Origin of the sequence: Xenorhabdus santafensis (assembly GCF_033949405.1) — a bacterium.
Lineage (GTDB): Bacteria > Pseudomonadota > Gammaproteobacteria > Enterobacterales > Enterobacteriaceae > Xenorhabdus > Xenorhabdus santafensis.
In genome coordinates, this window is record NZ_VCDN01000013.1 from 1 (window position 1) to 57,671 (window position 57,671).

At 41.1% G+C, this 57,671-nt stretch carries 59 protein-coding genes (1 of these 59 running past the window's edge); 32 read left to right on the top strand and 27 right to left on the bottom strand.

Annotation, left to right across the window (positions count from 1 at the left end):
- The 4 genes from rsxC to FE392_RS03880 form a co-directional block, all read right to left on the bottom strand.
- The coding region (rsxC, locus tag FE392_RS03865) for an electron transport complex subunit RsxC (RefSeq protein ID WP_319928915.1) at positions 1-2,064 on the bottom strand (2,064 nt) is incomplete at its 3' end.
- Positions 2,057-2,680: an electron transport complex subunit RsxB gene (rsxB, locus tag FE392_RS03870; RefSeq protein WP_319928916.1), complete on the bottom strand. Its 624-nt coding sequence runs from the start codon at positions 2,678-2,680 to the stop codon at positions 2,057-2,059. The genes rsxB and rsxC, both read right to left, overlap by 8 nt.
- A complete protein-coding gene (rsxA, locus tag FE392_RS03875) occupies positions 2,680-3,261 on the bottom strand; it encodes an electron transport complex subunit RsxA (protein WP_319928917.1) in 582 nt (193 codons plus the stop codon). Before rsxA ends, rsxB begins: the two co-directional genes overlap by 1 nt.
- Positions 3,262-3,377: 116 nt before the next feature.
- On the bottom strand, positions 3,378-3,818 hold the full coding sequence (locus tag FE392_RS03880) for a DUF2569 domain-containing protein (protein ID WP_319928918.1): 441 nt from the start codon (positions 3,816-3,818) through the stop codon (positions 3,378-3,380).
- Positions 3,819-4,003: 185 nt separating this feature from the next.
- Between FE392_RS03880 and FE392_RS03885 the strand changes: the two genes are divergently transcribed.
- Positions 4,004-5,044 (top strand): oxidoreductase, encoded by a 1,041-nt coding sequence (locus FE392_RS03885; RefSeq protein WP_319928919.1) that lies wholly within the window; start codon positions 4,004-4,006, stop codon positions 5,042-5,044.
- Positions 5,045-5,153: 109 nt separating this feature from the next.
- Positions 5,154-6,161: a bile acid:sodium symporter family protein gene (locus FE392_RS03890; RefSeq protein WP_319928920.1), complete on the top strand. Its 1,008-nt coding sequence runs from the start codon at positions 5,154-5,156 to the stop codon at positions 6,159-6,161.
- A 28-nt stretch (positions 6,162-6,189) separates the two neighbouring features.
- On the opposite strand, the gene add is transcribed toward FE392_RS03890, so the two are convergent.
- The 3 genes from add to manA all read right to left on the bottom strand — a co-directional run bounded on the left by add (position 6,190) and on the right by manA (position 10,193).
- Entirely contained in the window at positions 6,190-7,191 is a 1,002-nt protein-coding gene (gene add, locus FE392_RS03895; RefSeq protein ID WP_319928921.1) for an adenosine deaminase, read from the bottom strand.
- A gap of 137 nt (positions 7,192-7,328) precedes the next feature.
- Positions 7,329-8,846 carry a YdgA family protein gene (locus FE392_RS03900; protein ID WP_319928922.1) on the bottom strand — a complete coding sequence of 506 codons (1,518 nt, stop codon included), beginning with the start codon at positions 8,844-8,846 and terminating at the stop codon, positions 7,329-7,331.
- A gap of 174 nt (positions 8,847-9,020) precedes the next feature.
- Positions 9,021-10,193, bottom strand: coding sequence for a mannose-6-phosphate isomerase (manA, locus tag FE392_RS03905; protein ID WP_319928923.1), 1,173 nt, complete (start codon positions 10,191-10,193; stop codon positions 9,021-9,023).
- 172 nt (positions 10,194-10,365) lie between these two features.
- Between manA and fumC the strand changes: the two genes are divergently transcribed.
- On the top strand, positions 10,366-11,760 hold the full coding sequence (gene fumC / locus FE392_RS03910; protein ID WP_319928924.1) for a class II fumarate hydratase: 1,395 nt from the start codon (positions 10,366-10,368) through the stop codon (positions 11,758-11,760).
- Positions 11,761-11,848: 88 nt separating this feature from the next.
- Here the strand turns inward: fumC and tus are convergent, their stop codons facing one another.
- Complete coding sequence (tus, locus tag FE392_RS03915; RefSeq protein WP_319928925.1) at positions 11,849-12,775, bottom strand: DNA replication terminus site-binding protein; 927 nt, start codon at positions 12,773-12,775, stop codon at positions 11,849-11,851.
- 305 nt (positions 12,776-13,080) lie between these two features.
- On the opposite strand from tus, the gene FE392_RS03920 reads away from it, so the two are divergent.
- A complete protein-coding gene (locus tag FE392_RS03920) occupies positions 13,081-13,713 on the top strand; it encodes a helix-turn-helix domain-containing protein (RefSeq protein ID WP_319928926.1) in 633 nt (210 codons plus the stop codon).
- Positions 13,714-13,893: 180 nt separating this feature from the next.
- On the opposite strand, the gene FE392_RS03925 is transcribed toward FE392_RS03920, so the two are convergent.
- Positions 13,894-15,171, bottom strand: coding sequence for an MFS transporter (locus FE392_RS03925; protein ID WP_439153459.1), 1,278 nt, complete (start codon positions 15,169-15,171; stop codon positions 13,894-13,896).
- Between the two features lie 134 nt (positions 15,172-15,305).
- On the opposite strand from FE392_RS03925, the gene FE392_RS03930 reads away from it, so the two are divergent.
- From FE392_RS03930 to bioD, 3 genes are all read left to right on the top strand, one after another.
- A complete protein-coding gene (locus FE392_RS03930; protein WP_319928927.1) occupies positions 15,306-16,232 on the top strand; it encodes a LysR family transcriptional regulator in 927 nt (308 codons plus the stop codon).
- 152 nt (positions 16,233-16,384) lie between these two features.
- Positions 16,385-17,617 carry a sugar metabolism global transcriptional regulator Mlc gene (gene mlc / locus FE392_RS03935; protein ID WP_319928928.1) on the top strand — a complete coding sequence of 411 codons (1,233 nt, stop codon included), beginning with the start codon at positions 16,385-16,387 and terminating at the stop codon, positions 17,615-17,617.
- A gap of 143 nt (positions 17,618-17,760) precedes the next feature.
- Positions 17,761-18,444 (top strand): dethiobiotin synthase, encoded by a 684-nt coding sequence (gene bioD / locus FE392_RS03940; protein ID WP_319928929.1) that lies wholly within the window; start codon positions 17,761-17,763, stop codon positions 18,442-18,444.
- Between the two features lie 108 nt (positions 18,445-18,552).
- On the opposite strand, the gene FE392_RS03945 is transcribed toward bioD, so the two are convergent.
- The 3 genes from FE392_RS03945 to ydfG all read right to left on the bottom strand — a co-directional run bounded on the left by FE392_RS03945 (position 18,553) and on the right by ydfG (position 20,063).
- Complete coding sequence (locus FE392_RS03945; protein ID WP_439153460.1) at positions 18,553-18,849, bottom strand: DUF1161 domain-containing protein; 297 nt, start codon at positions 18,847-18,849, stop codon at positions 18,553-18,555.
- A gap of 33 nt (positions 18,850-18,882) precedes the next feature.
- On the bottom strand, positions 18,883-19,242 hold the full coding sequence (locus FE392_RS03950) for a DUF1283 family protein (RefSeq protein WP_319928931.1): 360 nt from the start codon (positions 19,240-19,242) through the stop codon (positions 18,883-18,885).
- A gap of 71 nt (positions 19,243-19,313) precedes the next feature.
- Positions 19,314-20,063 (bottom strand): bifunctional NADP-dependent 3-hydroxy acid dehydrogenase/3-hydroxypropionate dehydrogenase YdfG, encoded by a 750-nt coding sequence (ydfG, locus tag FE392_RS03955; RefSeq protein ID WP_319928932.1) that lies wholly within the window; start codon positions 20,061-20,063, stop codon positions 19,314-19,316.
- Positions 20,064-20,351: 288 nt separating this feature from the next.
- Here ydfG and FE392_RS03960 point away from each other — a divergent pair, with 288 nt between their 5' ends.
- The 16 genes from FE392_RS03960 (at position 20,352) to FE392_RS04035 (ending at position 33,473) form a co-directional block, all read left to right on the top strand.
- Positions 20,352-20,732 (top strand): VOC family protein, encoded by a 381-nt coding sequence (locus FE392_RS03960; protein ID WP_319928933.1) that lies wholly within the window; start codon positions 20,352-20,354, stop codon positions 20,730-20,732.
- A 72-nt stretch (positions 20,733-20,804) separates the two neighbouring features.
- Complete coding sequence (locus tag FE392_RS03965) at positions 20,805-21,251, top strand: GNAT family N-acetyltransferase (RefSeq protein ID WP_319928934.1); 447 nt, start codon at positions 20,805-20,807, stop codon at positions 21,249-21,251.
- 153 nt (positions 21,252-21,404) lie between these two features.
- On the top strand, positions 21,405-21,905 hold the full coding sequence (locus FE392_RS03970) for a cupin domain-containing protein (RefSeq protein WP_319928935.1): 501 nt from the start codon (positions 21,405-21,407) through the stop codon (positions 21,903-21,905).
- Positions 21,906-21,980: 75 nt separating this feature from the next.
- Complete coding sequence (locus tag FE392_RS03975; RefSeq protein ID WP_319928936.1) at positions 21,981-22,343, top strand: cupin domain-containing protein; 363 nt, start codon at positions 21,981-21,983, stop codon at positions 22,341-22,343.
- 240 nt (positions 22,344-22,583) lie between these two features.
- Positions 22,584-23,045 (top strand): NUDIX hydrolase, encoded by a 462-nt coding sequence (locus FE392_RS03980; protein WP_319928937.1) that lies wholly within the window; start codon positions 22,584-22,586, stop codon positions 23,043-23,045.
- A gap of 205 nt (positions 23,046-23,250) precedes the next feature.
- Positions 23,251-23,913, top strand: a complete 663-nt coding sequence (locus tag FE392_RS03985) for a glutathione S-transferase family protein (protein ID WP_319928938.1) — start codon at positions 23,251-23,253, stop codon at positions 23,911-23,913.
- Positions 23,914-24,149: 236 nt separating this feature from the next.
- A complete protein-coding gene (locus FE392_RS03990) occupies positions 24,150-24,923 on the top strand; it encodes an isocitrate lyase/PEP mutase family protein (protein ID WP_319928939.1) in 774 nt (257 codons plus the stop codon).
- Positions 24,910-25,953, top strand: a complete 1,044-nt coding sequence (locus FE392_RS03995; RefSeq protein ID WP_319928940.1) for a bifunctional transcriptional activator/DNA repair enzyme AdaA — start codon at positions 24,910-24,912, stop codon at positions 25,951-25,953. Before FE392_RS03990 ends, FE392_RS03995 begins: the two co-directional genes overlap by 14 nt.
- 329 nt (positions 25,954-26,282) lie before the next feature.
- Entirely contained in the window at positions 26,283-28,355 is a 2,073-nt protein-coding gene (locus tag FE392_RS04000; protein WP_319928941.1) for a replication endonuclease, read from the top strand.
- Positions 28,356-28,592: 237 nt separating this feature from the next.
- Complete coding sequence (locus FE392_RS04005) at positions 28,593-29,018, top strand: hypothetical protein (protein WP_319928942.1); 426 nt, start codon at positions 28,593-28,595, stop codon at positions 29,016-29,018.
- A gap of 86 nt (positions 29,019-29,104) precedes the next feature.
- Complete coding sequence (locus FE392_RS04010) at positions 29,105-29,338, top strand: hypothetical protein (RefSeq protein WP_319928943.1); 234 nt, start codon at positions 29,105-29,107, stop codon at positions 29,336-29,338.
- 7 nt (positions 29,339-29,345) lie between these two features.
- On the top strand, positions 29,346-29,594 hold the full coding sequence (locus tag FE392_RS04015) for a hypothetical protein (protein ID WP_319928944.1): 249 nt from the start codon (positions 29,346-29,348) through the stop codon (positions 29,592-29,594).
- A gap of 123 nt (positions 29,595-29,717) precedes the next feature.
- Positions 29,718-31,013 (top strand): hypothetical protein, encoded by a 1,296-nt coding sequence (locus FE392_RS04020; RefSeq protein ID WP_319928945.1) that lies wholly within the window; start codon positions 29,718-29,720, stop codon positions 31,011-31,013.
- A 12-nt stretch (positions 31,014-31,025) separates the two neighbouring features.
- The gene (locus FE392_RS04025) at positions 31,026-31,316 is read left to right on the top strand and encodes a DUF2523 family protein (protein WP_319928946.1); all 291 of its coding nucleotides are present in this window, start codon (positions 31,026-31,028) and stop codon (positions 31,314-31,316) included.
- A 10-nt stretch (positions 31,317-31,326) separates the two neighbouring features.
- Positions 31,327-32,352, top strand: coding sequence for a zonular occludens toxin family protein (locus tag FE392_RS04030; RefSeq protein WP_319928947.1), 1,026 nt, complete (start codon positions 31,327-31,329; stop codon positions 32,350-32,352).
- Positions 32,349-33,473, top strand: coding sequence for a type II secretion system protein GspD (locus tag FE392_RS04035; RefSeq protein ID WP_319928948.1), 1,125 nt, complete (start codon positions 32,349-32,351; stop codon positions 33,471-33,473). The genes FE392_RS04030 and FE392_RS04035 overlap by 4 nt, the downstream gene beginning before the upstream one ends.
- Positions 33,474-34,215: 742 nt before the next feature.
- On the opposite strand, the gene FE392_RS04040 is transcribed toward FE392_RS04035, so the two are convergent.
- Positions 34,216-34,611 carry a hypothetical protein gene (locus FE392_RS04040; protein ID WP_319928949.1) on the bottom strand — a complete coding sequence of 132 codons (396 nt, stop codon included), beginning with the start codon at positions 34,609-34,611 and terminating at the stop codon, positions 34,216-34,218.
- A gap of 123 nt (positions 34,612-34,734) precedes the next feature.
- On the opposite strand from FE392_RS04040, the gene FE392_RS04045 reads away from it, so the two are divergent.
- A complete protein-coding gene (locus FE392_RS04045) occupies positions 34,735-34,983 on the top strand; it encodes a hypothetical protein (protein WP_319928950.1) in 249 nt (82 codons plus the stop codon).
- A 117-nt stretch (positions 34,984-35,100) separates the two neighbouring features.
- Here the strand turns inward: FE392_RS04045 and FE392_RS04050 are convergent, their stop codons facing one another.
- The 3 genes from FE392_RS04050 to FE392_RS04060 form a co-directional block, all read right to left on the bottom strand.
- Positions 35,101-35,409, bottom strand: coding sequence for a hypothetical protein (locus tag FE392_RS04050; RefSeq protein ID WP_319928951.1), 309 nt, complete (start codon positions 35,407-35,409; stop codon positions 35,101-35,103).
- 162 nt (positions 35,410-35,571) lie between these two features.
- Positions 35,572-35,769 carry a hypothetical protein gene (locus tag FE392_RS04055; RefSeq protein WP_319928952.1) on the bottom strand — a complete coding sequence of 66 codons (198 nt, stop codon included), beginning with the start codon at positions 35,767-35,769 and terminating at the stop codon, positions 35,572-35,574.
- Between the two features lie 470 nt (positions 35,770-36,239).
- Positions 36,240-37,154, bottom strand: coding sequence for a LysR family transcriptional regulator (locus FE392_RS04060; RefSeq protein WP_319928953.1), 915 nt, complete (start codon positions 37,152-37,154; stop codon positions 36,240-36,242).
- Between the two features lie 78 nt (positions 37,155-37,232).
- On the opposite strand from FE392_RS04060, the gene FE392_RS04065 reads away from it, so the two are divergent.
- Positions 37,233-38,201 (top strand): MBL fold metallo-hydrolase, encoded by a 969-nt coding sequence (locus tag FE392_RS04065; RefSeq protein WP_319928954.1) that lies wholly within the window; start codon positions 37,233-37,235, stop codon positions 38,199-38,201.
- 78 nt (positions 38,202-38,279) lie between these two features.
- On the opposite strand, the gene FE392_RS04070 is transcribed toward FE392_RS04065, so the two are convergent.
- Positions 38,280-39,569 (bottom strand): arsenic transporter, encoded by a 1,290-nt coding sequence (locus FE392_RS04070; protein WP_319928955.1) that lies wholly within the window; start codon positions 39,567-39,569, stop codon positions 38,280-38,282.
- Between the two features lie 199 nt (positions 39,570-39,768).
- Positions 39,769-40,104 carry a metalloregulator ArsR/SmtB family transcription factor gene (locus FE392_RS04075; RefSeq protein WP_319928956.1) on the bottom strand — a complete coding sequence of 112 codons (336 nt, stop codon included), beginning with the start codon at positions 40,102-40,104 and terminating at the stop codon, positions 39,769-39,771.
- Between the two features lie 480 nt (positions 40,105-40,584).
- Here FE392_RS04075 and FE392_RS04080 point away from each other — a divergent pair, with 480 nt between their 5' ends.
- The 3 genes from FE392_RS04080 to FE392_RS04090 are packed head-to-tail and all read left to right on the top strand — an operon-like array spanning position 40,585 to position 44,007.
- A complete protein-coding gene (locus tag FE392_RS04080) occupies positions 40,585-41,631 on the top strand; it encodes an extracellular solute-binding protein (protein ID WP_319928957.1) in 1,047 nt (348 codons plus the stop codon).
- Positions 41,615-43,306 carry an ABC transporter permease gene (locus tag FE392_RS04085; protein ID WP_319928958.1) on the top strand — a complete coding sequence of 564 codons (1,692 nt, stop codon included), beginning with the start codon at positions 41,615-41,617 and terminating at the stop codon, positions 43,304-43,306. Before FE392_RS04080 ends, FE392_RS04085 begins: the two co-directional genes overlap by 17 nt.
- A gap of 47 nt (positions 43,307-43,353) precedes the next feature.
- A complete protein-coding gene (locus FE392_RS04090; protein ID WP_439153461.1) occupies positions 43,354-44,007 on the top strand; it encodes an ABC transporter ATP-binding protein in 654 nt (217 codons plus the stop codon).
- 122 nt (positions 44,008-44,129) lie between these two features.
- Here the strand turns inward: FE392_RS04090 and FE392_RS04095 are convergent, their stop codons facing one another.
- Positions 44,130-44,813, bottom strand: coding sequence for an HAD-IA family hydrolase (locus FE392_RS04095; RefSeq protein WP_319928974.1), 684 nt, complete (start codon positions 44,811-44,813; stop codon positions 44,130-44,132).
- Between the two features lie 244 nt (positions 44,814-45,057).
- On the opposite strand from FE392_RS04095, the gene FE392_RS04100 reads away from it, so the two are divergent.
- Positions 45,058-45,747: a DJ-1/PfpI family protein gene (locus tag FE392_RS04100; protein ID WP_319928960.1), complete on the top strand. Its 690-nt coding sequence runs from the start codon at positions 45,058-45,060 to the stop codon at positions 45,745-45,747.
- Positions 45,748-45,916: 169 nt separating this feature from the next.
- Here the strand turns inward: FE392_RS04100 and FE392_RS04105 are convergent, their stop codons facing one another.
- From FE392_RS04105 to FE392_RS04120, 4 genes are all read right to left on the bottom strand, one after another.
- Positions 45,917-46,498, bottom strand: a complete 582-nt coding sequence (locus FE392_RS04105) for an NAD(P)H-dependent oxidoreductase (RefSeq protein WP_319928961.1) — start codon at positions 46,496-46,498, stop codon at positions 45,917-45,919.
- The gene (locus tag FE392_RS04110) at positions 46,498-46,923 is read right to left on the bottom strand and encodes a GNAT family N-acetyltransferase (RefSeq protein ID WP_319928962.1); all 426 of its coding nucleotides are present in this window, start codon (positions 46,921-46,923) and stop codon (positions 46,498-46,500) included. Before FE392_RS04110 ends, FE392_RS04105 begins: the two co-directional genes overlap by 1 nt.
- 307 nt (positions 46,924-47,230) lie before the next feature.
- Positions 47,231-48,292: a flavin-containing monooxygenase gene (locus tag FE392_RS04115; protein ID WP_319928963.1), complete on the bottom strand. Its 1,062-nt coding sequence runs from the start codon at positions 48,290-48,292 to the stop codon at positions 47,231-47,233.
- Between the two features lie 45 nt (positions 48,293-48,337).
- Positions 48,338-49,168: a helix-turn-helix domain-containing protein gene (locus tag FE392_RS04120; protein WP_319928964.1), complete on the bottom strand. Its 831-nt coding sequence runs from the start codon at positions 49,166-49,168 to the stop codon at positions 48,338-48,340.
- A gap of 298 nt (positions 49,169-49,466) precedes the next feature.
- On the opposite strand from FE392_RS04120, the gene ydeE reads away from it, so the two are divergent.
- Positions 49,467-50,651: an efflux MFS transporter YdeE gene (ydeE, locus tag FE392_RS04125; RefSeq protein WP_319928965.1), complete on the top strand. Its 1,185-nt coding sequence runs from the start codon at positions 49,467-49,469 to the stop codon at positions 50,649-50,651.
- A gap of 100 nt (positions 50,652-50,751) precedes the next feature.
- Here the strand turns inward: ydeE and FE392_RS04130 are convergent, their stop codons facing one another.
- The 4 genes from FE392_RS04130 to aptA all read right to left on the bottom strand — a co-directional run bounded on the left by FE392_RS04130 (position 50,752) and on the right by aptA (position 55,570).
- Positions 50,752-51,861: an alkene reductase gene (locus tag FE392_RS04130; RefSeq protein WP_319928966.1), complete on the bottom strand. Its 1,110-nt coding sequence runs from the start codon at positions 51,859-51,861 to the stop codon at positions 50,752-50,754.
- 155 nt (positions 51,862-52,016) lie between these two features.
- Complete coding sequence (locus FE392_RS04135) at positions 52,017-52,451, bottom strand: ASCH domain-containing protein (RefSeq protein WP_319928967.1); 435 nt, start codon at positions 52,449-52,451, stop codon at positions 52,017-52,019.
- Between the two features lie 239 nt (positions 52,452-52,690).
- Positions 52,691-54,193 (bottom strand): CoA-acylating methylmalonate-semialdehyde dehydrogenase, encoded by a 1,503-nt coding sequence (locus tag FE392_RS04140; RefSeq protein ID WP_319928968.1) that lies wholly within the window; start codon positions 54,191-54,193, stop codon positions 52,691-52,693.
- Positions 54,194-54,208: 15 nt separating this feature from the next.
- Positions 54,209-55,570 (bottom strand): omega-aminotransferase AptA, encoded by a 1,362-nt coding sequence (gene aptA, locus FE392_RS04145; RefSeq protein ID WP_439153462.1) that lies wholly within the window; start codon positions 55,568-55,570, stop codon positions 54,209-54,211.
- Positions 55,571-56,394: 824 nt separating this feature from the next.
- Between aptA and FE392_RS04150 the strand changes: the two genes are divergently transcribed.
- Together FE392_RS04150 and FE392_RS04155 are read left to right on the top strand one after the other, a co-directional pair.
- The gene (locus FE392_RS04150; RefSeq protein WP_319928969.1) at positions 56,395-56,814 is read left to right on the top strand and encodes a DUF2946 domain-containing protein; all 420 of its coding nucleotides are present in this window, start codon (positions 56,395-56,397) and stop codon (positions 56,812-56,814) included.
- 119 nt (positions 56,815-56,933) lie between these two features.
- Positions 56,934-57,671 carry the start of a TonB-dependent copper receptor gene (locus FE392_RS04155; protein WP_319928970.1) on the top strand. 1,269 nt of this gene lie beyond the right edge of the window, so the window shows 738 of its 2,007 coding nt (coding positions 1-738); it begins with the start codon at positions 56,934-56,936; its stop codon lies off the right edge, out of view.

Consider the following 57,671-nt stretch of genomic DNA (forward strand, 5'->3'; position numbering starts at 1 on the left):
GGCGATGGCGGCAGCGACGGCCGCTTTGCGCGGGTCGACATCTTCTGCTTCCGCAGTCACGGTTGGCTGTGGAGCCGGCTGTGGCTGAAGCTGTTCCGCTTTTTTGGCCTTAGCGCGGGCAATGGCGGCAGCGGCTTTGCGCGGGTCGACAACTTCCGCTTCCGCAGTCACGGTTGGCTGTGGAGCAGGCTGTGGCTGAAGTTGTTCCGCTTTTTTGGCCTTAACGCGGGCGATGGCAGCAGCGACAGCCGCTTTACGGGGATCTGGCTTATCGTCTGCATTATTTGGCAGTTCATTCGGTGACGCTGTCACTTCTGCGCTTTGAGACGCTTTTTTCGCTTTTGCTCTGGCTATTGCTGCGGCAAGAGCTGCTTTGCGCGGGTCATCGCTTTCAACTGATGTGGTTTGTGCATTCACTTCAGAATCAATTGTGATCTGTTTTTCTGCCTTACGGGCACGTAACTGCTCCTTTCTGGCCTTACGTGCTTCTATCGCTGCTGCATTATCTGGTGATTGGCCTGCCTGTACTATGATGGATTCGCCAGCCGTATTTTGCTTTTCTTTCGCACGGGCAAGGGCAGCTTCTACTGCATTCTTATCGCTGCTATTAATTTGGACGGCGGATTTTTTATGCCGTTCCTCTCGCGCCAGTTTTTCTCGTTCCATGCGAGTTTGTTTGGCCTCAAAGCGAATTTTAGCTTCCGCTGAACGGCGGGACTCTGCATCTATAGCCCGAATTTCCGCTTTTTCTTGTCGATAATATTGAACCAGCGGAATATTGCTTGGGCATACATATGCGCAGGCACCACATTCAATACAATCGAATAAGTTGTGATTTTTAGCTTTATCATGTTCTTGCCCACGGCTGAACCAATAAAGTTGTTGGGGCAATAATCCGGCTGGGCATGCTTCAACACATAATCCACATCGGATGCAGGCTTCTTCGATTTCTTTAGGTTCCATTTCCTCGATTGAAGGAGCAAGAATACAGTTACTGATTTTTACAATCGGCACATTCAAATCGGGTAGGGTAAAGCCCATTAATGGGCCACCCATAATGACCATTTGTTCTGGATTAGGTTTAAATCCAGCCTGCTGCAACAAAAAGCTCACTGGTGTTCCGAGACGTGCCCAGAAATTGCCCGGAGATGCCACCGCTTCCCCTGTTACAGTCACAATGCGTTCAATTAACGGCTCTCCATCAATAATGGCGCGTTTGATAGCCATTACTGTTCCGACATTTTGCATAAGAACGCCAATCTCAGAAGATCTGCCGCCAGAAGGCACTTCTTTCCCGGTCAGGATCTTGGTCAGTTGCTTGGCTCCACCTGATGGGTATTTTGTCGGGATCACCCGCACAACAATCGATTTATCGCCATTAAGTGCGGCATTCAAGGCATCAATGGCTTCGGGCTTATTGTCTTCAATGCCGATTAGCACCTGTGTTGGGGCAAGCAGGTGCATCAAAATACGAATGCCTTCGATAACTTCATTGGCATGTTCTTGCATCAGACGATCATCAGCCGTGATATAAGGTTCACATTCTGCTGCATTAATGATCAATGTCTTGAGATCGTGTCGGCTGCCATTTAGCTTTGTCGCGGTTGGGAAACCGGCGCCCCCCAAACCTGCAATTCCAGCCTGATGAATACGCTGTAACAATTTATCAGCATCAAGCGTTGCATAGTCAGCGGTCTGAATTCGCTCTCCCCATTGATCTTTGCCGTCAGGGTGCAAACTGACACACAACTCTTTCAATCCGGAGGGATGTGCGGTGACGCAAGGTTCGATGGCAGCTATAACGCCAGAAGTCGGCGCATGCACAGGTACAGTCCGGCCAGTTCCAAACGTTAATGGCTGACCTTTCAGTACGACATCGCCAACTTTAACCAGCAATTCACCCTCTGGCCCCAAATGTTGTTGCAGAGGGATAATCAATTCATCCGGCAATGGCGCATTGCGCAAAGGTGTGCGGCTGGATTGCAGCTTCATTTCTGGTGGATGGATGCCACCTTCGAAATCCCAAATTTTATTCTTGTTGAGTAAGTTGAATAGATTAAACATTGCCTTCAACCTCAACAGACTTAACAGGAGAGAACAATGCAGGTTCTGATGCTACGGGAATGTTTTTTACCGGAATCGTGTTTAAATTCCATTTCCAATTTGCTGTAGTGGTAGCGACGGGGATCATCGTAATGCAATCCGTTGGACAAGGGGCGACACACAGGTCACACCCGGTGCAGAGATCTTCAACAACAGTATGCATGGCACGGTTTGCACCAATGATGGCATCAACAGGGCAGGCCTGAATGCATTTTGTGCAACCGATGCAATTTTCTTCATCAATAAAAGCAACTTTTCTGGCTGGATTTTGAATGCTCTCATCTCCATCCAATGGTTGTGGATCAACACCCAGCAACTCAGACATTTTGAGCATAACTTGCTCCCCGCCGGGAGCGCATTTATTGATCATCTCACCATTATTGGCAACCGCTTCTGCATAAGGGCGGCAACCAGGATATCCACATTGGCCACACTGGCTTTGGGGCAATAAATTGTCGACCTTTTCAACAATCGGATCTTCTTCTATTTTGAAACGACGGGCAGCAAATCCAAGAATTAAACCAAAGGATAATCCGAGCACACCCAGCACGCTGATAGCAATCCACAATGACATCATCAGAATTTCACCAAACCACTAAAGCCCATGAATGCAAGGGACATTAATCCCGCAGTAACCAGCCCGATAGATGAGCCACGAAAAGGTGCTGGTATGTTGGCAACAGCCAGACGTTCACGTATGGCGGCAAACAACACCATGACAAGGGAGAAGCCGGCAGCGGCACTAAAACCGTATATGGCAGACTGCAAGAAACCGTGGGATTGGTTCACGTTAAGCAGTGCGACACCGAGTACAGCGCAGTTGGTTGTAATCAACGGGAGGAAGATACCCAAAAGCCGGTAAAGGGTTGGGCTGGTTTTGCGAACTGCTAATTCCGTAAATTGAACAACAACCGCAATAACCAAAATAAAACTTAAGGTGCGTAAATAAGTTAAATCAAGAGGTACAAGAATAAAGGTGTTTATCAACCATGAACTGATGGAAGCCAGAGTCAGAACAAATGTAGTGGCAAGACCCATGCCAATGGCTGTTTCGAGTTTCTTGGATACGCCCATAAAAGGGCACAGGCCCAAAAATTTTACTAGAACAAAGTTATTGACCAACACAGTGCCAATAAATAATAAGAGGTATTCAGTCATTGCTATACCTGAAAATAAGATGCTGGAAAATGAAAAATTGCTATATGGTCTGAATAGAAATACCCCACTTTCGGTGAGGCAAGCGGGGCAATGATAACAATCAATTGTGGGGTGTGTTATCGATCTTGTGTGAAAGTCATTTTTACCCGATAAGAGCGTTTTATATAAGGGACAAAAACAGCCGCTGCCAGTAAAGGCCATAATAAGGCACGTACTGCCATTTCATCGGAAATGGGTGAAAAAGCAAATGTTTTTATGGCAATTAGAATAGAAAGCATAAGCCAGATAATAAACATGCGAGGAAAACGTTTTGAGCGAATAAAAAGCAATTTTAATATCCACACAGTAAAGCACCACATTATCGCCGTGGTTAATATCGAGATATACCACATGGCAGTGAAATTGTCGTTAACTTGATGAATTAATTCACTTTGTTGGATAAAAGTCATGATATATAGCACCAGCATTAAACTGGCGGCAATTAATGTCATGATTAAATAAGCAGCAGGCGCTAATAACCAGCCATTGATACGATAATAATCATTGGATTGATACATAAACAAACCTTCATTCCATAATGAGTGTTTCGAAACAAGAAAAAGATAGTAGCACAGGAGTCGGGATTATTTGCTAACGTGTGATAGACAGAGGCATTTTCTGATATCTTGTTATCTGTTCATGATGTTTACTATCTTGTTATGTTTACTCTCAGTGGTATTACGATAATTTTCTAGAGGCTGTTATGAGTGATTTTGTGAAAGTGGGTTTGGTTGGTTATGGCTATGCAAGTAAAACGTTCCATGCGCCTTTGATTGCAGGAACGACAAATGTTGAATTGGTTGCTATTTCCAGCAGTGATGCAGAGAAAGTGAGGAAAGATTGGCCGGCAGTATCAGTTGTTTCTACCCCAGAAGCACTGTTCAACAATCCTGACATTGATCTTATCGTGATCCCAACCCCCAACGATACACATTATCCACTGGCACAGAAAGCATTGGCTGCAGGTAAGCATGTTATTGTCGATAAACCTTTCACCATCACGGTGGAACAAGCGGAATCATTGAAGAAACAAGCAGAAGAAGCCAATTTATTATTATCGGTATTTCATAATCGTCGCTGGGATTCTGGTTTTTTGACAGTGAAATCACTCATTGAAGAGAATACATTGGGAGAATTGAAATATTATGAATCCCATTTTGATCGCTACCGTCCGGCTGTTCGTCAACGCTGGAGAGAATCAGCAGGGATAGGGGGCGGAATTTGGTACGATTTGGCACCGCATTTATTAGATCAGGCTGTCCAGCTTTTTGGTAAGCCACAGGCAATCACTGTTGATTTAGGTATGATCCGGCCGAATGCGGTAACAGCAGACTATTTCCATGCCCAATTGAATTACCCTGATTTAAAAGTTGTCTTGCATGCATCAATGCTTGTTGCTGCGGAATCGCCTATCTTTACCTTGCATGGTATGGCGGGTAGCTACATGAAGTATGGTTTGGATCCGCAAGAAGAATGTTTAAAAGCCGGAGAAAGACCATTGCGAGCTGATTGGGGTTATGATGCACGGGATGGAGTTGTGACGTTGTCACAAGAAGATGATTTGGTTACACACGTTATTCCAACGATACCGGGTAATTATGGCATCTATTACGCTGCTATCCGTGATGCGATTTTGTTTGGGAAGCCGAATCCCGTAACAGCCGATGAAGCCATTCTGATTATGAATCTCATTGAGGCAGGGGAAAAATCGGCAAGGGAACAGCGTACGGTTCTCATTGATTAATGGCTCTCATCTGACCGTCTGCCAATATTCATTGGCCACCAGCCGTTACCGTGGCCAATGAATACGTGATTAGGTTATTGTTTAGTTGATAAAGCAAGGGAAGCATTTTATGAATTTGCTGCAAAAATTAAGAATTGATCCTTTCTTGGTCATACTGATAACAGTCGTCATTATTGCCTCGTTTTTCCCTTGTGAAGGCGAAGTGAAAATAGGGTTTCAGTACTTAACGGTAGCTGCCATCGCATTATTGTTTTTTATGCATGGTGCGAAATTATCCCGTGATGCCATTTTTGCGGGCATCGGTCACTGGCGGCTGCATTTGGTGATTTTTAGCAGTACATTTATCTTATTTCCGATACTGGGCATGGGCTTGCATTTTATTGTGCCAGAATGGATGTCACCAACTGTTTACATGGGGTTCCTTTACCTTTGTGCCTTGCCTGCCACTGTTCAGTCTTCAATTGCTTTTACTTCGGTGGCAAAAGGTAATGTAGCTGCCGCAATATGCAGTGCTTCTGCTTCAAGTTTATTAGGAGTATTCCTTTCTCCTTTGCTGGTGGGTTTCTTGATCCAAACTCATGAAGGCGGCGCACATACTGATACATGGAAGGCTATACAAGATATTATCTTACAATTGATGGTGCCTTTTATTGTTGGGCATTTATCTCGTCCCCTAATAGCCGCTTGGGTAGAAAAGCATAAAAAATTGGTCAATATGACTGACCGTTCTTCTATTTTGCTGGTGGTGTATGTTGCATTCAGTGAAGCGGTAGTCGAAGGGATCTGGCATAAAATAGATGCTTATTCGCTGCTTATCATTGGTGTTGTGTGCTGTGTATTATTAGCCATCGTCTTGGCTATTAACATATCTAGTGCCCGTTTGCTTGGGTTCAGCAAAGAAGATGAAATCACGATTGTATTTTGTGGCTCGAAGAAAAGCCTCGCGAATGGAGTACCGATGGCAAATGTTTTATTTCCTGCCTCGATGGTGGGGATTATGTTGCTGCCATTGATGATTTTCCACCAGATCCAATTGATGGTTTGTGCGGTGATTGCCCAACGTTATGCGCTACGTCCGGAATTCAATAAAGAATCGAAATCCAAGAAGGCAGAGTAATTATCTGCCTTTGCAATTAATAAGCGTATTATCGGTTTGCCACTTTGGCTTTCAGTGCCTGTTTTTCAGCTTCGCTGAGGAAAGCTGTTGTTAATCCGTTAATTTGTGCCTGGCGAATTTGCTCTGCTGACAAACCTGCTGCTGGTGCAGCAACATGATACTCATGGCGAATTTCAATCCCTTCTACCGCAGGGTCATCGGTGTTGATTGAAGCCAGAATGCCATGCTGAAGGAATTGTTTTAGGGGGTGAGCCTGCAAAGAGGCGACAGTGCTGGTTTGCAGGTTTGATGTTAGGCAGGATTCAATACCAATACCGTGTTCAGCTAAATAATCCATCAAGGCTGGATCAGTAATCGCTTTGACACCATGACCAATGCGTGTTGCACCCAAATCCCGAATAGCATGCCAAATGCTTTCAGCTCCTGCAGCTTCCCCTGCATGTACACTAATGTTCCATCCAGCATCGCGTGCTTGCTTAAAGTGCTGTTCAAAAAGATGGCCCGGGAACCCTAACTCATCACCGGCCAGATCTAATGCCGTGATATGTTGTTTATGGGCGAGAAGACCAGCCAGCTCTTGAGTGCACGCTTTTTCACCGAAAGTTCGGCTAAGGATACCAATTAAACGGATCTGAATATCATGTTGCTGGCTGGCGGAGCGGATACCGTCGATAACGGCTTCTACAACACCTTCAACCGGCAATTGATGTTTCATGGACATGTAATAGGGAGAGAAACGCAGTTCTGCATAGTCCAGCCCCGCGTTGACGGCATCTTCAACGTTTTCAATAGCAACTCTGCGGCAGGCTTCCAAATCAGCCAAAACAGCAACACCCCAATCCAGTTTTTGGAGGAAGCTAACGAGGTTGGGTTCGTTCTCAATAATTTGAACATGAGGACGTAATGCTTCCAATTCATAAGCAGGAAGAGAAAGGTTATGTTGACGGGCGAGGGCCAAAATAGTTTCAGGGCGAATGTTACCGTCCAGATGACGGTGCAAATCAGTTAAGGGAAGCCGTGTATCGATCATTTTTTTATCCTTTTTATCAAAATTTGGGTATACAAAAAAGCCAGTCAACGTATTGACTGGCAAGAAGATTCTTATAGAGAGAGAGCCGAATGGGGTCCCGATTATTCGTTTATAGTGGCTGTCACCAAACCTTTCACTTATTCAGCGGCAGGTTGTTCAGCCTCATCATGCTGATTTTGCTCACCATCTGCCCCATCATAGGAGTCAGCAAGGCCATTATCAAGCAGGAATTGATGCAGGCTGGACTCTTTGCCGTTTAATTCAACTTTGTCATTTGAATAGCGGAAGTTAAGGCCAAGTACATTATCTTTATCCGTGATGTACTTCTCGCCACCTTTGGCAACCATTTCAACGGAGAGCGTAGCCTGGGCTTCAGCAGCCGCTTTGTCTTTGCCATCTAACTCATCAGCCTGTGCGATAGACTCTATCAGCATAGCTTTAGGAATATTGATACGCAGCGACAAATCTTGAACCAGATTACGGATCATCTCTTCAGGAGGCATGGTATTCAAAGTATCTTTATTTTCAGGGATGTTTTGCAAGGCAAGTTTGAAATCTACCATGCTTTCACCCTTGCTGTTTTTCCAGCTGAAAGGAGAAATGCTGAACTGCGGGCTTTTATTAAAGAGCAGGTGAGCATTATTGAGGATAGCGTAAGTTGTTACATCAGATGATAGCTCGTTGGAAGAGAGTGCGTCTGCTATTTCATCATTGTAGGCTTGGGTAAACTTACGTACCGACGGGCCATCTAACTTTTCCATTTTCAGGGTAAACTTACCTGAACCCAAGTCGATGTTTTTAATTATCATGCCATCAACACTGTAAGCCAGTTTAATGTTCAGGTTATTTTTATCTTCGGACAAGTCAGAAGCGATATTGAACCCTTTCATGGACGTTTCTTCATTATTTGCCCCACGAACGGTAATTTCACCAATGTTATAGTTCTGATTGCCGATATAGAAATCGAAATCCCCTTTTTTATTATCCCCTGTAAAATTAATGTTTTTCAGGGTAATCGCTTCATTTTTTTCAGGCGCAGTGATAGATAGCTCATCACTTTTGATCTTGAATGAGAATGAACTTAAGTCACGGCTGGTTTCAGCACTGATTTTCGCTCCTGAGAATGAGAAAACGTTTTTTTTCCCATTTTTTAGTGTTCCTGTATGATTAACAGGAATAAATTCCATGTCGGTTGAAATGCTCCCTGTGTAACCAACACTGGTATTTAAGTTCAGTAGCGATTTCCCGTCAGTAATCTCAAACAGCTTTTCCAGCTCTTTATTTTTTTCAAGTTCAGCATGAAGCGTTGCCATCTTAGGCATTAAGTTGAACTTTTTCAGATTTTCAAGAGGGAATGGCCCATGATCAATGGTGGATTTGAAGATGACTTCTTCATTGGGTTCAATGCCAACATTTTTCACTCCCTTTTTGACGTTCAATACTAAATTGACATCAGAGCTGAAAACGCCGCGTTTAAAATCTTTTGCCTGTAATTCAATGCCGCTGTCAGGAAATGCATTTTTCAGTTCACTGTTTACATTCTTGACATACTCATTCAAATTATCTTCGATTTTCTTACCCGTGAGCCATGATGCACCACTCCACACAACACCTAGTGCAACAACAACACTTACAGCTACTAACGATTTTTTCATGTAGAAATCCCATCCTTTTTAACGCACATGAAACGATAAATATTATGCGTTTTGTATTTATGTCGATAATGGTCGTTAAGTGTATAGCCTATCTAAAATATTTTTAATCGGTTTCTACTAAAAATTTTCTTTTTCACCGATAAAGATAGGTATAACCATTTGAATATAAAATAATTAGTTGGATACCTTGGCTAGCTTCCCACTGCCTTGAATAATCACGGCTTGTTCTATAGCAGATAAGAAAACTGATTCACCTGAGAATAGTCTTAATTGCTGTTTATCCGTACTGATATCCACTTGGCCTTCAAAACAAAACAAGATTGACGCGGAATCATTCACCAATGTGATTGGCTGTTCCTGAACAGCATAAACAGAAAAGCAAAAGTCATTGACGGGAACAGGATAATTCAGAGCGCCTTTTTCCTGTTTTGGGAGCGTCAGCAAAGTATTGGCAAATTTTGGTATAAAGTCCAGATTAGCCATTAATTCAGGTACATCGATATGTTTACTGGTTAAGCCTGCCCGCAGGACATTGTCAGAATTTGCCATAACTTCAAGCGCAACACCTTCAAGGTAAGCATGGGGAGTGCGGGCATACAGGAACATAGCCTGCCCGGGTTCTAATTCAACGACATTAAGCAGAAGCGGAGAAAACAAGCCGTTATCATCAGGATAGAAAGCTGTCATTTTTCTGATGGTATCCCACGGTTCCCCTTGATTGCTGTTTAGCGCAGATTTCAAGACAGCAATCGCCAAATGCTTTTGATCACCTTGCATATTCAATAACTGGGAAAAAAGAAACGACAGCGTTTTCTCAGATGGGTGCTGGAGGAATGTCTGAATATCAGGATGTGCAGCGGAAACAGAAGCCAGTAATTGGGTTATTTCAGATAAAGGGCGAAATGCATTCATGGCCTTGAAGGGCGTTAGTGCATACACTAATTCAGGTTTGTGATTATCATCTTTATAATTACGCTGCGCTGAATCTACAGGAATACCTGCTGAATTTTCTTTTGCAAACCCGATTTCCGCAGATTTTTTATCTGGATGCACTTGGATAGAAAGTGGTTGGGCTGCGCACAATACCTTGAACAAAAAAGGCAGGCGTTGGAATTGATGCGCGGTTCGTTCTCCAAGGTGTTTCTTTGGGTCGCTGGCAATCAGGGCATTCAAAGTGATCGTTTCGCCCGTTTGGGGATCTGTCACCAATGAACTGCTTTTCGGGTGTGCTCCCATCCATAGTTCTGCCATTGGCTGATTATCAGGGTTATCAATACCGTAAATATCTGTCAGTGCGGTTTTGCTTCCCCAATCATAGTGTTGAATGTTGTTAATCATTTTCAGCATGGCATAATTTCCTGTAATAAAAAATAACTTATTTATATGACAACAATACAATAAACACGGTTAGGTCGCATTATCGATAATGAATTTATGGCATTATGGAGAAATGCCGACTAATTTATCTGCAAAGTTTGTTCCGGCGTATTCAATTATTCTGTTTGCTAAGGAGATAGTAATGGCAGCCACTCGCATTGAAAAAGACTCAATGGGACCTATCGAAGTACCTGCTGACCAATTATGGGGAGCGCAAACTCAGCGCTCACTGGAGCATTTCCGCATTTCTCAGGAAAAAATGCCTGTTGCATTGATTCATGCTCTTGCATTAACTAAACAAGCAGCTGCAAGTGTCAACATGGATTTGGGCCTTCTGCCTAAAGAACGTGCTGATGCCATTATCGCTGCTGCAAAAGAGGTGTTAGACGGCAAACACCCAACAGAATTCCCTCTTGCTATTTGGCAGACCGGTTCTGGCACGCAAAGCAACATGAACATGAATGAAGTGTTGGCCAACCGTGGTAGTGAGATCCTTGGCGGTCAAAGGGGCAATGAGCGTTTGATTCACCCTAATGATGACGTCAACAAAAGTCAAAGTTCAAATGACGTATTCCCAACTGCGATGCACGTTGCGGCTGTTATCGCAATACGCGAGCACCTTCTGCCAGAATTGCACGTACTGCAAAAAACATTGGCAGATAAAGCAGAAGCGTTTAAGCATATCGTAAAAATTGGCCGTACTCATTTACAAGACGCAACCCCTCTGACTTTAGGTCAGGAAATTTCAGGTTGGGCCGCTATGCTGGCGTATAACCTGAAACATATTGAAGATAGCGTTCCTCATGTGTGTGAACTGGCTCTGGGTGGTACTGCTGTAGGTACTGGCCTGAATACTCACCCTGAATATGCAGTTCGCGTTGCGAAGAAAATCGCAGAATTGTCAGGTCAGCCTTTTGTGACTTCACCTAACAAATTTGAAGCACTGGCAACTTGTGATGCACTGGTTCACTCACACGGCGCATTGAAAGGTCTGGCAGCATCACTGATGAAAATTGCTAACGATGTGCGTTGGTTGGCTTCAGGCCCTCGTTGCGGCATTGGTGAAATCTCCATCCCTGAAAATGAGCCAGGCAGTTCAATCATGCCAGGTAAAGTGAATCCAACTCAGTGTGAAGCCATGACTATGCTTTGTGCTCAAGTCATGGGTAACGATGTTGCCATCAATATTGGTGGTGCATCTGGTAACTTCGAACTGAACGTATTCCGCCCTATGGTCATTCATAACTTCCTGCAATCTGTACGTTTGCTGGCGGATGGTATGCGTAGTTTCAATGAGCACTGTGCAATTGGTATCGAACCTAATCATGATCGCATTACTCAATTGCTGAATGAATCTCTGATGCTGGTAACAGCATTGAATACTCATATCGGATACGATAAAGCAGCCGAAATTGCCAAGAAAGCCCATAAAGAAGGGCTGACTCTGAAACAGTCTGCAATGCAGTTGGGATATCTGACTGAAGCTGAATTCGATGAGTGGGTTCGCCCAGAAGACATGGTTGGCAGCATGAAGTAACTTTGATGGTCTGATGACCGAGAGTTGTGCCATGAAAGCCGGAGTAAATTATACTCCGGCTTTTTTACATCTTAGTTTTATCGATAAATTAAATCTCTCGATAAAGATGCAAGCGAGGAATAACCAGCTCAAGTGGTTTAGCTTTAGGTTTAAATCTATGCTTTATCGCGTTGGCATTATAATTCGGTAACGTACCGATTTTAGGTTTAATTTCACACTCTTCTGTATAGAAGACTATAACGGGGAGCGGGCAAGCATATTGAATTTGTTTTTGTTGTTCTGAATACCATACTCGGGTAATGGGTTGTACTTTTACTGGTCGTTTGATTTTTAATACGGCATCGTCGGGAAGTTTTTTAATGTCAGTAATTTCTAATTCTACCAGTGCTGACCATTGCTCACTGGAGTAGGGAGGGACAGCTCGCCCGGCGTTATAGCTTTTTTCCAGCCGTTCTAGAATTTGTTGTTTAGTTACTTTATTAATGATGTTTTTATTGGCCCAGCCAAAGTTGATGGAATCAGGGTTCAGCAGGGGAGTAATGGTACGATAAGCATTAAGCGTAATTAAACCTCGCAAATGATTATGAACAAATTCAAATCGTTGCTCTTTACTGATGCCAGATTCTTTTGTGACGATATTTTCCAGCTCAGTTTTTAGTTGATTTACCTCATTAATTACTTCGATGGCTTTTTTATATTGCTGGTGGCTGACGGAAAAACATAATGCACCGGGAAGCCGGCTTGCTGCTTTGCTGCTGATATTGGGATTGTTGTGATGTATAAACAACTTTTGATAAAAGCGTAACCCTAAGTCGAGCGCTTCGCTGCCTTGTAGGGGATCGACGATAATTTCCGTTATTTGCTCATGCTCTTCGCCTTTCTCGATCTGTGGTAATTTAAATACCCGTGCATCAATAATAGGATAAAGAGTCAATAACTCGATGAGCTCAGACAACTTTTCTTCCTGTTTCTTGAAACAAGTTGTCATTGATTCTATTGAAAAGTATTTGTTCATTGCTGTTCTCACCAGTGATGCTTATTGTCTTTTCAACGACAATTTATTATTAGTTACAACATACTGTTATCGCCTCAGTATAAACCCATAACTTCAGAACCTCCACAAAAAATCAAAAAAAGCCAAATAGGATACAATAAAAAAGGGCGTCTATTGCCCTTGAATTCAACTTTATGGTAAAAAATTAAATCATAAATAATTAATCAAAAAATAAAACCAGGGTTAAACATAAGAAATACTTTTCACTTATTTTTCATTCTAGATTATCTCATATTAGAATGAAATCGACTACAAGGCAGTGCAATATGAAAAGAATAGTCAAGCCTGTGAATTCCTTTAAAAAGGTAATCGACGCATTATTGCCATATTCCGAATTAATCACGTCTGATTTACAAACACAAGGGAGATTAATTAAAATTGAGAATGAATTTGCTAAGTTTTTTTTATTGGATCATGGTTATGTCAATTTGCACAGAATAAATGAAGATTTAATCATATCGACGGTTTTTTCACCTTATATTATTGGTCTTTCATTCTATCCAGGTGCGGAAATCTATTATTCCATCGAAATGGGTCTGCATTGCAAAATGTATCAAATTCCTAGAGTTACTGCATTAAACTCCATCAAAAAGTACGATCTATACAGAGAATGGATGAGGATAGTTTCGTACAAAATATCTTTTATGTATGCTAGAGATATAAGCATTTTCAGGCATAGCGCAAAAGAGGTCGTATGCAATCTGCTATCCCGTTTGATGACTTTACCGAATGATTTTAGGGAAAGCATTTCTGTTATAAAATATATCGAAAAACGATGTACTCTTTCCCGAAGTTGCATACAGCGAATATTATTTTCGCTAAAAAAAGAAGGGAGTATAGAAATTACAAATGGCTACTTAACGAAAGTTATTATGTTGCCGAGTCAATCTTATTATTGAAATATAAGGTAAATTTAAAATATCACTAACTTAGTTGGTTAATTATTGTTCTTAGGTGTTGATTTAAAAAATGAAAACAAATGAATCCATCAACTCACCGACACTTATAACCACGTTCGTATTTATAGCTATGTCGGTGAGCTGATTTAACGGGCTTTCTATTTATTGCTGTTATTTTAGTTACTGTCTTTCTAATTTATTGAGTTTAAAACCCAAATAAAGTGCAATCATTGTTAATAATGAAATAAAAGCCGCAACACCATTCCATGAAAAATGGAGCCAAAATATACCACCCACCGTTCCGGCAATGCTTGAACCAACATAATAACCAAATAGATAAAGTGACGATGCTTGTGCTTTTGCTCGTTTAGCCCGTTGTCCCACCCACCCACTGGCAACAGAGTGGGCGGCAAAAAAGCCTGTGGTCAATATCATCATCCCGAACATAACAAGCCAGATAGAGGAAAAAACAGTGAATAGGCAGCCTATCAGCATCATACTAAGGGCTACTAATAATACTTTTCCGCGCCCATATTTACTGGTTAATTTTCCTGCTTTGGCGGCACTGTAAGTTCCTGTTAAATAGACGATGGACAATAATCCAACAATTGTTTGGCTAAAATGATAAGGCGCTGCTAATAACCGGTAAGCAATGTAATTAAACATTGTGATAAAGCTACCCATCAACAAAAAAGATTCAGCAAAGAGCAAAGGCAAACCTTTGTCGCTGAAATGCAATTTTAAATTGATAAGCAGTGTCTTGGGATTGAGTGGGCTGGGTTTAAAATTCTTAGATTCAGGCAACATCCGCCAAAACACGAGGGCAGAAAGCAAAGCAAACGTTCCTAATAAAACAGCAGCAAATTGCCAAGGAAAGTGATCTGCAATCACCCCGGTAATCAATCGTCCGCTCATGCCTCCGAATGAATTTCCGCTAATGTAAAGCCCAATGGATAAAGCAGCATAGCTGGGATGTATCTCTTCACTAATGTAAGTCATCGCAACGGCAGCCACTCCGCTGACTGATAAGCCTATTAATGTACGGATTAGCAGAATACCATTCCAGCTTGTCATGACGGCACTTAAAAGCGTAAAGATAGCCGCGGAAACCAATGAGATGACCATGACATTTTTACGGCCAACAGCATCTGATAGCGGGCCGGTTATTAATAACCCGAGAGCCAGCATCCCGGTTGAGAACGATAACGCTAAACTACTGCTGGCAGGTGAGACGTTAAATTCCTCCGACAAGATCGGCAATATTGGCTGAACAAAATAAAGTATCGCGAAGGTAGCCAAACCCACCGCAAAGAATGATAGGGTGACACGCATGTATGCAGCATCTTCACGTTGAATGTAGCGCTGCTCATTTCGGTGTTTCTGGCTTATCGTGGTTTCAACATGACTTCCAACGTCAGAAACTGCTGATTTTTTACTGACGTTTCGGGTTATATTCACGTTATTTCCTTATTTATTTCTATACGAAAATGTTAACAACTTGATTTAGACCAAGAATAGAAATTCACAAATAGTTTGTCTAATATATTAATAGTTAGGAATGATACGTTTAAAATATCAATCGGTGATGGGTTATGGCTGCCAACATAGAATTAAGACACTTACGTTATTTTATAGCTGTTGCAGAAGAGTTGCACTTTGGGCGCGCCGCGGAACGGTTAAATATATCACAGCCGCCATTAAGCCAGCAGATCCAGTCCCTTGAAGCAAATATCAACGCCCAGCTGTTGGTACGTAATAACCGAAATGTCAGTCTGACACCTGCCGGGCAGATGTTTCTCCAGGAAGCACATCAAATCATTGCTCAAGTTGAGGCTGCTGCAACGAAAGCCGCTCGAATGCAACAAGGGGAGTTAGGCGAGATATCTATAGGTTTCACATCCACCACACCTTTCATGCATAAAATAACGCTTAGCTTGCGCCAATTCCGAGAACTTTATCCTGATGTCAGTATTCATATGCATCAAATGAATACCAAACAACAAATAGCCCCTTTGCAAACCGGCAGAATTGATATAGGCATTATGCGTAATACGCTACTGCCAGATAACTTGGAACACCGGTTACTTTTTCGGGAACGCTTCATGTTAGCTGTATACGATGGGCATCCTTTGCTTGAGTATGCGGAGAATGGCGTTGATTTGGCTATGTTGTCTGAATATCCGTTAGTCTTCTTCGAACGGGATGTGGGAACCGCTTTATATGATGAGATCATTTCTCTACTGGCCAATGCAGGAGTGACGCCAACAATCTCCCAGGAAGCGGGTGAAGCAATGACAATACTCGGCCTGGTTGCTGCGGGGTTAGGGGTAAGCATTATTACCGAATCTTTTACCCGCATGAAGCTGGATGGTGTTCAATACTTACCTTTAACTGACAATACAGTTTATTCAGAAGTTTGGTTGGTTAAGCATAAACATCACCATAACAATGGCGCTGCAGCCGATAAATTAACTAATTTGCTAATCTCAAACATTTTTGCTTTCAAAGAAGAAAAATGAAACTTATTCATCAGTAGCAACAAATAAGTTCGTGTGAAAGATCACATTTCTATGTCAAATGGATATCTTCTCACTTCAACAGCGACATAATCATCAATGATTTTTTCGCAGAGTGAATTAAATCGTAGGAGGCAAAAATAGTGGGAGGTGAGGTGAGTGTCGATATCCAGCCAAGTCATATTGACCAGATTAAACAGACTAATATTGGTTTGGTTTATCGGCTGATTGATCAATATGAACCTATCTCACGTATTGCACTGTCTAAAAGAGCCCAACTGGCGCCTGCCAGTATTACAAAAATCACACGAGAGCTCATTGATGCCCATTTGGTCAAAGAGGCTGAATTTCCTGAACTTGGTTTTCGGGGGCGCCCGGCTATCGGTTTAAAGATAGATAGTGAAGGGTGGCAGTTTTTGTGTATACGCATTAATAAAGGAAGCCTTGTCATTGGGCTGCGAGATTTGAGTTGTAACCTCGTAGCAGAAGATGAACAACCTTTTTCTGTGCTACAGAATGAATCATTTCTGGATATCTTCGCCGATAAGATAGATAACTTTTTCCTCCGCTATCAAACTCATCTGGAACGTCTTACTGCGATTAGCATTACTATCAATGCGATTGTCGACCCTATAAATGGGGTAATCCACAGTTCACCATACTATGATATAAAAGATATTCCCCTTGGCGCGTTCTTGCATCAACGTACGGGGCTGCCCATTTTTCTACAGCATGGCATCACGGCATGGACAATCGCGGAATCTCTTTATGGTGCAGGGAAAAGCTGCCAAAACCTTATTCACCTAGTCATTGATGATCATGTCGGTGCCGGGATTATGACAGCAGGGCAAATGCTTCACGCAGGAAACCACAGTGTTGTAGAAATCGGACATACACAAATCGATCCCGATGGTGAGTCTTGTTATTGTGGAAATATAGGTTGTCTTGAAACAGTTGTAGGTTTCAAATCTATTTTAGAAAAAACGCGCGTGCTGGCAAAAAATCGTCCTGAGTCCTCAATCAATACTTTCATCAATAATACCGGAGCATTGACAATAGATTCACTCTGTCTGGCGGCCACTAATGGTGATGCCTTGGCAAGCGAAATCATTCATGGAATAGGGGAAAAAATTGGGCGGATTATGGCGATAATAGTCAATATCTTTAACCCAGAAAGGATATTGATTGGTTCGCCGCTGAACAAAGCACAGCATATCCTTTATCCCGTTATTCAACAACAAATAGCACAGTGCTCACTTCCCGGTTACAGTCAGCAAGTTGATATTGTAGCAGCCCAATTTGATAACAAGGGTACACTTCCTGCGACAGCGTTGATCAAGCAAGCCCTATATAGCGGCGAACTATTGCTTGAGCTCATGCAAGGGTAAAGGTCAAAGACAATACATATCCGGCAAAACATTGAGCTAACGCAATCCCTGCCTTAAACACATCTCCTACACTCTAGGCTTGCTCGCTGAACGAGTAACCGGTCAATCTGTTTTGTTATTACGGAAAACGGAAAAATGAATTTATGTTAACGCGCTTATTTGTTACAGGCACAGATACCAACATTGGTAAAACAGTTGTTACCCGCGCATTATTGCAAGTTTTTAATCGCGAAGGAGCAACGGCAGTAGGGTATAAACCTATTGCAACAGAAAAACAAGAAACACCGGAGGGAATACGTAATCGTGATGCCTTAGTCATACATAAATCTTCACCGGTTAATGTGGATTACGAAGAAATCAACCCTATGATTTGGGAAAGCAATTGCGATGCAAAGAATAAGGCTGATTTTATTCAAATGACAAAAGGCCTTAGAAACTTGGGTAATAAAGCAGATCGCGTCATTATTGAAGGTAACGGCGGTTGGCGTATGTTACTGGAAGATGAGACATTTTATTCTGATTGGGTTATACAAGAAAAACTCCCGGTTATCTTAGTTGTTGGGATTCAGGCGGGATGCGTCAATCATGCCATACTCACAGCCCAATCTATCGTTAATGATGGTGTACCTTTGGTTGGTTGGATTGCAAATCGGATTAATCCTGGCTTAGCGCATTATGCTAAGACCCTGGAAAGGTTACGGTGTCACATTCCGGCGCCGCAAGTGGGAGAGATTCCTTACCTTTTAAGACCAGAAGAACGTGATCTATCCTGTTATCTTGATGTTTCAGCTATATCAGCATTTGATAATAGATCTTTCAGTATTTGAATTTAAACAAGAAGTATTTAAACAAGGCAATAAAAAAGGGAGCAAACAAGTGCTCCCTTTTTTTAATCAGTTTTATCTTTGGCCGTACTGGCGCATACGAACACAGTACTACTCTTGGCTTTTCTTGCCATCGTCAAGAGTTGAGGCTGTATTAGAATGCGTGAAACGGGTGTAAACTATTTTTTGCTTGCCAAGACCACAGTGACCAACCACCTTGCCACTCGTTGTAACTTGATCTTTCGGAACAATTTCAAGTTTAAAATTCGTTTCTGCAACGCCATTTTTAATAATTTTTTGCGCTATTTCTTCTTTCAGGCTTTCACAAGTTGTCTTTTGTGACGCTTGCGCTGCAAGGGGAGAAAGCACAAAAAATAACGCACCAGTCAGTAAGATCTTTTTCACCATCATCTCCTTATTTTGATGTAGGTGCTGAGTCTATCATGGTTTGATTGGGCGACCTGTATTAATATCTAGGCAACGACTTGTATTGGGCTCCCAGTACGCATTAATATTGGCGCTTTGCAAACAATCCTCACGATTATCTGTTGCTGCCTCGTACTTATCAAACTCTTTCTCTCTGCGCTTGTCTATTTTTTGACGTAATTTCCTTTGTTCATTCCATGTTTCTTTGCTTTGACGAGCCTTTTCCTTGGTCATCGAATTCTCTCCACCATTAATAGTTACGCAAGTGCTATCTGATGAACAAGGCGCAGAGAATGCCGGCGCTTGCCAAAGGAACGACAACACTAGAGCAATAGCGGAAACCGTTTTAACACTTAAAGAACTATATGCGCTCATGTTTGAACCTCTTTCATTGTGCCATTAACAAAGATGTGCCATTGAATAATACTAGGTCATTTCCTTAAACCTTATTGATCTCTATACACACTTAAACCTGCAAATGACTGGCAGACGGGCATCATTTCCAACGTATTGATATTGACGCGGGAAGGGAGGCTGGCAACCCAAAATACAGCTTCGGCAATATCATCGGCAGTAAGTGCATCAGCCCCTTCATAGGTCTTGCCCACTTTTTCCTCATTACCTTTAAAGCGTACATTAGAAAATTCTGTTCCGCCTACAAGACCTGGCTCAATATCGGTGACTCGAATATTTTTGCCATATAAATCAGCCCGTAACCCTAAACTAAATTGTTTGACAAATGCTTTGGTCGCACCATAAACATTACCACCGGCATAAGGCCAATTTGCAGCTGTTGAGCCAATATTAATAATATGACCACGGTTAACTTCAACCATGTTAGGCAATAGAGCACGTGTCATATTGACTAATCCTTTAGTATTGGTGTCGATCATATTTTCCCAATCATCTGGATTAGCTTGATGAGCAGGCTCTAGCCCCAATGCAAGACCGGCATTATTCACAAGAACATCCACATTACGCAGTGAATCAGGTAATTGATTAACGACATGCTCAATGGCGGCACGATCTTTTACATCAAGCTGAATGGGGTGGAATTTCTCACCCAATTCTGTTTTCAAGGCATCCAATCTCTCTTTTCGACGCCCTGTAGCAATAACCACAGACCCATGAGCAATAAATTTTCTTGCAATAGCTTCGCCAAACCCGGAAGTTGCCCCTGTCACAAAAACGATCATAAGTGTCCTCTTAATCTGTGAATTGTTATCAATAGTTTTTACATTTTTTAAAAAATTATTTTCATTTAGTCAAGAAATCTTTTTTTGAGCCTGATGTTATCTCATTGTTTTAAAGCGTTTTATTTCATATTGATAGAGAATGACTTAACAAAAAAGTAATCCATTCAATCCGGTAGGTTATATTTATATCGAAAAGAGGGTAATTGAATGCTTTTCGCCGATTACCGATTACATGGTTCAACTTGCCTTTATGATTTATTTTTGTTTTGGTGCTAAAAGGAGAACATCATGCTAACTAACATTCTTACTGATAATTTAATCAGTACACGAAATTTATTTGTCAATCTCTTGGATTTTAGTATTGAATATGAATCTAACTGGTTTATCTCAATGTCTTCTGAAAAACATGGGCAGGTTTCCGCCTTTTTAAGAACGAGTGAGTTTATTCCCAATGCATACCAAAAGGCTTGTCAGGGGCTGATTATCACTTGTATTGTAGAAAATGTTGAACCTTATTATTTGAAAGCCCAAAAATTGGGAGTCAATATTATTGAGCCACCACGAGATTTGCCTTATGGTCAACGCCGATTTCTTATTAAAGATCAAAGTGGCGCTTTACTAGATATATCTGCACCAACTGCATCGCTGGATCTCAATTATTATAAGTAATCCCAAAACCTTACCTTGGAATTCTATCTAGAGTGAAAATGGAATTTAAAACTAAACATCGGAAATTACCTCATGGGCTTTCTTACTAAGAGTATTACACCGGATACAGCAGGATTTTTAGAGCTGGTGGATGAAAGTATTCATTTTAAGTTCAATATGTTGAGTAGGCTTCATGATAATTGGCACAACGGAAGCAATCACTTTGATGCGCCTGGTGAAAAGCTGCTGGGGGCATTTTACGATGGCACCTTGATCGGAATATGTGGCCTGAATAATGATCCTTACGAATTGCAAGCGCGAACAGGAAGGATTCGTCACCTGTACGTTGGCTCTAATTACCGGAAAATGAATATTGGCACTAATCTTCTTAATGCCATTATCGAGGGAACAGGGCAGCATTTTGATTTTCTTAATACCAACGCACCCAGATCCGCATTTTCGTTTTATGAACGGATTGGTTTTATTCGTTTGAATGGCATAAATAAAGTAACGCATCGCTTGTTTTTACAAGCACCATAGTTCAATATTTTGCCAGTACTATAAAAATGCTGGGCACGTCGTTAATTTATTAGATCCCAGTTGCCGGAGTGGATCTCTTTGATTTAGGTATTATGATTTATCCATTCCACATTCCTAATTAGCTCGTTTTTGTTGAGTGCTGGAGAAAGAGCTGTGATAGACGAAAAGCGAGAGCATGACTTTATAATCAAAAATATAAATGAAGTTGAATTGGATAATGTTGAACGTTTACCACTTTATGCTTCTCATGGTGCTTCCTTGACTGAAGGCACTTTGGCAAGCAAACTTGGTGCCTCTATTGATTGCATTCCAGCAGGAAAGCGCGCAGTTCCATATCATTTTCATCATTCACAAGAGGAGATGTTCATTATTATCAGCGGCTTTGGAACACTTCGAATTGCTGATAAAATGATTTCTATAAAAGAGGGCGATGTTATTTGTATCCCTCCGGGAGATAAATATCCACATCAAATTATCAATACATCCGATGATACCTTACGTTATATTTCCATCAGTACAATGGAAAGCCCTGAAATATGCGAATATCCTGATTCAAATAAATACTTAGTTAAATCGACAATAAATGGCGTAAACAAATTCAGAGCCATAAATTTTCGTGGCGAGAATATTGATTATTGGGAAAACGAACCATAATAAATTGCACGATTATTCAAAATTCATGACGCAAAGTTAAATATGCTGGATTTTTCTTAAACCGGGGAGACACAAATGTACCAACCCATTAATTTAGAGAATAAACTATCCCTTTTCACTGAACATTGGCAGCCCAAAATCATTGCTGAGATGAATGACTATCAGTTTAAAGTGGTTAAAATGCTTGGTGACTTTGTTTGGCACACACATCCAGAAACCGATGAAGTTTTTATTGTGCTGGAGGGTGCTTTAAGAATTGATTTTCGTGATGGTGAAGTGCTGATTAATGCGGGAGAAATGTACGTTGTTCCGAAAGGAATCGAACATAAGCCCTATGCCAGCGCCGAAGCTAAAATTATGCTCATCGAGCCTCGCGGTGTAGTAAATACCGGCGATGAGGGTGGGGAACTGACAGCAAAAAATGATGTCTGGATTTGATTAAAAGTAGCAATCTAAATAATCTTCGGTCCTGAACAAAGAGCCGAATGATATTCAGAACATCTTCCTGAACACGCTTGCTTTGGTTACTGTACAATGCAAGAAGCATTAGCCGTAAGCAAGCGTGCATGAGGGCTTTATCATTTCCAATGAAGAAAAGATGCAGATAAATTTCACTTAACTTTTATAACTTATTGTTTAAAATGAACATACTTTCTCATTGGGATATGGTAGTAAAATATGCGTGTTCGGTGTTCCGCTAGGTTGCTTATCGTCAACTCATCTAGGCAAGTGCTGTTGTTTCGTTTTGTACATACAAACGATGCGTTGGCAGGGCAGTCTTATTGGGCTACTCCAGGTGGAGGTGTTGAACATGGCGAGTCTTTTGAACAGGCTGCTATCAGAGAGCTGAGAGAAGAGACTGGTATTATTCGGGATAGTGTTGGGCAATCTGTTGCACAGAGAACTTTCGAAATGACTCTCCCCAGTGGAGAAATAGTTCTGGCAGAAGAGCGTTTTTTTATAGTCTTATCCAATGAAAACGAGATCAATACTAGCGAATGGACTGATAATGAAAAATCAGTTATCCATCGTCACCATTGGTGGGAACTTACAGATCTGATTCAAACGCCGGATATAATATATCCTTCAGATATTGCAAAAATAATATCTTCGCATGTATTTGATGATCTCGAACAATAACCCATTTAGTTCGCTCTCTTTTTCCGGCGTCAACCATAGCGAAGGGTTGATATTACCCACTGATATCATGAAATCGTTCGGGCAAGTTTAGTATTGGTTTTGGGGGAAAGAAAAGGGGGCTTATCTTTTTGTTTCACCTCCATATGAAGCTCAGTTGCGGCTTCATGGAATATGTTCCATTCTTAAAAATTTTCTGGAGAATACATTGTTAACGGTCTGGGGTCGTAAAACGTCATCTAATGTGCAAGCTCTCATGTGGTGTATTGGAGAGTTAGAATTACCCTATAAGAGATATGATATTGGGCACCGTTATGGTGGCACGAACACTGACGAGTTTTATCACTTAAATCCAAACCGTACAGTCCCTGTTTTACAGGATGGTTCAAATCCTCCATTATGGGAAACAGGAGCTATACTTCGGTATCTTGCTAACCAATATGCAAAAGGGCATTTTTGGCCTGATGATTTACTAGCAAGAACTGAAGTTGATCGTTGGATGGAATGGTCAAAGTTAAATGTCGCACTGGCATTTACTGCTCCAATATTTTGGCGGGTCGCTCGTACTCCTGATGAGTTGCATGATATAGAAGCTATCAGACTGGCTGTTGAACGGTTTGAAAATAATTTAATGATTGCTGAAGAAATATTAGCCTCAAGGGATTATTTGGCAAGCGAGCACTTCACATTAGCCGATATCCAATTTGGTCATGTTTTATATCGTTATTATGATATTGATATAAAAAGAAAATCACTTCCAAATATAGACGCTTATTATAAACGGCTTCTTAGCAGACCAGCATATTGTGAGCATGTGGTTATTTCGTATGATGAACTCAGACCTAATAGTGCACATAAAGGGCCTGTTTAAGATTTTTGACTTTGCTCCTACAAATTTACACTAACGAGATTATTAGAACTTCAATTTTCGATGCATAATTATATTTATGCATACTTGTCAAAGCTAAGTAGACATGTCCTGCGAACATAAAATCAAAGCACTTTATATTATCGATATAATAGATCAAAAATGGTCGTCTAATTTTCGGTTGTGGCTATTTCATCGAATGCTTACATTTATTCAAAACACCATAACTGGAAACTCCTATGAATTTTACCGAACTTCATTATCAAAAGGTTCCTTTACTGATTGCTAATGTCTGGGATGTAAGTAGTGCGATAATAGCTCAGCAAGCAGGTTATCAAGTGTTGGGAACGTCAAGTGCAGCGATTGCCTCTACATTAGGTTACGAAGATGGAGAAGCTATGTCTTTCGACGAATTGCTATATATCGTCGGTCGTATCAAATCCGTCTGTGACCTACCATTAAGTGTTGATGTTGAAGCAGGCTTTGGAAAAACAGCTAATGAGATAGCAATTAACCTTAAACGCCTTTCTCGCCTTGGGGTCGTTGGTATCAACCTCGAAGATAGTAAAGTTGTTAATGGTATCAGACAACTAGATAATGCAGCTGAATTTGCTAGTAAATTAAAAGAAATCCGCAGTGCATTCGTTGTAGAAAATAACCCACTGTTTTTTAATATTCGTACTGATACTTTTCTTCTCAATCATGAACAGTCATTACAAGAAACAATATTACGGGCTCATTTATATGAGGAGGCAGGGGCAAATGGCCTTTTCGTTCCATGTCTAACCTCTGAAAATGATATTAAAACAATTTCGCAAGGGATTAATGTAGCATTAAATATAATGTGCATGCCAGATCTACCTAGCTTCAATAAACTAGGTGAACTTGGTGTAAACCGTATCTCGATGGGAAATGTTATACATTCAAAAATTCAATCAAAACTTAAAGGTTTAATGTTAGCTATTAAATCGCATCAGTCATTTGAAGGTGTTTTTACTCATGAAAATTATTGATAAAAATAAAATCAACATCTGTTACAAGGCATTACTTGAACGTGATACTGAGTATACGGGAGTATTCTTTGTTGGTGTAAAAACCACAAGCGTATTTTGTATTTCAGTATGCCGAGCACGAAAACCGAAAAAAGAAAATGTTGAATTTTATACAGATATTAAGTCTGTGTTAGATGCAGGATTTCGTCCTTGTAAAATATGCCGACCAATGGAAAATGCCCATAGTGCACCACGTTTTATTGAGGAAGCGCTTGATCTTGTTAGAGCCACCCCTAAGACACGAATAAGTGACACCGTTCTTCGAAAATATAATATTAGCCCTGAACGTGTACGACGCTGGTTTTTACAAAATCATGGAATCACATTTCATGCATTTCAACGAATGCAACGTGTGAATAGTGCCCTACAAGAACTCAAAGGAGGTCGCGCAACCATTGAAGTTGCTTTTGATAATGGTTATGAATCATTAAGTGGTTTTGGGTATACCTATAAACAGCTCATCGGTGTCTCCCCAACAGAGCCGAGTGACGTGATTATGCTCCACCGCTTTACCAGTCCGCTTGGCCCGATGTTTGTTTGTGCAACCGAACGCGGAGTATGCTTGTTAGAATTTACTGATCACCGGATGTTAGAGGTTAAATTTAGCGATCTTCAACGCTTATTAAAAGCTAAAATAATATCAGGTGAAAATAAGCATACTCAGCAGGCAGAAAAAGAAATTGGTGAATATTTTGCCGGAAAACGGTTGCAATTCGATCTTTTACTTGATACCCCAGGTAGTGATTTCCAACGTATAGTCTGGCAACAATTATGTCGAGTTCCTTTCGGTAAAACATCACATTCTCAAAAACTTTTTGAACAAGTTGAAAGACAAAATTCGGTACGAGAGGTAGCTGCTGCAAATGGAGCCAATAGAATCGCAATTGTTATTCCTTGCCATCGAATCATCGGTAAAGGTGGCTATGGCGGTGTAGCTCGAAAAAAATGGCTCATTGAGCACGAAAAGACTGTGCTAAAACAAAAAATTTAGATTCAACGGGCGTTGTGGCGGTGGCTTCTTAACCTGAAATCTGAAATTTTTTACTCCTACAAGATGTACCATCATCAACGGCACCATTTATGGGAACAGTTGAAGTGCTATCAATAGCGCTTTTTTTAAAAGCCACCCTGATTCGCATAATGTATAACCGTTATGTTAAAAAGGGTTCTCACTCATTTCGGCAAAATGGGAACCGCCGAAATGAGTGAGGTTCCTCTTTAGCATAACGTGGATTATGCGAACCCTGCGCCGATCTCTACTTTCCTCCCGAATAAAAATGTTCATACCCCTTGTCCACCTGAACTAGTACAAGAGGTATTATGAGCGTTGTTTATTCAAATTCAGACCGTGCTGAATTGGGTATTCAGTTTTTGAATGCCTACAATGATTATTTTGGTTCATTTCACCGTCAACATAAGCCTTTACAATCCCAACCTGAATATCAACAGAACATCGCCCGTTTCAATCAGTCAAAACGGCATTATTTGTTTTCTCGACAGCGTTATATTCAAATATTTGGAGAGCAAGAAGGGGCGTTTTTGCCTTCTCTTGATTCTCGCGTTCACCAAATCATTTTTTTGTTTGAAGCTGATTCATTACCTGAATTTTCTTTTGATTGGCGCATGTATGTTGCTTATTTAACCTCTGGTTTCGGTTCTTTTTCTTTGTCTGTCGCGCAAGCTGTTTGTAGTTTAGTTAAGGTGTTAGGCGTTGAGAAAGCGGTAGAGAGGCTAGAAATGGCTTATTCTTTGGCGTTTGTTACTCCAGACGGCAAAGGAAAAGGCATTAACCTTTTCGGTTCAGATGAAGATTTACAACTGGTAGCTGATGATCTTGTTCAGTCATTATCTGGCTCGCCTTTATGGTCTTGGTTTGAATCTTCTGGTGATAGGGATGTTTTTTGCCATGCCTTTATTCAAGTTATCACGAACCGTGTAGAACAGGATTTTAATTTCCCTGCTAATACCGTGTTAAATTTGGTCAGCACACATAAGGAATTAGGCGTTGTTCTGCGTTTTATGAATCCTTATTTTGTTCGTCGCTTCTTGGATCGACAACGGCTTACCAGAGTACTTGAGATCTCCCGTATCTTGATGATGCTCTCACCATTAAAACCTTATTCCTCTGACTGGCTACTTTCACATTATAAACGTAAGGACGCTAAAACATTGCGTTTTCTCGAAGCAATGGGGATTTTTGATGCAGATGATAAATTGGTTTGCAGCCTAAAAGAAGCGTTTGATTCCTCTGTTTCCAATCGCAAAAATCGAGTTGTCGAACTGATAGTTAGGGCAAAAGGGGTTTGTTCACTAGCTGAAAATATGGGTTTGCAAGGTTACTTTATTGTATTGACCTGTCCTTCTCGTTTTCATTCAGTCAGGACCGTGAAGAACAGTAAAACAGGTAAGGCTTTTCATGTTGAAAACCCACAATGGATTGAAAATGGAATGCCTACTATTCGTGATTCACATCAATGGTTGCTAGACACTTTCACTCGTGTCCGTAAGCGCTTGGATAAACTCAATATCACTATTCCAGGATTGAGAACAGTTGAGCCTCATGCTGATGGCTGTGTTCACTGGAATATATTGTTTTATTCTCAAACTGAGCATTTAGATACAGTTCTATCGATTTTTAAAGAGGAAGCATTTAGAGATTCACCAGATGAGAAGGGGGCGAAACAGCACCGTATAAAAGTGACGCCGGTTGATCCTGAAAAGGGTGATGGTTTCTCTTATATCATTAAATACATCACTAAAATGGCAGGATTTGAGGATTCTAAAGGCATTTCAGGGCTGAATGATAAATATTCAGGAGCCTCATTTCAGAATGCTGTACAGCGTGTTTCTGTCTGGTCGCGCGTTTCAGGAATTCGACTTTTCCAATTCTTCGGCTGCCCCAGTGTGACTGTTTATCGCCAATTACGGTGTTTGCGCCATCCATTGAAAAAAGGTGATATTTCATTGGAGCATTTTACTGATGATGAAAAAAGTGAACTCGAAGAATTACGCCTTGCTGCTGATGATGGCAATTTTTTACGTTATATAGAATTAAGCGGCGGTTTTTTCTCGGATTTTGTGGTGAAGCCTTATTACCTTACTCAGGTTATTGATGGTGAAGAAAAAAAGAATTGCTACGAAGAAACCGCAAATAAAGCTGTTTATGGTTTTACCTTTCATCACCATGTTTTTATAACTCGTTTTACAAATTGTGAGGTTAGAAGAATGAATGAAGCAGATCGCCTTGTGTTGGAATTTTTACGCGCAGATGAAAACACCTTAAATCAGGAATTTTTAGATTGTCTCGATCAAGGTTCTGATGATTTTGAAGATGATTATGAACCGGAGAACGGTAAGCGTTTGAAGAGTTTATTGGAAGGCACTCATTCATGATGTGTTTTTCTTTGTATGCAATGTATATCCGGATAGATACGCTATTGCGTTGCAGGGATGCTGCATCGTTATTGCCGGTCAGCGCTGCTTGCTTTTTGTTCACAAAAGAGAGCGTGGCGTGTTTTTTATGGTGTCTTTTGAAAACAAAGCGGTCACAAGGTGAGGCACGAGCCTTGCGACCGCTTTGTTTTCCTTGGACTCGTGACAATAACTGTCGCCAAATAGAGAGATGAAAATATGATTCAGAATTATGTAGATCGTTACCAGTATAAACATGCTATGCCTGATGGTTTTAAATCAATGGCAGTTCAAGGCGGACACTTTTCTCACGTGCTTTCAGATGTTGAAGAAAAGGAATTTTTAGCACCTGATGGTACGAAAGAGCTTAAGCAAAAAGAAAAATTTGGTTTTGTATTGGCGGTGCCATTTGATGATCATAAGTTAAAGGTAAGAACAACTGAGTTTCGTAAATATGTTTGTTCTAAAGAAGATTATTTCTTTCTTAAATCCATTGAAGCGGACATTTCAGAACAACCTGTTTATGTCTCATTTTTACCGAGTTCGTGGGCAACATCACGGGACAATAATGGTGTCTGGTATCAATATGTCTCTGGCTCAATCCAGCGATTTGATGGAAAGCCATTAATCAGTAATAAAAAATAATTAATCAACGGAATGTTTTTTATGTACCGATGGAAACTGTGAAGCACTTAATTAAGATATAGATGAATCTTTAGGAATGGTTGTTTGTGAATGACTATGCCGAAATTAAAACCAAAATTTGTCATGAGAATGGTTGTAGTGATGTGACTTTGAAATTACCGAAAACGGAAGTAATTAAATTAAAATCTTCGGTAATTTCAGATAATCCGCCTTTGGGAAATTTCGATATGAATATTCTGGGTGCGGGTTTAGGGCTTGTCTTAATCTTTTATGTATTAGGTTATGGATTAGGGCGAATAATTAAAATGGTTAATTTATAGGTATCTTATGAATATTAAAAATATTGTTTCTTCTGCTTATTTGAAATCCGGTTTATTGGCTGTGAGTATATTGAGTTCCTCCGCTTTTGCTGCTGAGGGTGAACCTCAAAACGTGAATTATTTTGCTATGTTAGCAAAGCAGATTGATGTTGCTCCAATTATTACAGGTGTTGTCTCTGTGGCAGGAACAGTGATGGGTGTGGCTGTCGTGGTTATGGGAATTAAAAAAGTAGCTCGCATGCTTAATTCGTTTTAATGGGCAGGGGCTTTTATTGCCCCTTTTCAGAGGTTTTTATGTGGGAATTAATGAGCTTTTTCACCGGGGTATTATGTGGATGGGCGGTTATACAGGGGCTGACAACCTATTAGAGTAAACGGAATGAAAAAATTTAATGGGCTGTTTATTGTTATTTTTATATTCATATTTACACCGTTATTGACTTACGCTTTTGTGCCCGTCGTGGTCGGGTTATTAGGCCAGAATTTAATCAGGACGGGGATCACTCGCGTTGTGGCGTCTCGGGCATTACAGGGTGCGGCGAATGATGCCGTTTATTTGACACTGGTTAACAACACTCGACGCAGTTTATCTTCCACTATTCTGAATTTAGCGAAAAACAAAAGCGTATTAAAAACTGCGGGCGGCGTGGCCACTTTTGCGTTTGTGGCTGAACAGCTCCGCGTTCCTGATGTTATCCGTGATGTCAAAATCTCGTCAGACAGACAGGTCTTACTTTCTGATGAGGCCAATATGGTTAACTATCGGTATATGGTTGCTATTGGGGCGGGCGGCGTGCGGCCGTATCTTTTTTCCAATGATCTGGATTCCTTAGCGAATGAATCTTTTATTTATGATTTAAAAAAAGGGTTATTGTCGAATACCTGCATTGAGGGGAATTGCCGATTTTCTAATTTACGGGATTTGAAAATTGACCAGGAAGGCAAGGTTTTTCGGGTATCCGCGGCTTATGATGTCGAATTAAAAACTTACTCAGGGGATTGGCGAAATGAAGAGAGAGCGTATACCCGCGTACTGAAGTTAAACCCGTCTTATCATGATGCTAAATTTGAACAAGAATCCGCATCGGTTGATGTGAATGATGCCAAGGATAAATTTGTCACCGCAAAGCAGGTTGCTGATATGGTGAATGCGTTGCTGATGGAAACGAGCTTGAATTCGGATTACAAAGGTATCCCGTTTAATACTACAAATCCGGTGACGGAAGCCGAAATTAAGGCGGCGTTAAAAACGGATGTTATTCCGCTCACGGAATTATTGAAGCCCGTTGAACCGTATAACGATATTAAAACTAAAGAAGCGTTAAGTAAGGAACTATCGAATTTATCGAAACCTGATATTAACGATAAGAATAAAGGGGATGATGAAAATAAAGATAATGATATTGATGGTGATGTTAAGTACCCAGATTTAGACATGCCAACGGCGGAACAAATATTATTGCCGTATAAATCTTTTTTTCCTTTTTTACAGAATTTCAGTTTACCATCTCGTCCAGCCCAATGTCCGGTCTGGGATATCAACATTTCCTATATGCGTTATCAGGGAAAAATCGACTCGCATTGCCCGCTAATTGAAGAAAACAAGGGAGTTATTGAGTCGGTATTTTCATTAGTCTGGGGGTTTATTTCGCTTCGTAAATTATTAAGTGCCTAGGGGTAATATAATATGGGCCGTTTATTAAAGATATTGCTGGGTGAGGGGTTGGGTTTTGTTTTTAAGGGTATTGTCGCCAAGTTTTTTTTATTCTTTGCGTTATTTTATATTACAACGGAATTTATCCCGATTATTATCGATTGGTTTTTGCCTAACTCAATAAATTTAGCGGAGCTTTTTGGCTCTTTACCTGATGCTATCTGGTATTTTTTGAATTTATTACAGTTTCCTCTGGGCGTTCCATTGGTGATATCGGCAATGGTGACACGCTTTATTATCCGTAGATTACCGATAATCGGTTAAGGAGAATTTTATGCCGATTACTGCTTATGTAGGCTTACCCCGTTCTGGTAAATCTTATGAAGTGGTGAAATCTGTCATTGTGCCTTCGATAGCTCATGGTCGCCGTGTAATTTCTAATATTTATGGCTTGAATGAAGAAAAAATCAAAGCGTACTGTTTGAAACAGTATAAACGATTAACACCGGAGAAATTGGGTTCTCTGGTGCTTGTTGATAATAACCAATGTTTAGATGAACATTTTTTACCGTCAATGGAAAATCAGTCAACCTTTTGTCAGGCTGGCGATTTGGTTGTCATTGATGAGGTTTGGCGGGTTTGGGGTAGTGATAAAGATATTCCTAAAAATCACCGTTCGTTTATTGCTGAACATGGTCATTTTATCAATAAAGATACGGGTGTAATGTCTGATTTAATTGTTATTAATCAGTCAGTTACTGATATCCCCCGTTTTCTTAAAGCGCGTATTGATACAACTTACCGAATGCAAAAACACGTTTCAATAGGTTGGCGAAATTCTTATAGGGTTGATGTTTTTCAGGGTACAAAAATCACTAAATCTAATCGTATGAATTATTTTCAGGAAAAATACGATAAGGCGATTTTTGAACTTTATAAATCCGTTGAAGGTAGTAATCCAGTTACTTTAATGACAGATAAACGCCAATCTGTTTTTTCTTCTACTCGGGTACTTACGTTTATCATTTCAGTACCGGTTTTAATCTTCTTATCCATATATTATGGGTTGGTTGCTTATTCTGATAAAACCGCATCAAAACAACAAGAATTTGTTAATTCAACAAATAACTCTTCAAATTTGGTAGTTAATTTGCCTATTAGTAAAGGCAATTTAGTTTTGTCGGAAAAATGGCGTATTACTGGTGAACTAATTCGTGAAGGTAAGGCGTATGTGATCCTTGCAGATAAACAGGGTCGATTGCGCCTTGAACCCAGAAGTCAGTTTCAATATAGCGGGCGGCTTTTGCAGGGTGAGATTGACGGTCAGTTAGTCAATTATTATTCAGGGGGATTACAGTGAGCAAATGGATATGGATTGTGTTTTTCTTTGCGGTTTCTGTTCAGGCGAAAAATGTCAATTTCAAGCTGGATGCTGTGCCTTTGCCTAAGGCGATTGCCTTGATTTACGATGAAGTATTGCAAAAGCCCTATATGCTGGATCCGAATCTGGCCAGTGATCCCAGCCTGATAAGTTTTCATGCGACAGACAAGCAAGACTTTAACCAATTTATTGTCCGCTATTTTCAGAATATGAATATCAATGTTCATGAGAAACAAGGGGTTGTTTATTTGGTTAAGGTAAAACCGCCTGAGCCGAAAGTGATTAAGCAGAGTTTCGTTTATAGTCCCGTTCATCGTGATGTCGAGTATTTACAGGGCTTTTTGAAAGCAGAAGGGGAAGTGTCAGCCAGCGGGGATAAACTGGTTTTTTATGGGGTTAAGGATGAAATCACACGGGTACAGAGTGTGTTAAGTGCGGTTGATACGCCTTCACGTGAAGTTGTGGTGACCGGTTATGTTTTTGAGGTGCAGGATATTGAAAAAGAAGGCAGTGGAATCAATCTGTTAGCCAAATTATTATCGGGTAAGCTGGGGATCAACATCGGCACCAAGCAGAATTATGAGAACTTTATCACCATTAATGCGGGTAATTTGGATGCGATGATTGAATTATTCCGTACTGACCAGCGTTTCCATGTGGTCAGCAGCCCGACCTTGCGAGTTAAATCCGGCTCAAAAGGAAACTTTAGCGTGGGTTCTGATGTGCCGGTTCTGTCCAGTGTGACTTATCAGGATGGGCGCCCCGTTCAGGCGGTTGAATACCGTTCCAGCGGGGTAATTTTTGATATTCAGCCTTTGGTGAAGAGTGAGACCATTGATTTGAAGATACGGCAGCAACTGTCGAATTTTGTGAAAACAGAGACAGGTGTGAACCAGTCACCGACCTTGATTAAGCGTGATATTACGACCGATGTTTCGGTCAAAAGTGGCGAGATCATTGTGTTGGGCGGTTTGGCGGAAAATAAAATTGAAGAGGGAGAAACCGGATTGAGTTTTCTGCCGAAGGGTTTTTTAACCGGCAAATCGAAAGCGAATACTAAGACCGATATCGTTGTCTTGTTACAGGTAAAAATGCTCTGACGTTAACGAGCAGAAAAAGCCGCCCCCGCAACGGTGTGAGGAGGCAGGCTTTTTCTGCTTGGGAATGTCAGGCGCGATGAACAGGAATAAAACTGAAAGCGGTTTTGATCCGATGAGGTTCAGGAACGCCGAGCGGAATAAGGAATGAATTACGTTGTTACGTGAAAATTTTGACGTAAGAAAGTGCTCAGGTTAGGTGTGAATTTAAAATGCCCTTTAGGGCATGGAAGGCGGCTCGACAGAGTTATTGGGGACGCTTTGGCCAGCCGCCGAGACAAAAGGAGGGACTTTGACGGGAAATGCGGACAAAGCCCGTCGTTTTTTTGACGGGCGTTACTTTACACCCTGCAAAGCCATCTTTTAGCGGACTATCAGCAATGAGAGTGTATAACGGTCGGAGACAAAAGAAATGTTCAACGGTACGGGACGGGTTTTCATTTCGTTGAGGTCAGGAACGCTTCAGAAAGCGATTTTCCCTCTAGCACCCATTTTGCTTATTAGTTTAAATTCGTAAAAGATACCTGTTTAAAAAATATCAAATTAGAGTTTATTGTTTTGTTTTTAAGCGCATTTGTTTTCTTTTTGAGCATAAGTGTTCTATTTTTGATTATTATCTTTATAACCATTGGATTTTTAAATATGTTTTGTAGTGGGAAACCTTACCATTTAAAGGGGGTTGAAGCGGCAACATAGGATCTCCCAGTATTTTATTACTCTATAACATTGTTAAAAATGTTCATTTTTAAATAAAATCCTTTCTTTCTACGTAATAAAGCGTTTCGCCACATACAGAGCAATAGAATTCCCGAAAAACTTTGGTTGTATGGTTTCGGTTGGAAATTTTTTTTGATGAACAGTTTGAGCAAGATATTTTATCCATATCATTAAGTTCATTATTTTTTAGATAGTTTGCAAGCGTTTTTTTAGACATTAAATCATCAAATTTCTTTACTTTATTCAATCCTGCAAATCCAATAATAAAGAAAACTGAAAAAAATGCCGATAGAAGAATTCCACCGAAATTTCCTTTGAAAATACTTGTTGCTATTGATAGTAAAGCAAGAAAACCAAATACAATCATGAACATAACTGGTAATATCGCTTGATTTCGTAATTTTTTATTTTTTATATTGAACATGTTCAATCCTTTTTTGGGGTTGTTGTCGTAATCGTTTACGAGACTGACGTCTATGATACACATTATAGGATATGAGCAACTTGATATTTTCTAGTTAACTTAACGAATTAGAAGGTATCCTGTATGTCTGTAAAGAATCAAATCCGTGATCGTCTTCCTAATGGCAGATTGAAGTCTTATCGCCGAGTGGGAAGACGGTTTGCAAGCTGTGCAAGATGGTTTGATAAATCACCATCTTGGTATCGAAATTTAATGATAATCAGACCGGAACGGCTCGAAGTTAAACGCCTGCTTTCTCAGGTACGGCACGGTTGTAATCCTGATGGAATGGTATTTCCTTTGCACAATAAGCCTTTTGTATGGTTTTACTGAATTAAACATGAGAGCTTATGCTATTAAATGTGTAAGGTGCTTAAAAGATTTTTCACTCGTTTCAGCAAAATGGTAACAGCCGAAACGAGTGAGGCTCGTCTTTAGCATCGAGTAGATTTAACTATGTGACTTTCTCTCCACTGTAGCTAACGTGCCATAATAGGTCTTATAAAGAAATGTTCCGTTTTTAAACTGCGCTATTGCAGTTGATATCTTTATATCAAAAATCACATTTCCTTGATTACCTGAATTTTTAACAAAAATATCTAATGCTTCTTGATGTTCATTTCTATTCCTTTCCGCTATATTTCGAATCAATCCTTTATCCGAGATCTCAATTTTATGTGTGTATTCAGTAAATCCATGGATTTCAATAAGCTCAAATTCTTTTGGTATCACATTAGTACTTAATACAAATTTACTCATGTATCCGCCTTACGAATGATTGTAGTTACATTGGTTATGATGTTTTAGGTGATTTGTTCATCTTTCTACTTTTTTTACCATCTAGTAGGGAAGGCTAAAATTCCAGTACCGTACTACGAAAGTAGTCTAAAAGTATCTTCGGGTTTTCCAGCCACTCCAATCTTAATTTTCAGTTTGTTGTTTTACAGCATGGATCAAGTCCTTAGCTGCGTCCTTTGCATAATTATCAATCAAATGGTTAACAAGATCTGTCCATGATATAGATTTTCCAGCCACATGGCTGGCATCTATTGCTAGCCGTTCAAGCTTCAATTTTCTTTCGGCGACAATAGCCATAGTGGTTCGCTTAGGTGTTGACATAACTGAGTTCGCCTTATATTAATCAAAATACCATATTGACTTATTATAGGTAAACATTCATGTAATTGTGCCTTTGTGCTTGTATAAGTGTTTACCATGTGGTAGATTTTTTTCAATGCATGATTGTATGTATGCATATTTTTACTAACTGTGGTCACTGGAGAGTGAGTTTTTAGTCGGGTTAGTGGGATGAGAGATCAAGTACTCAGGGTTAAACCTCAGTACTTTTTTAAAAGCTACGTTGGTTCGCATAATCTATATTATGTTAAATTGAATAAAAGGAACGTATCCATGAGACGGACATAAATCTGTTGATTGGCCTTTTTGATTCCCCTTCTCTTTTTTGGGCCGTTATGTACATAGTATCTTTTGATATATCGACCGCCAGCGCCAGTGGATTTTGATGGACGCAACGCCCCGAGAAAAACAATACAAATATCTTTGGGAATATTTATACTCTCTAAAATTTTCTAACTGAATTCTTTAGTAATGATTGTTTTTAACCACATAATAACCGGATGACTGTTATTACGTTCATGCCACAATAAGCCGATATCAAACGACGGAATATCTAACATTAACGGGCTGCTTTCAAAACCATACTCTTGTTGCCATAGCTTTCCTAATGCACTCGGTACAGTTGTGATAAGCGGCATTGTTTTCAATAGCCCTGGTATGGCGGAAAAATGAGGTGTTGTGTAAACGACACTGCGGGAAACTCCTTTTGATTCCAGTAAATTATCTATCTGACTCCGGTTTGCAGATTTATAACTCACCATGACATGTTGTAGTTCAGAATAATTTTCAACAGTCATCGGCGCTTTTAAGGCCAGTTGATTAGCATCCCACAGCACAACAAAATTCATCGGGGTCACTGTTTGCCTACAAATATGCTGTATTGACGGCATCGACACGGAAATGGCCATATCGAGAGCCCCTTTTTCCAGTTGCTGCGCATCTATAAAAGGATCACTTTCTATAGTATTAATTCTGAGCCCCGGAGCTTTAGAGGCAAGTGTTGGCAATAATTTTGGCATCAACAGCATTTCAATCCAGTCAGTCATACCTAATGTAATGGTTGCCTGTACCGTTGCCGGACTAAATTCGCCGGATTTAAAAACGAAGGTCTGTAACTGAGCCATTATAGGCAAAATCGTTTGGTGAATTTCTATCGCTCTATATGTAGGTAGCATCCGATGCCCGCTGCGGATAAACAGCGAATCATTGAACATGTTACGCAAACGCGCCAGTGATGCACTCACTGCAGGTTGCCCCAAATGAAGTTTATCAGCAGTAACAGAAACACTCTGCTCCCTGAAAAGTACCATAAAGGTAACCAGTAGATTCAGATCCGTGCCTCTAAAATTATTTTCATTAATAGTCATAATAAATTCAATCAATTTGTTTGATAACACTATCTTCATAATACTGGCGCAGGTCAAACATATTGATAGGAAAAGAAAATGAAAACCGCAATAACGCTGATTGCAATTCTTACCGGTAGCCTGCTTACAGCATCCCCTCTGCTCGCCCAACCTGTGCCGGTCACGCAACAACAGGCACCCGGCTATTACCGGATGATGCTCGGCGAATGGCAGATAACGGCTGTCTCTGACGGAACGGTAAGTATCCCTCTGGATAAATTGCTAACGCATATTTCACCGGAAAAATTAAAAAATCAGATGGCCAAAGATGCTATGACCCCACTGGCTGAAACGTCTATTAATACTTTTGTTATTAATACTGGTAAGCAACTTATTCTGGTCGATACCGGTGCTGGTGCACTGATGGGAGATGCAGGCGGCCATTTGCTGACTAATCTGCGTGAAGCGGGTTTCTTACCAGAAGATATTGATATTGTTCTGTTAACCCATATCCACGGAGATCATTCTGGCGGTGTGCAATCCAACGGCTTACCGACTTTCCCTAATGCGAAGGTTTATGTGGATCAGAAAGATGTCAGTTGGTGGCTAGATCCCACTAACATCAGTAAAGTGGAAAAAAGCCAACAGTACACATTTGCAGAATCAGAGTTATCCCTGCGCCCTGTCATTAACGCAGGAAAACTTCAGGAGTTTCATGCTCCGGCAGAAATCATCCCCGGGATTAGAGCCATTCCGGCCCCAGGACATACTCCCGGCAGTGTTATTTATCGTATCAGCAATCACGGCCAACATATGATTTTCTGGGGAGATATCATTCATGCAAAAGCGGTTCAGATGCCTGAGCCCGAGGTGGCAATTCATTTTGATGTCAACCAAAAACAGGCAGTTTCAACACGAGCAAATGTTCTGACAGAGACAGTGAAATCAGGCGATTGGGTTGCTGCGGCCCATATTTCATTCCCGGGATTCGGACATGTGAAAAAGGCGGCTAATAATGGTTATCGTTGGGTTCCAATAAATTACAGTGCTAAAGGAAATAACCCATAAAATCTAGAAGATAATTGCACAAAAGCCGCAGTCACTAATTTCTTACTGATGTGACTGCGGCTTTGTTTAAATCCTATCTTATTGCAGTAGTGAAAGCCTAAGCACTAAAGCGATTAATGTTACTGTTAGTACAGGAATGGTCATAATAATACCTGTTTTGAAGTAATATCCCCATGTGATGGTCATATTTTTTTGCGATAAAACATGTAACCACAACAAAGTTGCTAAACTTCCAATCGGTGTGATTTTTGGCCCTAAATCAGCGCCGATGACATTTGCATAAACCATTGCTTGCTGTATCAATCCGGTAGCCTCACTTCCCTCAATGGATAATGCGCCAATTAACACCGTTGGCAAATTATTCATAATCGAAGATAAAAAAGCAGTGATAAATCCAGTACCTAATGTGGCAATCCATAAACCTTTATCCGCAAGATAATTGAGTATTTCTGAAAGATAGTTGGTCAACCCGGCATTTCTTAAGCCATAAACAACCAAATACATGCCGAGTGAAAAAATCACAATTTGCCACGGTGCGCCACGTAACACTTTCTTTGTGTTGATAATGTGCCCTCTGGAAGCAATGACCCAAAGCATGAATGCTCCTATTGCAGCAATGGCACTGACTGGGATACCTAAAGGCTCTAAGACAAAGAAACCTACCAATAATGATACCAATACAAACCATCCCGCTTTAAATGTTGTCATATCCTTAATCGCTAAGGCCGGGTTGCCCAGTTTTGATACATCGTATTGTTGAGGAATGTCTTTGCGGAAAAAGTAATGCAACATGATTAACGTTGTGACAATAGCGGCAATGTCAACGGGGATCATGATGGCCGCATATTCACTAAAGCCAATATTGAAGAAATCAGCAGAAACGATATTAACCAGATTGGAGACAATAAGCGGTAAACTGGCTGTATCAGCAATGAAGCCGGCGGCCATGACAAACGCCAATGTTGTTCCTTTGTTAAATCCTAAAGCCAATAACATAGCGATGACGATCGGAGTCAATATTAACGCCGCTCCATCATTAGCAAATAAGGCGGCGACTGCTGCACCCAGCAAAATAATATAGCTGAATAATAATCGCCCTTTCCCACAGCCCCATTTTGCGACGTGTAAAGCCGCCCATTCGAAGAAACCACTTTCATCTAAAAGGAGGCTGATAATGATAATGGCAACGAATGTTGCAGTTGCATTCCAGACAATATTCCAGACAACGGGAATATCTTGAAAATTGATGACACCAAATATCAGGGCTAATATTGCACCGAGAGTCGCACTCCAGCCAATCCCTAATCCCTTCGGCTGCCAAATAACAAAAGTAATCGTTAGAATAAATATTAATGCTGCGATAAGCATAACAACCTCTTTTAAAAGACGCTGAAAAGCGCCTTTTATCCGCGAATGATCATTGATCAGCTAATTGACTTGGTGCTGATATCCCAACCTGCTCATTTTTTAACAAGAAACAATGGCAACACGCTTTATCAGTGTTGATATCACTTTCACAAAAATGACATCATATATGATTTTCCATATATATTAATTTAAATTTTTTTTAAATTGAACAACTACCGACAGGCTTCTTTGTCTCCATCGCATTAATTAACTGAGAAACTCTGTTTTTCTCTGTGGCATAAGTCAGATCTATCATGTTTTTTACCCACGGTAATAATGCCGGTGATAATCGGTAATGAACCCATTTCCCATGTTTTGAATCCAGTAGCAAACCGGATTCTCGCAACATAGCAAGGTGGCGGGATGTTTTGGGCTGAGACAGATTTAAAGCGGTATAAATATCACAAACACACAGTTCTCCGGCTGCTTTCAGAAGCAATATGATGTCCAGTCTCGTTTGATCGCTCAATATTTTAAATAATTGTAACGGCTTCATAGCAGCTCCTTTGTAATCTGTTTTGCAATGTACATCCGATAAATATATGCGTCAAATTGAATGTATTTTTACTTATAAGCACTTAAAGTGGGTACTCAGGATGCGGTTGCGTTCTACGGCAATAAATAGTTTTTCTAAGAAAATACAACAGCCCGTATAAATTAAAAATAATTACCTAATATGGGTTTTATCTTCCTCAGCCTCACCTTCTGCATTGATCTAGATACAGACAAAAGAAGCGCAAAAACAAAAATAATCGAATATAAACATCGTAATTAATTCTAATTATCCACCTTAATATATTTTTTCGGTTATTAATCACTCAGGCTTTTATTTTTGTAATCAATAGAAATTGATTAATTTGTTTGATGAATGAAATTGCAAACGAGACTCATTATCATGTAAAATCATACTCTCTAGATAAAAAATACATACTTTCATTAGGTTACGCATCATCTAAATTCCGGGGTAGATAAAAACATGTCAAAAACGTTGTCAGGTATACGTAAAAAAGCATATTTACTTACATTGTCATCATCATTACTGGCCTCCTTTGCATTACCTGCTATTGCTCAGGATTCTCTGACACTCTACACGACGCGAGAACCGGGTCTGATTCAACCATTGCTTGATGAATTCAAAAAAGAAACTTCCATCAATGTAAACACGGTGTTCATTAAAGATGGAATGTTAGAACGAGTAAAAGCTGAAGGTAAAAATTCTCCCGCCGATTTACTGATGACCGTTGATGCAGGTAATCTCATGGATCTTGTTGATGCCGGAGTGACTCAGCCTATTGAATCACGTACTTTAGTCGAGGTCATCCCTGCCGAATTGCGTGATAAAAATAATCACTGGTTTAGCCTTTCAATGCGCTCTCGCGTGCTTTATGTAGAAAAATCACTGCCAATCACTCACATTAATTATGAAGATCTCGCTGACTCAAAATGGAAAGGCAAAGTATGCATACGCGCAGGCCAACATCCCTATAATACAGCGCTCATTGCAGCCATGATTGCACATGATGGTGAAGCAAAAACGGAATCTTGGTTGCGTGGTGTGAAAGACAATCTTTCACGCAAAGCGACAGGAGGAGATCGCGATGTGGCTCGAGATATTCTGGGCGGCATTTGTGATGTGGGATTGGCAAACTCTTACTATGTCGGCCGCATGAAGAACGCAAAAGAAGGAACCGATGCCCGTAAATGGGGTGATGCAATAAACGTTGTTCAGCCTAAATTTAAGAATGGCGGAACCCACGTCAATATATCGGGAGCGGCTGTAGCAAAGAATGCACCACATAAGGAACAAGCCATAAAATTGATGGAATATCTCGTTTCAGCGCCGGCCCAACAGCTCTATGCGCAGGCTAACTATGAATATCCTGTCCGCAAAGGCGTTAAACTTGATAAGACGATAGGCAATGTAATAGGTAATGTTGAAGTGGATAACCTTTCACTAACTGACATTGTCAAATACCGTAAGAAAGCTAGCGAATTGGTAGATAAAGTTGGCTTCGATCAATAAAGCTCATTCAGCGGATAAGCGCGGTACCTTCTTGCGGCCGCGCTTCGTTTTTTCTCCGCTCAGCATATCAGCCATATGTATTGCGCTGGGTATTTTGGCCCCTTTGGTTTCTTTGTTGTGGCTGGCTGCAAACGCCGGGGTCGCTCATTGGGGGCACTTGATACATTTCGTTTTGCCTGACGCAGCTTTGAATACGTTAATTCTCTTGGTTGGTGTCGCCATACTCGTTATCTCGATTGGGGCGGGCAGCGCTTGGTTGGTAACTGCCTTTGATTTTCCGGGGAAACGGCTGATTAGCTGGGCACTACTGCTGCCCTTGGCTATGCCAACTTACATTGTTGCTTTTGCTTGGCTAGATTTGTTGCATCCGATTGGCCCAATTCAAGAGGTTATACGCGGTATTCTAGGCTACGATAGCCCGCGGCAATTCCGCCTGCCCGATTTACGCTCTATGAACGGAGCCATCATTTTGCTCGGTTTGGTACTGTATCCATATGTTTACCTAACCATGCGCGCCATGTTTATCAACCAACCCGCTCATTTACTGGAAGCTGCACGAACGTTAGGCCTTGGCCCCACAGGTACTTTTTTCCGGGTCGCTTTGCCCATGGCTCGCCCTGCTTTGGTAGTTGGAACCAGCCTGGCCTTATTAGAAACGTTAAACGATATTGGTGCATCTGAATTTCTTGGCGTAAATACGTTGACGGTAACGATTTATACGACTTGGGTCACTCGCTCAGATCTGCCCGCTGCGGCACAAATCGCCTGCACAATGCTAACAATCACTATCCTGCTACTGACACTGGAGTATTACGGCCGTAAAAATCAGCGCTACAGTTCAAACAGACAAATGAGAGGTATACAGGCAACGCGATTAGCCGGTATTAAAGCTTGGACGGTGACTTGCATGACAGGGCTGCCTATCCTGCTTGGTTTTGTTGCACCGGCACTCTTTCTTGGGTGGGAAAGCTATAAACGGCTGGGAGAGAGTATGACGCTCTCTAGCAGTCTGATGCATTCACTGCAAAACTCATTGTTGCTGGCTGTGGGTGTCACTGCCGTTGTTACATTACTCAGCTTAATTATTGCTTGGTATGCCCGTCATTCTGCAATCTCGAATCGTTCACCAGAACGGCGCCGCATAACATTGAGGATCGCGTCATTGGGCTATGCCGTTCCCGGCACTGTACTGGCGATAGGTCTGTTGACACCGGGGATGGCAATTGACAACTTACTTGCAGGGCTGGCCAACATCCAAGGACTCCCCCTACTTTCTTCGGGCATATTGTTGGTTATCTGTTGTTCCATGCGTTTTATGGCAATTGGCATCGGCTCACTTGATGCGGGATTAACCCGAATCCCACCTGTGATGGAACAAACATCACGTTTACTTGGCGAAAATGAATTAACGACTTTTTTACGCGTGCATCTGCCTTTGCTGCGCCCTGCTTTGGTAACAAGTGCTTTACTGGTTTTCGCTGACGCAATGAAAGAACTTCCTGCAACGCTATTATTGAGGCCTGTCAATTTTGAGACCTTGGCGACAACGCTTTATGCTGAAGCGGCCCGAGGTACTTATGAAGAAGGAGCAATAGCCGCATTAATGATCGTTATGGTTGGAACACTTCCTGTTGTTTTATTGGCTCGCAGTCAATTAAAAACGCATGGGAAATAATAGAAAGGTTATGAGGAATTAGAAAATTGCCTGATTTAACGCTCATTATGAATAATGTCTGCGTTTCCTACGGAAACAAACATTATCGCCATCACGTACTCAATGGCTTTTCTATGCATATTGCATCCGGGGAATTAGCTTGCTTACTTGGGGCATCGGGGTGTGGTAAGACAACGGTGCTACGTGCTATTGCTGGTTTTGAGCCAATATCTCAAGGGGCTATTCATATTGGAGGGCGTTGTGTTGCTGGGCCAAAAACATGCCTTCCTCCAGAACAACGTAATGTTGGCATGGTTTTTCAAGACTATGCCCTATTTCCTCATCTGACAGCCGCGCAAAATATCGCTTTTGGTCTCCGCAAGCAGCCGAAAGATATCCAGCAATCCCGCGTACAAACTATGCTTGAACTGGTAGGGCTTTCCCCACTGGCGCGCCGCTACCCACATGAAATGTCAGGCGGACAACAACAACGGATTGCATTGGCACGGGCTTTAGCACCTCAACCAACGGTGTTATTGCTTGATGAGCCACTATCCAGTCTTGACCCTGTAAATCGAAAACGATTAGGTCAAGAAGTCAGGGATATCTTGCATGATGCAAGGCAAACTGCACTTTTGGTCACTCACAGTGAGCAAGAAGCTGAACTAATGGCTAGCCACATAGGTTATGTGAGAGAGGGAATATTTCACTTGCGAGAATGATGATGTTAATTTGATATTTAAAATAATCATTAAAAATCAAACTAATATCGAAACTCTGGTTCCAAAATTCAAGACCGCCAAGTGGGTATTTACAGCGTTTGACGGCCTCCATGCTTTTTATATTACGCAGCGTGGACAGGTTTAATTGTTAACTGTATTTGCCCATCCTTACCAACATCGGTCACTATAATGTCCCGAAGGTCGGACACAACAACTTCGCCAGGAAACTTCGACGACGGGTATGTTGTTGCCACAACAATGACATATGCCCCTGAACGGTGCCCGGCTTCGATTCCTCCCGGTGCATCCTCAACAACCAGACAGCGTCGAATATCGACACCTAACTTTGCAGCCGCTTGCAGATACCCTTCAGGATCCGGCTTGCCAGCCTGAACTTTTTCGGCTGTCACCAATGCCTTGGGTTCGGGGATCCCGCAATAAGCCAGCCTTGTTGTTGCTATATTTTCGGTTGAAGACGTCACTATTGCCCATTTGCCTTCAGGGATAGAGAAAATCAGCTCTTTCGCACCGGAAATTGTCGTAACATGGCTCTCTTTCGCCTCTTCAACTGTGAAAAGATCTACAGCGGCTTGGATATCGGCATCATCGCCTAAAATGCTGCGTGCAGTATCTTCCGGCCGACGTCCATGCGATTGGTCGATAACGGATTGAGGCTCCAGCCCATAATGTTGCGCCCAACGTGACCAGATCCGTGCGCATGCACTACTGGAATCGATTAGAGTGCCATCCATATCGAATAATATTGCGTCGACTTCGATAAATTTTCGCCAAGATTGTTCATTGATTTTCTCCTATCAATTACTTCTTTTCTTAATTTAAGTAGACAATTGAGCTGTTTTTTTCACCTTTATCTACCGGCACGCTTTATCCACTTTATTTCATGACGCCATTTTTCATTGCATTCGTTTAAATATGAATGTAGTAATGGAATACTATTCGAGTAGCACAATAGCTTCATCTGGCTGCCTTAAATATTGCTACCTTCTTTCCGTTTATAAACAAAACGTACCTTAGATCAATATAGAGATAATGGCGGAAAAACAAACCGTACGTTGTAGCCATAACGAATTAATGCAAATTAAAGTTAACATATTTTTAACTGGAGCGTGTTATATGTATACAGTTGCAATGGTTATTTTTGATGAGTTTACCGATATTGATTACTTTTTAATGCGCGATATTTTTGGCCGTTGTCGGAATGATTTTAATGTGAGAGTTTTAGGAACAAAGCCTCACCACACTTCTACTCTTGGGCAGAAAGTAGAAACCGATGATCATATATCTCTCGCCAATGATGCTGATGTTGTATTATTCAGTAGTGGTCGATTAGGAGTTCCAATGGCATTGGCTGACGATAATTTTATTAATTCATTCGAACTCGACCAACAGCGACAAATTATCGGCTCTATCTGCTCCGGATCTTTCATTCTCCAAAAGCTCGGGTTACTCGACGGAATCCAAGCAACTACCCATCCTTATGCCAGATCTGAATTTATCAATATGGGCGCTGATATAGAAGATAAGCCGCTGGTTGTGCGTGGAAACATCGGTACTGCCGGTGGCTGCCTTTCCGCAATGTATTTAACGGGTTGGATTGCAGAAAAACTTTTTGATAGCGAAAAACGTCGAAAAATGCATCATCCACTGATTCCAGTCAATCAACATGAGCTATTTGAAAATATTATTGCCGATGCTATTTCTGATGCCAAAAAGAAATAAAATGGAACAATTGGTAGCACGAAAAACTGAAAGTAAAAAAGCCATAATATGTGGCTTTTTTACTCAGGTTATTGTAGCTATTTTTGCTATACCGTGATAACCGCTAATTCATCCCCCCAACCAGATAGAACGCGATCAGAATGAGCCACTCTAAGGCAATCAAATATCTTTATAATAAGCGTTGCAAGAATAACTGAATTTGCTGTTGCACTGAGTTTTGCCGCGCGATATCTACTTCAAATCCCTGCAAATATATAAAATTCAATTGATTAATACCCAAAATGTTAAGTGCAAATGTTAAGTACGGTGTAAAAAAATCTTTCTGCCGGCTACTGTTAACAATTTGTGATCCTGACTTAACGATAATAATGGTTGGCCTATCTGCTAATAGCCCTATCTTTCCTGCTTTGGTAGAGGTAAATGTTCTGTTATTACGCAATACATAATCCAACCAAAGTTTTAGGCTGGCTGGAACACTCAAGTTATGTACTGGTGTGCTAATGATTAAAGCGCGGGTTGTTTCAAGCTGGTGAATCAATTGTTCGGAGATCGCGAAACTAGGATGATCAAATTCCCGATTTTGAGTTATTGCCTGAGCATAATCTGCAGTAATGTTCGGTAAAGACTCATCTGTTAATTGGCGCTTAATTCCTTGTAAACCTGAAACATTGGCAAATGCATTTTCAATAAGCTTAGACGCTAGTGAGTTAGTACTGTGAGGACTTGCATCTAACCAAAAATAATCTTGCATTAGAGTACCTCAACAAAATGCATCGCTTTCGATAATAAGCCATTACGAAAATAAAAGCGCTGTGCCCGAGCATTGCCCAACCCCGTATCTAAAACGAAATGGGCACAATGCGCTTCTACTGCCTTGGCTCGAACTGCATCTAACAATTGCTTACCAATGCCTGAACTGTGGCTATCGTGTGCGACCACTAAATCATCGAGATATAAAAAACGGCCATAGAGCAAATTTTCCTGAATTCTATATCCGGCCAATCCAAGCATTTTTGATGACTCCATTATGGCCAGAAGTCGATAACCTGCCTGCTGCTGACGTACTACTTGCTCCACATATAACTGAGGATTGACCAGATGTGGACGGAGTTGCTGCATTAACACAAAGCTGTCCAATAAATGTTTTTGCTCAGTTAACGAAATAATTTCCAACACGCTGAGTACCTTTGTCTGTGATTTTCTATTTATGTTACAGATATATGGTCCCCTCATACATGCTCAAAAAATGCTAATTTATATAAAACAAAAGCAACCATTACATTAGGTAATGGAAAAACCGCTATTTAAGCCAGGTGGAAACCTACAATTGCCTTTGTACAAACAAATTTATTTGGGGTTCTACGCCGGAACCGCCGAAATTTTCAACCTGTTATTTTTTTATCCTGAGGTGCAGCCCTTTATTAAGTGACTTCAGGCGATTAAGCCCGAAGTCTCATTGTGCGAACACGCAGAAAGTGTAGCGTTAATTTTCAGCATTCAAATGTTGTCTTATGAATATTGCGTCTTCATCCGCTCCCATAATCAACGCTGATGCTCGGTTGCGCTGCCACGGTCGCCCGATAAAGTAAAGCCCCTCGATTGGAGAGATGCCTTTGGAATGTAAAACCTCTCCCTTTGGCCCGACAGCATTGGGAATATGTATCCACCCCATATCATCTTTATAGCCTACCGCCCAAACGATCGAAGTGATTTTTTCGCAGGCGTTATTCTCAAATTTTGCAACGTCATTATTTGCACTGACTAAGCGCGGCATGATTTTGACTCCTTTGCTGGCTAAGTAAGGCAAATCTCTATTTCTGTTTGGAATAGGATCTTTACTGCGCAGTATTTTACCTATCATTGATGAGCTGGATGCTTTCAATAGCCCCAATCTATGCAGCCACCACCACACAGAACGCCCCAAAATATATTCAGGCAATAAGTTACGAGGCTTACCTACCGCCAACAAAACAGTGTGTGTCGATGTCAGATCAAGTGCGATATCCCTTCCACTTGCGCCATCGCCAACAACAAGTACAGTACCTTCAGGTACAGCATGCATATCATCCACATTATCAGGTGTAAACTGTCTGACAGTTTTACTGACATGGGGAGCCAGTGTTGGTATTTTCGGAATTTGAAAGCCACCAGCGGCTACGATCACATGGCTGGCAACGATTTCAGTGCCATCTGATAAGACAGCAATGAATTGCCCAATAATGTTTTTTTTAAGTGACACAACTGCTATGCCAAGCCGAATCGGAAAATCGAAATAAGATGCATATTGTTCTAAATAGTCTGCAAATTCATCTCGTGTAGGATAATCATCTGCCGCTCCCTTTAGTTTCAAACCCGGTAACGCACTGAGTCCTCTGGGGGTAAATAAAGTCAACGACGCGTATCTTTTGCGCCACGTATCACCAATACGACTGTCGGCGGAGACCATTATAAATGGAATATTTTTCTCTTTTAATCGGAAAGCCATCGCTAAACCCGCTTGACCCGCGCCGATAATTAAGACGAATTTATTTTTTAAAGGTGACATATTCAGCATTTCCTTGATTAATAAGAATGCATGAATATTAATGTCCTAGGCAGGAAAAACTTTCAAAAATTGGCTGACTTGCTTAGCAAAACGAGGGGAAATTCCCATTAATCTTCTGCTCGTTGCAGATAAATGTGACGGGGAATCAAAACCACTCTCCAGTGCAGCCTGTGTCACGCTATCGCCTTGATAAATTTTTAGTAATGCCGTGATTAGCCGATGAAACAGCAAATAACTTTTTAAACTACTGCCTGTACTATCAGTAAATAAATGTGAAAGCCTGCTACGCGACAAATAGATATTGGCTAAAAGAGAATCATCATGGGGAGGCAATTTTGAGGTGGATTGAAGTGTAGAGATAATGGCATTAACTCGCTTATCGCTTATTTGATGAGGCAAATAACACGCTGAGACGCCCAGTTCTTGTACTGTTTTTTGCCATAATCGATTGTAAGTATCGCTATCAATTTGAAGTTGCTTAAACATATTGTGTGCATCAGGAATAAGAGATTGCAAATGAGGCGATAAGTCTCGAAAAAGCAGGTTATCATTCAACCATTGATGGCGTAAGCATGCTGCGAGCGGGGATGTGTGATTGATCAATACCAGCCAATAAGCTTGCTTTTCTAGCATAATACAGTGAGTTACCCTACTGTTTAAAAGAAATGCGGTTGATTGATAATTCTCATCATTAATCTTTATTGTGATAGGCTCATTTTTAAGTGAGACGATAAAGTGCATAAAATCGTGACGGTGTCGATGGGCTGAGAGTTTATCTCCACATAATGATAAATGGTCAGGCATACCAAATAGCTTTAAATTCATGTTTAATCCGTTTGCGTAATGAATATTTAATTGTTTTACATTATGGTTCAAAACTAATTTTTCAAAACGACGGTTAGCTGAAATTCAACCCCATTCATTATAGACCTACTTGTCATAATGAAACCATGCATTAATGAATGTGTTGAATAATATCTTTTACTGGGAAATTATTTAAATTCCAATGATTTGCTATAGATAAATTAATTCATTTAATTGTGTTAGGACTCGAGGTTTGTGCTAAAAATCCTTTTTTAACAACAGGATATTTTTGTCCAATTACAATAGAGTTAATATTGATAGTGGGTAAACGTATATTAACAATCAACTTTTATTCTAAAAATTAAAACATATGCCATCTAAATCAAAGACTTCTATAATAGCACTACTGTCTTCTTCGTTATTATTGACCATTGGGCGCGGTGCAACGATCCCTTTTATGGCCATTTACCTCTCGCGTGAATATGACATGCCGGTCGATCAGGTCGGTTTTGCCCTAACAGCGGCATTAAGTTTTGGTGTCTTGTTTAGCATCGGGTTTGGCATTCTTTCTGATAGGCTCGATAAAAAGCGCTGCATGTTACTGGCAATCATTGTTTTTATCTGTGGTTTCATCACCATTCCACAGGTGAATAGCGCCAGTTTGGTGGTGGTGTTTTTATCGTTGATAAATTGCTCTTATACGGTGTTTTCAACCGTTCTGAAAGCTTACTTTGCTGATACATTGCCTGCGTCTGCCAAGACAAAAGTATTTTCAATGAATTATACGTGCACCAATATAGGTTGGACTATTGGCCCTCCATTGGGAACTTGGTTGATGGTATACAGCATGAATTTACCATTTTTGCTTGCAGCAGTTTCTGCCGCTTTGCCAATCGTGTTTATTCAATATTATGTACAAAATAGGCGTATAGCTGATGGAGATAGCAAATCTTCTGCATGGAAGCCTTCAGTCATGCTGCACGATCGGGTTCTTGCTTGGTTTATTCTGTCTGCTTTTCTGGGTTCATTGGTATTTGGTGCTTTCGCTTCCTGCATTTCACAATATGTGTTGACCATTGCTGATGGCTCTTTAGCCAAATCCGTAGTAGGTGTCGTATTGCCTATTAACGCAGCAATCGTGGTGTCTTTGCAATATATGGTCGGCAGACGAATTCGCCCGGATAATATCAAGGCATTGATGACGCTTGGTACGCTCTTCTTTTTACTCGGCTTGGGCGGTTTCATACTCGCAGGTAGTAACCTGATAATCTGGGGAATTGCAGTGGCTATTTTCACATTGGGTGAACTTATTTACGCGCCCGGTGAGTATATGCTGATCGATAACATTGCGCCCGACGGGATGAAAGCCAGCTATTTCTCGGCACAAACTCTGGGCTGGCTCGGCGGTGCATTTAACCCCATGTTTAGCGGTGTGATACTCACTCATCTCCCACCATATTCATTGTTTATGATTATGATGGGGATCAGTGTATTGGCTTGGTTATGTATGCTGAGAGGTATGAAGATCAGAAACGCTCGAGTAAAACTTTTTTAACGTGTGTCTTGATCCAATATCTCAAGAGCAGGGGCGAATAGATTACTTTGTATTGCCCCTATTCTTTTGGAAGAAAATTACCCGCAGAAAATTTAATTATTTAATTATTTAATTCTGCTGTTGGCCAATCAATATAACCAGCCGCCCCATTACCGTAATGAGAGTTTTTGTAACTACTCGTCAATTCAAGGCCATAGCGCAGGCGTTCGACCAAATCAGGATTGGCAATAAATAGGCGCCCAAATGCGACGGCATCAATCTTATTCTCTGCGCGACGGGAAATGGCCATTTCAAGATCATAATCGTTATTGCCAATATAAGCGCCATCAAACAGAGCCCTTAGAGCATCCAAATCGATACCTTCAGGAACTTCACGAGTTTGTCCTGTAGATCCTTCAACAAAATGGAGATATGCCAGATTGAATTGATTGAGCTGCTGAATTAAATAACCGTATGTTGCCATGACATCGCTATCAATAGGCGTATTTCCGACTTCGGGTGTAACAGGAGACAATCGAATACCAACGCGCCCACCACCCCAAATGCGGGTTACAGCTTCCACCACTTCCAGTACCAACCGTGTACGATTTTCTATTGAGCCACCGTATTGATCTGTACGATGGTTGGTTGAATCACGTATAAATTGTTCCAGAAGGTAATTGTTGGCTGAGTGAATTTCGACACCATCAAAACCTGCCCGTTTGGCACATTCAGCGGCATGCCTGTACTGCTCGATAATATCCGGGATTTCATCGGTTCTGAGTGCGCGAGGCATGGAGACTTCTTGAATGCCTTTGTCGGTAAAAACCATACCATCAGCTTTAATGGCTGAAGGAGCCACAGGTGCTTCATTATTAGGTTGGAGATCGACATGTGAGCAACGGCCAACATGCCACAATTGCACGACTATCTTTCCACCAGCAGCATGAATGGCATCGGTAACTTTTTTCCAGCCAGCTACTTGCTCTTCTGTCCAGATGCCCGGGGTCATAGTATAGCCAAGGCCCTGCGCTGAAATATTCGTGGCTTCTGAAATAATTAAACCAGCGCTGGCACGTTGGGCATAATATGTCGCGTTAAGCTCATTCGGAATACCTTCCTTGTTTGAACGGCTGCGCGTTAAAGGAGCCATGACGATACGGTTGGAAAGTTCAATTTCCCCTAGCTTGGCTGGAGAGAACAAATCGGTAGAAACAGAATTGTCGATCATGAGATGTCCCTTTTTAATAATTGGTTCGTCGTTTATTAAAAAATAATCATAGCTAATTAATGAAAAAGGAGTTGAAGTGGATTTCAAGCTGCTCTTGGCAGCTTGAACCGAGAGTAAAATGCATCAATATGACGTGTTGTATCAACGAATTATTTTTAACCGTTAATATTTTCAACTACCTTAAATTCGATCACAACGATTTCCATATCTGGTGAGAAAACACCAAGCCTTTCAAAAAATTGCTGATGCTCTTGTTGCCAATGAAGTAAACTTCTATCTCCCTCACCTTCTTTCCATGCCAGCTCCTCGGTCATTTCTGAAAATTGCATGAGGTGCATGGCGATGATTCTTGCCACACAAACTGGATTATCTTGACTGTCAAAGACAATATAATGATTTCCCACCGTCATTTTTCCATCGCCTGACTCATAAGCAAGGTAAGCCTCGAACGGACACGTTGTCGCTGTTTTTGTACCTTGGTTAACAAGTTCAGCCATCTCATCCTGCATGGCAGCAGAATCACCAAATACCCAACGGCCTGCTTTTGGATATTTGCTTTCCATTAATTCCGTAATTTCATTTGTTTTCATATTATCGTATGGGATTTCATCAAGTTTTAGTCGCGGGTTTATTTACTAACACAATGTCCCAATACTTCACTACTACTTTCAATCAACTGTATGACAGACTTCTTAATTATTCATAATGAAAATAACAAGTGCGGTAAAATTGAGCGGTGAATTACCACTCAATTAATAGATTAATAATTTTTGTTATTCAATTTATTCTTTTGCGATTATTCTGAGCATTTCCCTGAATGAATATGGGATTAGCTATGATTAGGAAAGGCAAATTGCGCTGCTTCATGGCTTTCACGTTTAATCCAACGTTGAGTGATAGTTTTACGTCGAGTATAAAAACGTACGCCATCCGGGCCATAAGCATATAAATCACCGAACAGTGAGCGTTTCCAACCACCAAAACTGTGATAGGCTACCGGAACAGGCAATGGAACATTAATGCCTACCATGCCGACTTCAATTTCATTAGCAAATAACCGGGCTACTTCACCGTCATTTGTAAAAACGCAAGTTCCATTGCCATATTCATGGGCATTGATCAGCGCGATGGCCTCTTCCAAACTGGAGACACGGACAATGCACAGCACAGGCCCAAAAATCTCTTCCTGATAAATACGCATTTCTGGTGTCACGTGATCAAATAAACAACCACCGATGAAGAAACCATTTTCATGCCCGCTGACAGACAAATCCCTGCCATCAACGATCAATTTAGCACCGGCATTCACACCTTCAGCAATATAACCAGATACTCTGTCCAAATGAGCTTTGGTGACTAACGGCCCCATATCCAAACCGCGCTCTGTTCCTGCTCCAATTTTAAGGGCCTGAATTTGAGGGACTAATTTTCCAATTAAATCATCCGCTGTTTGAGCACCCACACATACAGCAACCGAGATCGCCATACAGCGTTCACCGGCCGAACCGTAAGCCGCTCCCATTAACGAGCTGGCTGCGTTATTTAAATCAGCGTCAGGCATAATCACCGCATGATTCTTCGCTCCGCCAAGGGCTTGAACGCGTTTGCCATGCCGTGTTCCTTCGCTGTAGATATATTCTGCCGTTAATGTCGAACCGACAAAACTGAGTGCTTTCACATCAGGAGATGTAATTAAACAATCAACCGCTTCTTTATCACCGTTGACAATATTCAATACGCCTTTTGGCAAACCTGCCTGATAGAGTAATTCAGCAATATACAATGCTGAACTGGGTGCGCGTTCTGAAGGTTTAAGAATGAATGTATTGCCACAAGCAATTGCCAGTGGATACATCCATAAAGGCACCATTGCAGGAAAATTAAACGGTGTTATTCCTGCAACAACACCCACGGCCTGAAAATCACTCCATGAATCAATATCAGGCCCCACATTACGATTAAACTCACCTTTCAATAATTCCGGCGCTGCGGTGGCAAAATCGACGTTTTCAATTCCCCTTTTCAATTCTCCGGCAGAATCTTCCAGCGTTTTACCGTGCTCTTCACTAATCAGCGTGATTATCTGTTCTTCATATTGTTCAAGCAGTTGTTTAAAACGGAACAAGATTTGTGCCCGTTTGGCGGGTGGTGTATTGCGCCAGACAGGCAATGCCGCTTTAGCGGCGGCAATTGCTTGTTGAACCGTCTCCACGCTCGCCATTTCAACCTGACGTATGATATTCCCGGAGGATGGGTTAAATACTGCTGCTGTTCTGCCTCTGCTGTTTGCTGAAGTGATTTCACCATTAATTAAATGCGTAATTGTTTGCATGTTTTTTCCTTTCTGTTATTTAACCTGGTGTAAAACATCGCCTACCGCATTGAACAAGCGATCTAAATCATCCTTCTTGGCATTAAACATCGGGCCGAATTGCAACGTATCGCCACCAAAACGTACATAAAAGCCCGCTTTCCACAGCGCCATGCCAGCTTCAAAAGGCCGAACAACACCATCTCCTTCCCTTGGCGCGATTTGAATGGCACCCACCAGCCCGCAGTTGCGGATATCGACCACATTCGGGCAATTTTTCAGGTGATGTAAAGCCTGTTCAAAGTGCGGAGCTAATTCTGCGGATTGTTGCAACAAATTCTCTTTTTCCAGCAGTTCCAATGTGGCCAAGCCTGCCGCACAGGCAACCGGATGACCGGAATAGGTATAACCGTGGCTGAATTCGACCATATGTTCAGGCAGAGGCTGTGACATAAATGCATCATAAATTTTGCTTGATGCGACAACGCCCCCTAATGGAATGGCACCATTGGTAATTTGTTTGGCGAAATTAAGGAGATCCGGAGTGACACCAAAATACTCAGCACCACTCCAATGCCCCAAACGACCAAAGCCGGTAATGACTTCATCGAAAATCAGTAAGATATCGTGTTGAGTACATATTTCCCGCAGGCGCTGCAAATAACCCAATGGCGGAATAATCGCACCGGCAGATCCAGACACGGGTTCTACAATAACGGCCGCAATATTACTGGCATCATGTAACTCAATAATCTTTAGCAGTTCATTCGCCAATTCAGGGCCACCGGAAGAAGGCATGCCTTTGGTAAAGGCCATGTTGGCCTGCAAAGTATGTGGCAGGTGATCCACATCCATAAATTGGCCAAACATTTTGCGATTACCGCTAATGCCGCCAAGACTGGTACCTGCAATATTGACACCATGATAGCCACGGGCACGGCCAATAAACTTGGTTTTTGAGGATTGCCCTTTGATTCGCCAGTAAGCGCGCGCAATTTTTACCGCGGTATCTGCCGATTCTGACCCTGAGCTGGTGAAGAACACATGATTTAAATCTCCAGGCATCAGGCTTGCAATTTTATCAGCCAATTTGAATGATAAAGGATGGCCGTATTGGAAACCGGGAGAATAGTCCAGTGTTCCCAATTGGCTGGAAACAGCATGACGGATTTCATCGCGGGAATGCCCGGCTCCGCAAGTCCATAGGCCGGATAAGCTATCATAAATACGTCGGCCTTGTTCATCGACCAGCCAGCTTCCTTTCGCTGAGGTAATAATACGTGGATCTTGTTGAAAATGGCGGTTGGCACTAAATGGCATCCAGTGCGATTTTAAATTCAGTGATTGTGAAGGAACAGCTTGCAGCGGGTTGGTTTTAAGATGATTGGTTTTAACCATATTGTTTTCTGACATTTTTTAACTCCTCCCACAAGGTGTAATAAAGAGTTTGCAATGAAAATAGACTCAAGTTAAATCTCAATTATAGAATCATTAGTTATGAGTTTACTTATGTAAATGAAATTCACAAACTTTAGTTAACTAATTGATTTTTAATCAAGACTATTGCGGATCGTTAAAGTTGTCGTAGAACGCTATTGTAAAACATAATTGTTTTGTTCGGTGGATATCTTTGAATCGTAATTCGTAGAATAAAACGAATTAATGAAATATTTACATTATTTTTAGCTTAAAAAATTATAAATAAATAGCATTATGATTTACCTGAGAATTAGGTGGTTATCAATTAATAACTATTTTTCATTATACGAATAATACTAAATTGTTATCTAATATATTCGATGATGATTGATATTAATTTGTAAATGATTTAATGGAGTAGCGTAATGCGTTTTTTGGGAAAAATATTAGCAAAATTATTTGTTATATCGCTGTTAATTGGCAGTGCTCCGTTTTCTTATGCTGAAAAAAACGGTGAAGAACCATGTAAAAGTGTATGTTGGCAGCCTATTTAATTTCCTTTAGAGTAAAAAATGTTCTGATTTTTTCGCCATAAAATATTGCCAACTATTTTTTATACATATGGTTTTTATTTAAGCACCAAGGTTAGTTATTATTGCTTTGGTGCTTAACTTATTAATTAACCAGTGATTGTTGAATTTTTGAATTACTGATCAAATAACCTGAAAATTATTTTCACAACGCCAGCAAAAATGCAGTAAAATCGTCGCCCATTGTAGTGGGAATTGATCTGGGTCATTAATTTGTTATCGCTTTTTCGCCTATCAATACGCCGAACACCTGCCTTTATCGCCTTATTGTCGATTTTGATGCTGTTCATTGCGCCGGTGGTTTCAAAAACACTGGAGCATCATCGTGATAGCATAAAAAGTGAAATAAACCACAGCATGTCGATGTCTGACATGCCAAATCAACATCATCAATTATCATCACACACTATGAATCATCATGGTGTCGATCATACCCATACAGGGTTGATGGATGATATTGCATGTGGTTACTGCCAGTTGTTGATTAACCTGCCATTATTGGCAGGGAATTTTATCCCCTTTATTCTTTTGCTGTTAATCATTTCCCGGGCACCACCAGCTTTACGCCTTTATAGCCCAATCGTTCAACTGTTTTATGGCGAATCACAACCACGCGCCCCACCCCTTAATTAATCACTTATCCGAAATAAATTATTTTATTTTCTTGTGTTGCCCTTTTGGCAAGACAAGCTGGACTTGTATCAGACAAATTCTAGAAAACAGGATTTGTTGTTAATTAAGGAATATTTTTTATGTCTACTGCACAATTGTTTCGCATATCCCCTCTGGCGACTGCATTAACCATGGCTCTTGCTGTAGCACCAATCAGTGGTTGGGCTGCTGATGCAGATCACAATAAAAAAGAGGAAAAAGAAACACAAGTTGTAAACAATGAAAGTGAATCCGTCATAATCGTAGCTGCTCCCGCAGTTTCACCGCTTAATGTCGCGACTTCATTAAAAGCGCCCCGCCAGCCAATACCCGCCAGTGATGGCTCAGATTACCTGAAAACCATTCCTGGTTTTTCTCAAGTCCGTAATGGCGGCACCAATGGCGATCCGGTATTCCGTGGCATGTTTGGCTCTCGTTTACGTATGCTGATTGATGACGGTGAAGTACTGGGCGCTTGTGGCGGGCGGATGGACTCCCCAAGCTCTTACATTTCACCAGAAAGTTATGATGTCTTGAGTTTGGTCAAGGGCCCTCAAACTGTACTTTGGGGGCCGGGTAACTCTGCGGGAACGATTCGTTTCGAACGTACCCGCCCACAGTTTGATAAGCTGGGAGCACAAGGCAACGTCAGCACGGTTGTCGGTTCCAATGGCCGTTGGGATGGTAATGCAGATATCAGCATTGGGAGTGATCTGGGCTATATCCGGATGATTGGTAATAAATCTCGCGCTGATGATTATAAAGATGGCGATGGTAAGCACATCCCTTCCCGTTGGGATAAGTGGAATACGGATATTGCATTTGGTTGGACACCTGAT

Coding starts and splice junctions, on each gene's coding strand:
- rsxB (WP_319928916.1), bottom strand. CDS start 2,680: ATGATGTCATTGTGGATTGCTATCAGCGTGCTGGGTGTGCTCGGATTA.
- rsxA (WP_319928917.1), bottom strand. CDS start 3,261: ATGACTGAATACCTCTTATTATTTATTGGCACTGTGTTGGTCAATAAC.
- FE392_RS03880 (WP_319928918.1), bottom strand. CDS start 3,818: ATGTATCAATCCAATGATTATTATCGTATCAATGGCTGGTTATTAGCG.
- FE392_RS03885 (WP_319928919.1), top strand. CDS start 4,004: ATGAGTGATTTTGTGAAAGTGGGTTTGGTTGGTTATGGCTATGCAAGT.
- FE392_RS03890 (WP_319928920.1), top strand. CDS start 5,154: ATGAATTTGCTGCAAAAATTAAGAATTGATCCTTTCTTGGTCATACTG.
- add (WP_319928921.1), bottom strand. CDS start 7,191: ATGATCGATACACGGCTTCCCTTAACTGATTTGCACCGTCATCTGGAC.
- FE392_RS03900 (WP_319928922.1), bottom strand. CDS start 8,846: ATGAAAAAATCGTTAGTAGCTGTAAGTGTTGTTGTTGCACTAGGTGTT.
- manA (WP_319928923.1), bottom strand. CDS start 10,193: ATGCTGAAAATGATTAACAACATTCAACACTATGATTGGGGAAGCAAA.
- fumC (WP_319928924.1), top strand. CDS start 10,366: ATGGCAGCCACTCGCATTGAAAAAGACTCAATGGGACCTATCGAAGTA.
- tus (WP_319928925.1), bottom strand. CDS start 12,775: ATGAACAAATACTTTTCAATAGAATCAATGACAACTTGTTTCAAGAAA.
- FE392_RS03920 (WP_319928926.1), top strand. CDS start 13,081: ATGAAAAGAATAGTCAAGCCTGTGAATTCCTTTAAAAAGGTAATCGAC.
- FE392_RS03930 (WP_319928927.1), top strand. CDS start 15,306: ATGGCTGCCAACATAGAATTAAGACACTTACGTTATTTTATAGCTGTT.
- bioD (WP_319928929.1), top strand. CDS start 17,761: ATGTTAACGCGCTTATTTGTTACAGGCACAGATACCAACATTGGTAAA.
- FE392_RS03945 (WP_439153460.1), bottom strand. CDS start 18,849: ATGGTGAAAAAGATCTTACTGACTGGTGCGTTATTTTTTGTGCTTTCT.
- FE392_RS03950 (WP_319928931.1), bottom strand. CDS start 19,242: ATGAGCGCATATAGTTCTTTAAGTGTTAAAACGGTTTCCGCTATTGCT.
- ydfG (WP_319928932.1), bottom strand. CDS start 20,063: ATGATCGTTTTTGTGACAGGGGCAACTTCCGGGTTTGGCGAAGCTATT.
- FE392_RS03960 (WP_319928933.1), top strand. CDS start 20,352: ATGCTAACTAACATTCTTACTGATAATTTAATCAGTACACGAAATTTA.
- FE392_RS03965 (WP_319928934.1), top strand. CDS start 20,805: ATGGGCTTTCTTACTAAGAGTATTACACCGGATACAGCAGGATTTTTA.
- FE392_RS03975 (WP_319928936.1), top strand. CDS start 21,981: ATGTACCAACCCATTAATTTAGAGAATAAACTATCCCTTTTCACTGAA.
- FE392_RS03980 (WP_319928937.1), top strand. CDS start 22,584: ATGCGTGTTCGGTGTTCCGCTAGGTTGCTTATCGTCAACTCATCTAGG.
- FE392_RS03990 (WP_319928939.1), top strand. CDS start 24,150: ATGAATTTTACCGAACTTCATTATCAAAAGGTTCCTTTACTGATTGCT.
- FE392_RS03995 (WP_319928940.1), top strand. CDS start 24,910: ATGAAAATTATTGATAAAAATAAAATCAACATCTGTTACAAGGCATTA.
- FE392_RS04000 (WP_319928941.1), top strand. CDS start 26,283: ATGAGCGTTGTTTATTCAAATTCAGACCGTGCTGAATTGGGTATTCAG.
- FE392_RS04005 (WP_319928942.1), top strand. CDS start 28,593: ATGATTCAGAATTATGTAGATCGTTACCAGTATAAACATGCTATGCCT.
- FE392_RS04015 (WP_319928944.1), top strand. CDS start 29,346: ATGAATATTAAAAATATTGTTTCTTCTGCTTATTTGAAATCCGGTTTA.
- FE392_RS04020 (WP_319928945.1), top strand. CDS start 29,718: ATGAAAAAATTTAATGGGCTGTTTATTGTTATTTTTATATTCATATTT.
- FE392_RS04025 (WP_319928946.1), top strand. CDS start 31,026: ATGGGCCGTTTATTAAAGATATTGCTGGGTGAGGGGTTGGGTTTTGTT.
- FE392_RS04030 (WP_319928947.1), top strand. CDS start 31,327: ATGCCGATTACTGCTTATGTAGGCTTACCCCGTTCTGGTAAATCTTAT.
- FE392_RS04040 (WP_319928949.1), bottom strand. CDS start 34,611: ATGTTCAATATAAAAAATAAAAAATTACGAAATCAAGCGATATTACCA.
- FE392_RS04045 (WP_319928950.1), top strand. CDS start 34,735: ATGTCTGTAAAGAATCAAATCCGTGATCGTCTTCCTAATGGCAGATTG.
- FE392_RS04050 (WP_319928951.1), bottom strand. CDS start 35,409: ATGAGTAAATTTGTATTAAGTACTAATGTGATACCAAAAGAATTTGAG.
- FE392_RS04055 (WP_319928952.1), bottom strand. CDS start 35,769: ATGTCAACACCTAAGCGAACCACTATGGCTATTGTCGCCGAAAGAAAA.
- FE392_RS04060 (WP_319928953.1), bottom strand. CDS start 37,154: ATGACTATTAATGAAAATAATTTTAGAGGCACGGATCTGAATCTACTG.
- FE392_RS04065 (WP_319928954.1), top strand. CDS start 37,233: ATGAAAACCGCAATAACGCTGATTGCAATTCTTACCGGTAGCCTGCTT.
- FE392_RS04070 (WP_319928955.1), bottom strand. CDS start 39,569: ATGCTTATCGCAGCATTAATATTTATTCTAACGATTACTTTTGTTATT.
- FE392_RS04075 (WP_319928956.1), bottom strand. CDS start 40,104: ATGAAGCCGTTACAATTATTTAAAATATTGAGCGATCAAACGAGACTG.
- FE392_RS04080 (WP_319928957.1), top strand. CDS start 40,585: ATGTCAAAAACGTTGTCAGGTATACGTAAAAAAGCATATTTACTTACA.
- FE392_RS04090 (WP_439153461.1), top strand. CDS start 43,354: ATGAATAATGTCTGCGTTTCCTACGGAAACAAACATTATCGCCATCAC.
- FE392_RS04100 (WP_319928960.1), top strand. CDS start 45,058: ATGGCGGAAAAACAAACCGTACGTTGTAGCCATAACGAATTAATGCAA.
- FE392_RS04105 (WP_319928961.1), bottom strand. CDS start 46,498: ATGCAAGATTATTTTTGGTTAGATGCAAGTCCTCACAGTACTAACTCA.
- FE392_RS04115 (WP_319928963.1), bottom strand. CDS start 48,292: ATGTCACCTTTAAAAAATAAATTCGTCTTAATTATCGGCGCGGGTCAA.
- ydeE (WP_319928965.1), top strand. CDS start 49,467: ATGCCATCTAAATCAAAGACTTCTATAATAGCACTACTGTCTTCTTCG.
- FE392_RS04130 (WP_319928966.1), bottom strand. CDS start 51,861: ATGATCGACAATTCTGTTTCTACCGATTTGTTCTCTCCAGCCAAGCTA.
- FE392_RS04135 (WP_319928967.1), bottom strand. CDS start 52,451: ATGAAAACAAATGAAATTACGGAATTAATGGAAAGCAAATATCCAAAA.
- FE392_RS04140 (WP_319928968.1), bottom strand. CDS start 54,193: ATGCAAACAATTACGCATTTAATTAATGGTGAAATCACTTCAGCAAAC.
- aptA (WP_439153462.1), bottom strand. CDS start 55,570: ATGGTTAAAACCAATCATCTTAAAACCAACCCGCTGCAAGCTGTTCCT.